This is a genomic window from Pseudomonas sp. 14P_5.3_Bac1, from assembly GCF_025466135.1.
GTDB lineage: Bacteria > Pseudomonadota > Gammaproteobacteria > Pseudomonadales > Pseudomonadaceae > Aquipseudomonas.
The window spans coordinates 1-57671 of the sequence record NZ_JANLOF010000081.1; the positions used below are offsets into that span (position 1 = coordinate 1).

Sequence of the window (57671 nt, forward strand, 5' to 3'; positions counted from 1 at the left end):
CCAACCCCACCCCGCCCCAAGTTTTGTCAGCCCCCACCAAACCCCTCTTTACCCAAGCTTTACCCACACCTGACCGCCGCTGACCTTGATCTGAGTAACCTACTCACATCCGGACTCACCGGAATAGAGACAGGAGAATCACCATGCGCAAGACCCTTATCGCTTTGATGTTCGCCGCTGCCCTGCCAACCGTTGCCATGGCCGCCGCGCCAGAAGGCCCAGGCCCGATGGGCGGCCCTGAAGGCCACATGATGGGTGGCCCGGGCCCCGGTGGTGAACACGGTCCGCGTGGCAAAGGCGGCCCGTTCAGCCAACTCGACCTGAGCCGCGAACAGCGCGAGCAAATCGGCAAGCTGATGGGCGAACAATGGCACGGCCGCAAAGAGATCGTGCGCAAGTACCTGGACAAACTGCCAGCCGCTGACCAGCAAGCCATGAAAAACGAAATGGCGGCCGCCAAGCAGAAAACCCAGGCCGACATCCGCGCCGTGCTCAAGCCCGATCAACAGAAGAAATTCGACGAGATCGTCAAGAAACAAGCCGAGCGCCGCGCCGAGTGGAAGGAATTCCAGGCCTGGAAAGCCCAGCAGCCGAAAAAAGCGCAATAATGCTCTAGCTTTACCACCCCAGCCCAGTGGCTCGCGCCGCTGGGCTTTTCCTGCTTGAGGGTTTCCTGTGCGTTCATTGTTCTGGCGCATCCTGGCCAGTTTCTGGCTGGCCATCGCCTTGGTTGCCGGGCTGTCGATCCTGCTTGGGCACATGCTCAACCAGGACGCCTGGATTCTCAGCCGCCACCCCGGCCTCAACAACCTGCCGCAGGAGTGGACGCAGCTCTACGAAGCCCAGGGCGAGGACGCCGCTCAGGATTTGCTGCAACAACGCAAACGCCAGTACCACATCGACGTGCAAGTGCTCAATGAGAGCGGCGAGCCGGTGGTGCGCGGTACGTTCCCCCGGCGCGCCGCCGCCTTCGAGGCCCGGCAAAATGACAACCAGGACGGCCACCTGCCGTGGCGCCGCCTGACCGCCGAGTACACCAGTGAAAAAACCGGCGACACCTACCTGCTGATCTACCGCATCCCGCACCCGGAACTGGACGAATGGCACCGAAACAGCCTGACGTGGCCGTTGAGCGCGCTGGCGATTGCGCTGGTGGTGCTGACCCTGTTCAGCCTGCTGGTGACGCTGTCCATCACCCGCCCGCTCAGCCGCCTGCGCGGCGCGGTGCATGACCTCGGCCAGGCCACCTATCAGCAAAACAGCCTGGCGAAATTGGCCAACCGCCGCGATGAGTTCGGCGTGCTGGCCACTGATTTCAACCGCATGGGCGCACGTTTGCAAAGCTTGATCGGCAGCCAGCGCCAGTTACTGCGCGACGTGTCCCACGAGTTGCGCTCGCCGCTCGCCCGGCTGCGCATTGCCTTGGCCTTGGCCGAACGCGCCAGCCCCGAAGAACGCGAACGACTCTGGCCACGCCTGACCCGCGAGTGTGATCGCCTGGAAGCCCTGATCAGCGAAATCCTGGTCTTGGCCCGCGTCGATGCCGACAACGCGAGCGCCGAAGAGGTCGACCTCAACCCGCTGCTCAAGAGCCTGCAAAAGGACGCCCAGCTCGGTGCTCCGGACCAGGTGGTGCAACTGAACGCCGAGCCCGATCTGACGCTCAAGGGCTGGCCGACCATGATCGAGCGCGCCGTGGATAACCTGCTGCGCAACGCCCAGCGCTTCAACCCACAGGGACAACCGATCGAGTTGCACGCCCGGCGCCACGGCGAGCGCATTCTGATCAGCGTGCGCGACCACGGCCCCGGCGTCGAAGCCGAACACCTCAGCCAATTAGGCGAACCGTTTTACCGCGCGCCCGGCCAGGCTGCCCAAGGCCACGGCCTGGGTCTGGCGATTGCCCGGCGCGCAGCGGAACGCCATGGCGGCAGCCTGATCCTGGCCAATCACCCCGACGGAGGTTTCATCGCCAGCATCGACCTGCCGCTGGAACCGGGAGTTGTCACACCGGTGTGAGGATCTTCTATAGTGGCCCTTCTCTAATGGAGGGCCTTTGATGACTGACCTGCTGACTCCCATCCAAGCCGCACTCGATCTGCCGCAAACCCCGCTGACCTTCACGGAGGCTGGCGCCCTGCCCTCGACCTTCGCCGTCACCGAACTGGCCAGCGCCAGCCTTGGCGCAGCCGGCCAGGCCGTGGCTCACCTTATCCACCAACAGACCGGGCGTTTGCCCAGTGTCAGTGTGGACCGTCGCCTCGCCTCCTTCTGGTTTTCGTCCTCGATTCGCCCCGTGGGCTGGGAAACGCCGCCGCTGTGGGACCCGGTCGCCGGCGACTATGCGTGCGCCGATGGCTGGATTCGCCTGCACACCAACGCCCCGCATCATCGCGCCGCCGCCGAGCAGGTCTTGGGCACGGTCAATGACCGCGCCGAAATGGCCGCAAAAGTTGCAACGTGGAACGCTGCCGAGCTGGAACAGGCGATCGTCGATGTCGGCGGCTGTGCAGCGCAGATGCGTTCGTGGCAGGCCTGGCAAACCCATCCCCAAGGGTTGGCGGTGAATGCCGAGAAGTTGGCGCAGCGCCAGACCTTCGACACCCCCACCGACAAACCCTGGCTCGGCTCGGTGGCGCGCCCACTGGCGGGCATCAAGGTACTGGACCTGACACGCGTATTGGCCGGCCCCGTGGCCAGTCGCTTCCTCGCCGGGCTCGGCGCCGACGTGCTGCGCATCGACTCGCCGGGCTGGAACGAGCCCGGCGTGGTGCCGGAAATGACCCTGGGTAAACGCTGCGCACGCCTCGACTTGAAGAGCCCCGAAGGCCGACAGGTGTTTGAAGACCTGCTCAAGGACGCCGACATTCTGTTTCACGGTTACCGCGCCGATGCCCTTGAACAACTGGGTTACACCGCCGCAGAACTGCAGACCCTTGCCCCCGGCCTGATCGACGTGAGCCTCAATGCCTACGGCTGGAGCGGCCCGTGGCGCAATCGCCGCGGCTTCGACAGCCTGGTGCAGATGAGCAGCGGGATTGCCGACGCGGGCATGGCCTGGAAGCAGTCGGATAAACCGGTGCCACTGCCATTGCAGGCGCTGGATCACGCCACCGGGTATTTGATGGCAGCCAGCGCGATCCAGGCGCTAAGCGAACGCTTGAAATCCGGGCGTGGCGGCTCGGCGCGGTTGTCATTGGCGCGCACCGCGAAGTTGCTGGTGGAAGCCGGACAGGTGCCGGAGCAACCGGCGTTAAGGGCTGAAGAGCCGAGTGACCAGGGGTTGGTGGTGGAACAGACGGCGTGGGGTTCGGCCCATCGGTTGCTGGCACCGGTCACCCTCAGCGGCACGCCGTTGCAGTGGGATTTGCCGGCGGGGGAATTGGGCTCGCACCGGGCTCAGTGGTGACCTGAAGACCGCCTTCGCGGGCAAGCCCGCTCCCACATTTGAAATGCATTCCCCATGTGGGAGCGGGCTTGCCCGCGAAGAGGCCCTGACAGACGCCATCAATCCGCCCGGTGCAGCGACACCCACAAATGCTGCGCCGCATACGCCCTCCACGGCCGCCACGCCTCAGCCCGCACCCACAACTGGCGCGCCGAAACCGGCCCGCCTTCCAACGCCGCCAACGCGTTGATCAACCCAATATCCCCCGACGCAAACGCATCCGGCTCACGCAACTGACGCATGGCGATGTACTGCGCGGTCCAGTCACCAATCCCCGACAAGGCCACCAGCCGGGCCACGCCGTCGTTGAGACTGGCTTTGGGCTCAAACAACTGCGGGTCATCCAGCAACGCCTGAGCCACACCGGACAACGTGCGGCCCCGCGCCTTGGGCATGCCCAACGTCGCCAGATCCGCCTGCGCCAACACCTCCGGCGTCGGGAACAGGTGGGTGATACCCGCGTGTGGGGTTGCCAGTGGCTGGCCATACTGCGCCACCAGTTTGCCCGCCAGGCGAATGGCTGCCACCACTGTGATCTGCTGGCCCAATACCGCGCGAATCGCCAGTTCCAGACCGTCCCACGCGCCCGGCACGCGAAGGCCCGGACGCGCCGCCACCAGTTGCGCCATCAATGGGTCGGCGGCCAATTGCGCATTGATCAACCCGGGCTGGGCGTCCAGGTCGAACATGGCTCTCAAGCGCCGCGCGATCTCAGCAAGCACCGCCGCGTCAGAAACCTCCACGCCAACGTCCAACCAATCGCCTGCGCCCGGCGCAACGCTGATCCAGCCGTGGCAACCGTTAACACTGATGCTGCGCCGATACACACCCGCCTCGACACTTTCCAGCCCAGTGATCGCACGCAGGGACAAAAAGCCCAGCATCGCCGCCCAGTCATAGGGCGGCTGATACGCCAGCCTCACAACGACAATCCCCCGCCATACAAGCCATATGCAGCCAACCCTGCGCCGGCGACAACGCAGCTGAAAATGCCTTTTTCCACAGAGGTGAACAACGGCTGGCCCTGCTCGCGCTTGGCCAGGGCGAACAGAATCACACCGGGCGCATACAGCAGCGCCGACAACAGCAGGTATTTCAAGCCGCCGGCATAAAGCAGCCACACGGCATACGCCAGGGCAATCAGGCCCACCAGCAAATCTTTCATGCGCTGGCGGCGGGCGCCTTCGTAGGTTTCGCCACGTGCACTCAACAGCACCGCATACGCCGCCGACCACAGGTACGGCACCAGAATCATCGACGAGGCCAGGTAGATCAGTGTGGTGTAGGTGCTGTGGGAAAACAGCGTGATCACCAGAAAGATCTGGATCATCACATTGGTCAGCCACAGTGCGTTAACCGGCACCTGGTTGGCGTTTTCCTTTTTCAGGAAGGCCGGCATGGTCTTGTCATGGGCAGTGGCATAAAGAATTTCCGCGCACAGCAACGCCCAGGACAGCAAGGCGCCAAGCAAGGACACGGCCAGCCCAATGCTGATCGCCATCGCGCCCCAAGGGCCGACGATATGTTCCAGCACGCCCGCCAGGGACGGGTTTTGCAACTGCGCCAATTCCGGCTGGCTCATGATTCCCAAGGACAACACATTCACCAGCACCAGCAGTGCCAAGACCCCAAGAAAGCCGATCACCGTGGCCCGGCCGACGTCCGAGCGTTTCTCGGCCCGCGCCGAATACACGCTGGCGCCTTCGATGCCGATGAACACGAACACGGTGACCAGCATCATGTTGCGCACCTGGTCAACCACGCTGCCGACTTGCGGGTTGCCCAGGCCCCAGATGTCACGGGTGAAGATATCCGCCTTGAACGCCACACCGGCGATCACGATAAACATCAGCAGCGGAACGATCTTCGCCACGGTGGTGATCTGGTTGATGAACGCCGCTTCCTTGATCCCGCGCATCACCAGAACATGCACGGCCCACAACAACAGCGAGGCGCAGGCGATGGCGACCGGCGTATTGCCCTGGCCGAACACCGGGAAAAAGTAGCCGAGGGTGCTGAACAGCAACACGAAGTAACCGACATTGCCCATCCACGCGCTGATCCAGTAACCCCAGGCCGACGAGAACCCCATGTAGTCGCCAAAACCGGCCTTGGCGTAGGCATACACCCCGGAATCCAGTTCGGGCTTGCGGTTGGCCAGGGTCTGGAACACGAAGGCCAACGTCAGCATGCCCACGGCGGTGATCGCCCAGCCAATCAATATGGCGCCCACTTCAGCGCGCGCCGCCATGTTCTGCGGCAAGGAGAAAATCCCCCCGCCAATCATTGAGCCCACCACCAGCGCGATCAGCGCACTGAGTTTGAGTTTTTGGGCCGGTTGCGACATGAACACTCCTGAATAACTAACAATTGAGCTGACGACCGTGCACTCAACTAATTAATTCAGCGAGTGTAGCGTTTATTAAAGACAGCGATAAAACCGTCAAGCTCATAACGTAATGGCATGACAGTTTATATAGTTTAGGTTTATTTAGAATTTTAATAGGCAGGCACTTTGCCAGCCCTCGGTTATTTGGCAGCCCGTCCCGAAAAAGTTTGCACATTCAGCAAAAGGGGCTAGCTTCAAAAGTCCGCCTGAACGCACTAAATAATTAATCACAACGCAGAGCCGCTCTGGGACGCGACTTTGCGAGGAACACTATCGCCCGGGAATCTTAACCCTAAGTCATTAATTCACAATGGAATGTGCCAATGAAGTGATCTGAGTCAGCTGTTTGATTAGCGCACGGAATTATTCTGTGGTCTCTCTTCTCCTGCATTGGAGTCATGCAATGTCTGAATCTCCCGGAAAACTTCGACTAGGCGCGCTGGTTGCACTGGTCGTGGGCTCAATGATTGGCGGCGGGATCTTCTCACTGCCGCAAAACATGGCTGCCAGCGCCGATGTAGGTGCGGTGTTGATTGGTTGGGTAATTACCGCCATCGGCATGCTGACCCTCGCCTTCGTGTTCCAGACCCTGGCCAACCGCAAGCCCGACCTCGACGGCGGCGTATATGCCTACGCCAAGGCCGGTTTCGGCGATTACATGGGTTTCTCGTCGGCCTGGGGTTACTGGATCAGCGCGTGGCTGGGCAACGTCGGTTACTTCGTGTTGCTGTTCAGCACCCTCGGGTACTTCTTTCCGATCTTTGGCGAAGGCAACACCCCGGCCGCGGTGATTGGCGCGTCGGTGTTGCTGTGGGCCGTGCACTTTCTGGTGCTGCGCGGGATCAAGGAAGCGGCGTTTATCAACCTGGTGACCACCGTCGCCAAGGTCGTGCCGCTGGTGCTGTTTGTGTTGATCGCACTGTTCGCGTTCAAGCTGGACATTTTCACCGCTGACATCTGGGGCGTGAAAAACCCGGACCTGGGCAGTGTGATGAATCAGGTGCGCAACATGATGCTGGTCACCGTCTGGGTGTTCATCGGCATTGAGGGCGCGAGCATCTTCTCGTCGCGGGCGGAAAAACGCTCCGACGTCGGCAAGGCCACGGTGATTGGCTTTATCACCGTGCTGCTGTTCCTGATGCTGGTGAACGTACTGTCTTTGGGGATCATGACTCAGCCGGAACTGGCCAAGCTGCAGAACCCGTCGATGGCCGCCGTGCTTGAGCATGTGGTCGGTCACTGGGGCGCGGTGCTGATCAGTGTCGGCTTGATCATTTCGCTGCTGGGCGCCCTGCTGTCGTGGGTGCTGCTGTGTGCGGAGATCATGTTCGCCGCCGCCAAAGACCACACCATGCCGGCGTTTCTGCGCAAGGAAAACGCCAACCACGTGCCGGCCAACGCCCTGTGGCTGACCAATGCCATGGTGCAGATCTTCCTGGTGATCACGCTGTTCTCGGCCAGCACTTACCTCTCGCTGATCTACCTCGCCACCTCGATGATCCTGGTGCCTTACCTGTGGTCAGCGGCCTACGCGCTGCTGCTGGCGGTGCGCGGCGAGACCTACGAAAACGCCCTGCGCGAGCGCAAGAAAGACCTGTTCATCGGCGCCATCGCGCTGATCTACGCGGTCTGGCTGCTCTACGCCGGCGGCGTCAAATACCTGCTGCTGTCCGCCCTGCTCTATGCCCCTGGCGTGATTCTGTTCGCCAAGGCCAAGCATGAACTGGGCAAACCGATTTTCACCAACGTCGAGAAGCTGATTTTCGCCGCAGTCGTCGTGGGCGCCCTGGTGGCTGCCTACGGCCTCTACGACGGCTTCCTGACTCTGTAAGTGTTTTCTACTGGAGGATCTGTAATGACCACGGAAAAAGTGAAGTACGGCGTACATTCCGAAGCCGGCAAACTGCGTAAAGTCATGGTGTGCTCCCCAGGTTTGGCCCACCAGCGGCTGACCCCCAATAACTGCGATGAACTGCTGTTCGATGACGTGCTGTGGGTGGCCCAGGCCAAGCGCGACCACTTCGACTTCGTCACCAAGATGCGCGAGCGGGATATCGATGTGCTGGAAATGCACAACCTGCTGACCGACATCGTTGCCATCCCCGAAGCGCTGGACTGGATTCTGGAACGCAAGATCACCCCAAACACAGTGGGCCTGGGCCTGGTCGATGAAGTCAGTTCCTGGCTGCGCAGCCTTGAGCCGCGCAAAATCAGCGAGTACCTGATTGGTGGCGTGTCGGCCGATGACCTGCCGAGCAGCTTCGGTGGCAAGACCATCGAGATGTTCCGCGACTTCCTCGGCCACGCAAGCTTCATTCTGCCGCCGCTGCCCAACACCCAGTTCACCCGCGACACCACCTGCTGGATCTACGGCGGCGTGACGCTGAACCCGATGTACTGGCCAGCGCGACGCCAGGAAACCCTGCTGACCTCGGCCATCTACAAATTCCATCCCGAGTTCACCAACGCCGACTTTCAGATCTGGTACGGCGACCCCGACCAGGAGCATGGAGCCGCCACGCTGGAAGGTGGCGACGTCATGCCGATTGGCAATGGCGTGGTGTTGATCGGCATGGGTGAACGCTCGTCCCACCAGGCCATCGGCCAACTGGCGCGCAACCTGTTCAAAAACAAAGCCGTGGAACGCGTGATCGTTGCCGGCCTGCCCAAATCCCGAGCGGCGATGCACCTGGACACGGTGTTCAGCTTCTGCGACCGCGACCTGGTCACCGTCTTCCCGGAAGTGGTCAACCAGATCATCCCTTTCACCCTGCGCCCGGATGAAAGCAAGCCACACGGCATCGATATCCAGCGGGAGAAAACCAACTTCCTCGAAACCGTCGCCGCAGCCCTCAACCTCAAGGCGCTGCGTGTGGTCGAGACCGGCGGCAACAGCTTCGCCGCCGAGCGCGAGCAGTGGGACGACGGCAACAACGTGGTGGCCGTGGAGCCCGGCGTGGTGATCGGCTACGACCGCAACACCTACACCAACACCCTGCTGCGCAAGGCCGGTGTTGAGGTCATCACCATCAGCGCCGGTGAACTCGGTCGCGGCCGTGGCGGCGGCCACTGCATGACCTGCCCGATCATCCGCGACCCAATCGACTACTAACTTTCAAACCTTGGCCGCCGCTCATGAGGCGCCGGCCAAGGGGATAACCTAAACAGAAGGAGATCCACCATGGCTTTTAATATGCGCAATCGCAGCCTGCTCTCGCTGATGCACCACACCACCCGCGAGCTGCACTACCTGCTGGACCTGTCCCGCGACCTCAAGCGCGCCAAATACACCGGCACCGAGCGCCCACACCTGCAGGGCAAAAATATCGCGCTGATCTTCGAAAAAACCTCGACCCGCACCCGTTGCGCGTTCGAAGTGGCGGCTCACGACCAAGGCGCCCACGTCACCTACATCGACCCGGTGTCGTCGCAGATCGGCCACAAAGAAAGCATGAAAGACACCGCCCGCGTCCTGGGCCGCATGTTCGACGCCATCGAGTACCGTGGCTTTGAACAGGAAATCGTCGAAGAGCTGGCCAAGTTCGCCGGTGTGCCGGTGTTCAACGGCCTGACCGCCGAATTCCACCCGACCCAAATGATCGCCGACACCCTGACCATGCGCGAACACAGCGACAAGCCGCTGCATGACATCAGCTACGCCTACTTGGGGGATGCGCGTTACAACATGGGCAATTCGTTGCTGATGATCGGCGCCAAGCTGGGCATGGACGTGCGCATCGGCGCGCCGAAAGCCCTGTGGCCACACGAGGATTTCATCAAGCAGTGCCAGGCGTTTGCCGAAGAAAGCGGCGCGCGTATCACCATCACCGAAGACCCGAAAGAGGCGGTCAAAGGCGTGGACTTCATCCACACCGATATCTGGGTGTCGATGGGCGAGCCGGTGGAAGCGTGGGACGAGCGTATCGAGCAACTGCTGCCGTACCAGGTCAACGCCAAAATGATGAAGGCCTCGGGCAACCCGCGCGTGAAGTTCATGCACTGTCTGCCGGCGTTTCATAACAGCGAAACCAAGGTGGGCAAGGACATTGCCGCGCGCTACCCGAACCTGGCCAATGGCGTGGAAGTGACCGAAGAGGTGTTCGAGTCGCCGGCCAACATCGCCTTTGAGCAAGCGGAAAACCGCATGCACACCATCAAGGCGATTCTGGTGTCGGCGTTGGCGGATATCTAAATCTTGAGTGGGAACTCGATCAATGTGGGAGCTGGCTTGCCTGCGATGCGGACACCTCGGTTTCTCAGGAACATCAGGGTGATGCCATCGCGGGCAAGCCCGGCTCCCACATGAATTGCGCTTCGCTCAAAGACCCTGCTGAATTCTAGAAGGACATTCTTTATGCGCATCGTCGTAGCCCTGGGCGGCAACGCCCTGCTCCGCCGTGGTGAACCCATGACCGCGGACAACCAACGCGCCAACATCCGAATCGCCACCGAACAGATCGCCAAGATCCACCCTGGCAACGAGTTGGTGATCGCGCACGGCAATGGCCCGCAAGTCGGCCTGCTGTCGTTGCAGGCGGCGGCCTACACCAGCGTGTCGCCCTACCCACTGGACGTGCTGGGCGCCGAAACCGAAGGCATGATCGGCTACATCATCGAACAGGAATTGGGCAACCTGCTGGACTTCGAAGTGCCGTTCGCCACCTTGCTGACCCAGGTGGAAGTGGACGTCAACGACCCGGCCTTCAAAAACCCGACCAAACCCATCGGCCCGGTGTACGCCAAAGCCGAAGCCGAGAAACTCGCCGCCGAAAAAGGCTGGGCCATCGCCCCGGACGGCGATAAGTATCGTCGTGTGGTCGCCAGCCCGCGCCCCAAACGCATCTTTGAAATCCGCCCGATCAAGTGGCTGCTGGAAAAAAGCGCCATCGTGATCTGCGCCGGTGGCGGCGGCATCCCGACGATGTATGGCGAGGACGGCAAGCTGCGCGGCATTGAGGCGGTGATCGACAAAGACCTGTGTTCATCCCTGCTGGCCGCGCAACTGGACGCCGATTTGCTGGTGATCGCCACCGACGTCAACGCCGCCTTTATCGACTTCGGTAAGCCGACCCAGAAAGCCATCGGCCAAGCCCACCCCGACGACATGGAAAAACTCGGTTTCGCCGCCGGCTCCATGGGCCCCAAGGTACAAGCCGCCTGCGAGTTCGCCCGCCAGACTGGAAAAACCGCCGTCATCGGTTCACTCTCGGACATCGAAGCCATCGTCCAGGGCAGTGCCGGTACGCGCATCAGCACGGCAAAACCTGGCATCACCTATCTGTGAAGTAAAGGAGATACGCCTATGGCCACCTTTGAACCCGGTCACTTGCACGTCGAACGTCACGCGCTCAACAAGGATGACTACAGCTACAACCTGTGCATCGACTACGAGGTCAGCCAGGACCCAAAGGAAGGCAAAGGAATGCTCTTCAAGCTGCACGGTTCGGTGCAGGGCAAGGACCTCAAGGAGGAATTCTTTTTGCCCAAGGACCAGGCCTTTGATTTCGCCCGGCATGCGATGAACATCGCGCAGAAATATGGCATGCCGAAGATTGCGACGCTTAACGGCCAAATGCACAAGCAGTACGACTTGATGTTTGAGGATGTGCGGCATCAGTTGGATGTGAAGGCGGGCGATCCGATCAAGCCCGAGCACCTGGAATAACAAGTTTGCACTGACACAACACCATCAGTGTGGGAGCGGGCTTGCTCGCGAATGCGGTCTTTCAGTCAATAAATCAAGAGACTGACACACCGCATTCGCGAGCAAGCCCGCTCCCACATTTTGATCTCCATCCGCTCCAAGGCATACTTGCCGCCTCACGCTCCCCAGAATCGTTAACCGCCCCATGCGTATCCACGTCAGCTTCATCGACCGCGTCGGCATTACCCAGGAAGTCCTGGCCCTGCTCGGTGGGCGCAATCTCAACCTGGATGCGGTGGAGATGGTGCCGCCCAACGTCTACATCGACGCGCCGACGTTGAGCGCCGAGGTGCTCGAAGAACTGCGCGACGCGCTGTTCAGCGTGCACGGCGTACAGGCGGTCACGGTGGTGGACATCCTCCCCGGCCAACGCCGCCACCTGCAACTCGACGCCCTGCTGGCCGCCATGACCGACCCGGTGCTGGCGCTGGACAGTGCCGGCAAGATCCTGCTGGCCAACCCGGCGCTGATCGCCCTGTACGGCCGCGAGCCGGCGGGGGAAAGCATCAGCGAGCTGTTCAACGATGCGGCGCTGCTGGAGACCTTGCTGGAACACGGCTTTCGCCTGCCGCTGCGCGAAATCAGCGTCAACGGCCAGACCTTTTTGCTGGACGCCACGCCGATCACCGACGCCGGCGCCCTGCTGACGCTGTACCAGCCCAACCGCATCGGCGAACAACTGTCGGCGCTGCACCATGACCATGCCGAAGGTTTTGATGCGTTGTTGGGCGAATCACCGGTGATCCGCACCCTCAAGGCGCGTGCGCAGCGCGTCGCCGCACTCGATGCGCCGCTGTTGATCCAAGGCGAAACCGGCACCGGCAAAGAGCTGGTCGCGCGGGCCTGCCACGCCATCAGCGCGCGTCACAGTGCGCCGTTTTTGGCCTTGAACTGCGCGGCGCTGCCGGAAAACCTCGCCGAGAGTGAACTGTTCGGCTACGCCCCCGGCGCCTTTACCGGCGCGCAGCGCGGCGGTAAGCCGGGGCTGATGGAACTGGCCAACCAAGGCACGGTTTTTCTGGATGAAATCGGCGAGATGTCACCGTATTTGCAGGCCAAGCTGCTGCGTTTTCTCAACGACGGCAGCTTCCGGCGCGTTGGCGGCGACCGCGAAGTAAAGGTCAATGTGCGCATCCTCAGCGCTACCCACCGCGACTTGGAAAAGATGGTCAGCGAAGGCACCTTTCGTGAAGACCTGTTCTACCGCCTCAATGTGCTCAACGTCGAAGTGCCGCCGTTGCGCGAGCGCGGCCAGGACATCTTGCTGCTCGCCCGCTACTTCATGCAGCAGGCCTGCGCGCAGATCCAGCGCCCGGTGTGCCGCCTGGCGCCAGGCACCTATCCGGCGCTGTTGGGCAACCGCTGGCCGGGCAACGTGCGGCAGCTGCAAAACGTGATCTTCCGCGCCGCCGCGATTTGCGAAAGCAGTTTGGTGGACATCGGCGACCTGGACATCGCCGGCACCTCGGTGGCGCGCCAGAGCGACGGTGAAGTCGACAGCCTGGAACAGGCAGTGGAAGACTTTGAGCGCAGCCTGCTGGAAAAGCTCTACGCCAGTTACCCCTCGACCCGCCAACTGGCGAGCCGCCTGCAGACTTCGCACACGGCGATTGCCCATCGCCTGCGCAAGTACGGCATCCCAAACAAACCCTGACTGAATAAACGCGGTTCAAAGGTGGGAGCTGGCTTGCCTGCGACAGCGGTGGGTCAGCCAACGCGTTAGTGACTGATAGACCGCTATCGCAGGCAAGCCAGCTCCCACAGGGATTGCATGACTCGCCAAATCGGGTCTGAGAACGACATCCACTGTACTGAAAGCGCTACAGCGTAACGATATCGCTACAACCCTGTTTTTTGCGCGCCATGCAAGGCTTTGATCCACATAGGCTTTTTTTCACCGGCCCAGCTGTAGCGAAATCGCTACAGGCAAATCTTTCCACTTCCACGCTGATTTTATTAACCCGTTGATTTCTAACGAATTAATAACATTGGCCGCGATATTGCTAAGTAACTCCTCATTATTCCAATCCCGTCCACCAGACGAATCTGGCCCTGAGGAGTTTCCATGAGCGAGTTGCGTTTCACTGAAGATCACGAATGGCTGCGCGCCGAAGCCGATGGCAGCGTCACCGTGGGCATCACCGCTTTCGCGCAGAACGCGCTGGGTGATGTGGTTTTCGTGCAACTGCCGGAGTTGCAGGCCTACGCCAAGGGCGCAGAAGCCTCCACCGTTGAGTCGGTCAAGGCAGCGAGCGGCGTGTACATGCCGCTGGACGGCGAAGTCCTCGACGTAAACGACAAACTCAGCGACAGCCCGGAACTGGTCAACGAAGACCCGATGGGCGAAGGCTGGTTCTTCCGCTTCAAACCCGCCGATGCCGATGCAGTGGCTAAGCTGTTGGATCAGGATGCGTACGACCGCCTGATCAAAGCCAACGCCCAAGCCTGAGGAGCGCGCCATGACGATCAATCTCAGCACCGCCAACGAATTCATCGCCCGTCATATCGGCCCACGCCAGGAAGACGAGCAGCAAATGCTCGCAAAGCTGGGCTTTGACTCGCTCGAAGCCCTGAGCGCCAGCGTGATCCCGGAAAGCATCAAGGGCACCAGCGTGCTCGGCCTGGAAGACGGCTTGAGCGAAGCCCAGGCCCTGGCCAAGATCAAGGCCATCGCCAGCCAGAACCAACTGTTCAAGACCTACATCGGCCAGGGCTACTACAACTGCCACACGCCGTCGCCGATCCTGCGCAACTTGCTGGAAAACCCGGCCTGGTACACCGCCTACACGCCGTATCAGCCCGAGATTTCCCAAGGCCGTCTCGAAGCGCTGCTGAACTTCCAGACCCTGATCAGCGACCTCACCGGCCTGCCGATCGCCAACGCGTCCTTGCTCGACGAAGCCACCGCCGCCGCCGAAGCCATGACCTTCTGCAAGCGCCTGAGCAAGAACAAAAGCAGCAACGCCTTCTTCGCCTCGATCCACAGCCACCCGCAAACCCTCGACGTGCTGCGCACCCGTGCCGAGCCGCTGGGCATCGACGTGGTGGTGGGCGACGAGCGTGAACTGACCGACGTCAGCGCATTCTTCGGCGCCCTGCTGCAATACCCGGCCAGCAACGGTGACGTGTTTGATTACCGCGAACTGACCGAGCGTTTCCACGCCGCCAATGCGTTGGTCGCGGTCGCCGCCGACCTGCTGGCCCTGACCTTGCTGACGCCTCCGGGCGAGTTCGGCGCCGACGTGGCCATCGGCAGCGCACAACGCTTCGGCGTGCCGCTGGGCTTTGGTGGCCCGCACGCGGCGTATTTCTCCACCAAGGACGCGTTCAAGCGCGACATGCCGGGCCGTCTGGTCGGTGTGTCCGTCGACCGTTTCGGCAAGCCGGCCCTGCGCCTGGCTATGCAGACCCGCGAGCAACATATCCGCCGCGAGAAGGCCACCAGCAACATCTGTACCGCCCAAGTGCTGCTGGCCAACATCGCCAGCATGTACGCCGTGTACCACGGCCCCAAAGGACTGACCCAGATCGCCAACCGCATTCATCACCTGACCGCGATCCTGGCCAAAGGCCTGAGCGCGCTGGGCCTGAAGGTTGAGCAAACACACTTCTTCGACACCCTGACCCTCAACACCGGCGCCAACACCGCGGCCCTGCACGACAAGGCGCGCGCCCAGCGCATCAACCTGCGTGTGGTGGATGCTGAGCGTCTGGGCCTGTCGGTCGACGAAACCACCACCCAGGCGGATATCGAAGCCTTGTGGTCGATCTTCGCCGACAGCAAAGCCCTGCCGGAATTCGACGCCAACGTCCAAGGCACCCTGCCGGCCGCGCTGCTGCGCCAATCGCCGATCCTCAGCCACCCGGTGTTCAACCGCTACCACTCCGAAACCGAGCTGATGCGCTACCTGCGCAAGCTGGCCGACAAGGACCTGGCGCTGGACCGCACCATGATCCCGCTGGGCTCGTGCACCATGAAGCTCAACGCCGCCAGCGAAATGATCCCGGTGACCTGGGCCGAGTTCGGTGCCCTGCACCCATTCGCCCCGGCCGAGCAAAGCGCTGGCTACCTGCAGCTGACGTCCGAGCTGGAAGCCATGCTCTGCGCGGCCACCGGTTACGATGCCATCTCGCTGCAGCCGAACGCCGGTTCCCAAGGTGAATACGCTGGCCTCTTGGCCATTCGTGCCTATCACCAGAGCCGTGGCGAAGAGCGCCGCGACATCTGCCTGATCCCTTCGTCGGCCCACGGCACCAACCCCGCGACCGCCAACATGGCCGGTATGCGCGTGGTCGTGACCGCCTGCGATGCACGCGGCAACGTCGACATCGAAGACCTGCGCGCCAAGGCCATCGAGCACCGCGAGCACCTCGCGGCGCTGATGATCACCTACCCGTCCACCCACGGCGTGTTCGAAGAAGGCATCCGCGAAATCTGCGGCATCATTCACGACAACGGCGGCCAAGTGTACATCGACGGCGCCAACATGAACGCGATGGTGGGCCTGTGCGCACCGGGCAAGTTCGGTGGCGACGTGTCTCACCTGAACCTGCACAAAACCTTCTGCATCCCGCACGGCGGTGGCGGCCCGGGCGTTGGCCCGATTGGCGTCAAATCGCACCTCACGCCATTCCTGCCTGGCCACGCGGCCATGGAACGCAAGGAAGGCGCGGTGTGCGCGGCGCCGTTCGGCAGCGCGAGCATCCTGCCGATCACCTGGATGTACATCAGCATGATGGGCGGCGCGGGCCTCAAGCGTGCGTCCCAGCTGGCGATCCTGAATGCCAACTACATTTCCCGTCGCCTCGAAGAGCACTACCCGGTGCTCTACACCGGCAGCAATGGCCTGGTGGCACACGAGTGCATCCTGGACCTGCGCCCATTGAAAGACAGCAGCGGCATCAGCGTGGACGACGTGGCCAAGCGCCTGATCGATTTTGGTTTCCATGCGCCGACCATGTCGTTCCCGGTGGCCGGCACCTTGATGATCGAGCCGACCGAAAGTGAATCCAAGGAAGAACTGGACCGCTTCTGTGACGCGATGATTGCCATCCGCGAAGAAATCCGCGCGGTGGAAAACGGCACGCTGGACAAGGACGACAACCCGTTGAAAAACGCGCCGCACACGGCCGCTGAAATCGTCGGCGAATGGACCCACCCGTACAGCCGTGAACAGGCGGTGTACCCGGTTGCGTCGTTGATTGAAGGCAAGTACTGGCCGCCGGTTGGCCGGGTCGACAACGTGTTTGGCGACCGCAATCTGGTGTGTGCGTGCCCGTCGATTGAGAGCTACGCGTAACCCTGACTGACGGAACAGGGTCAAGTGTGGGAGCTGGCTTGCCTGCGATGGCATCACCTGGGTCTACCTGATAGACCCAGGTGTCTGCATCGCAGGCAAGCCAGCTCCCACATGGATCTCTTCCACAGTCAGGCCGAGTACACCCAGAAAATAATAAGAAACCGGAGAACAACCATGTCCCTTAGCGTGTTCGACCTGTTCAAGATTGGCATCGGCCCCTCCAGTTCCCACACCGTTGGCCCGATGCGCGCCGCCGCCCGCTTTGTCGAAGGCCTCAAGCGCGACAACCTGTTGAGCGCCACCACCGGCATCAAGGTGGAACTCTATGGCTCCCTCGGCGCCACCGGCAAAGGCCATGGCAGCGACAAGGCCGTGTTGCTGGGCCTGGAAGGCGAACACCCGGACACCGTGAACACTGAAACCGTGGCTGCACGCCTGGCGCAGATGCGCAGCGACGGCCGCTTGAACCTGCTCGGCGAACACAGCATTGCGTTCAGCGAGAAAGAACACCTGGCAATGATTCGCAAACCGCTGGCCTACCATCCCAACGGCATGATTTTCCGGGCCTTCGACGCCGCCGGCATCCAGATCCGCAGCCGCGAGTATTACTCGGTCGGTGGCGGGTTTGTGGTGGACGAAGACGCGGCCGGCGCCGACCGGATTGTCGAAGACACCACGCCGCTGACCTTCCCTTTCAAGCATGCCAAGGACTTGCTTGGGCATTGCGCCACCTATGGGCTGTCGATCAGCCAGGTGATGTTGACCAATGAAAGTGCCTGGCGCCCGGAAGCGGAAACCCGCGCCGGCTTGCTGAACATCTGGCAGGTCATGCAGGACTGTGTGGATGCCGGTTGTCGCAATGAAGGCATCTTGCCCGGCGGCTTGAAGGTCAAGCGCCGCGCGGCCGCGTTGCATCGCCAGCTGTGCAAGAACCCCGAGTCGGCGCTGCGCGACCCGTTGTCGGTGCTCGACTGGGTCAACCTGTACGCGCTGGCGGTCAACGAAGAAAACGCCAACGGCGGCCGCGTGGTCACGGCGCCCACCAACGGCGCGGCCGGGATTGTGCCGGCGGTTTTGCATTACTACATGCGCTTTATCCCCGGCGCCAATGAAGACGGCGTGGTGCGCTTTTTGCTCACCGCCGCCGCCATCGGGATTTTGTACAAGGAAAACGCCTCGATCTCGGGCGCCGAAGTCGGCTGCCAGGGCGAGGTCGGCGTGGCCTGTTCGATGGCAGCCGGCGCACTGTGTGAAGTGCTGGGCGGCAGCGTGTCCCAAGTGGAGAACGCCGCCGAGATCGGCATGGAACACAACCTCGGCCTGACTTGCGACCCGATTGGCGGGTTGGTGCAGGTGCCGTGCATCGAGCGCAATGCGATGGGCTCGGTCAAGGCGATCAATGCGGTGCGCATGGCCTTGCGCGGTGACGGGCAGCATTTCGTCTCGCTGGATAAAGTCATCCGCACCATGCGCCAGACCGGCGCCGACATGAAAAGCAAATACAAGGAAACCGCCCGTGGCGGTTTGGCGGTCAACATTATCGAGTGCTGACGCCTAACAGCGCGTCCGCACGTTTTTCAGGAGCTGAATATGTCCACCGAAACCCTGTTGAAAACTCCACTGCATGCGCTGCACCTTGAGCTGGGCGCGCGCATGGTGCCCTTCGCCGGCTATGACATGCCGGTGCAATACCCGCTGGGCGTGATGAAGGAACACCTGCACACCCGTGAACAGGCCGGGTTGTTTGACGTGTCGCACATGGGCCAGATCCGCCTGACCGGTGCGAATGCCGCCAAGGCCCTGGAAACCCTGGTACCGGTCGACATCATCGACCTGCCGGTGGGCATGCAGCGCTACGCGATGTTCACCAACGATCAAGGCGGCATTCTCGACGACCTGATGGTGGCCAACCTGGGTAACGACGAACTGTTCCTGGTGGTCAACGCCGCCTGCAAGGACCAGGACCTGGCGCACCTGCGCCAACACATCGGCGAGCAGTGCACGATCGAGCCGCTGTTTGAAGAACGCGCTCTGCTGGCCCTGCAAGGCCCGGCGGCGGTGAAGGTACTGGCGCGCCTGGCGCCGGAAGTGACCAAGATGACGTTCATGCAGTTCGCCACCCTGCGCCTGCTGGGCGTGGACTGCTATGTCAGCCGCTCCGGCTACACCGGCGAAGACGGGTTTGAAATCTCCGTGCCCGCCGCCAACGCCGAGAGCCTGGCGCGCAGCCTGCTGGCCGAGGCCGAAGTGCAGGCCATCGGCCTGGGCGCCCGTGACTCGCTGCGCCTGGAAGCCGGCCTGTGCCTCTACGGCCACGACATGAACACCGACACCACGCCGATTGAGGCCAGCCTGTTGTGGGCCATCTCCAAGGCTCGCCGTGCCGATGGCGCGCGTGCCGGTGGCTTCCCTGGCGCCGACCGGATTTTCACCCAGCAACAAGCCGGTGTGAGCCGCAAGCGTGTCGGCCTGCTGCCACAGGAACGTACCCCGGTGCGTGAAGGTGCAGAGATCGTCGATGCGCAGGGCACCGTGATCGGCAGCGTGTGCAGCGGCGGCTTTGGCCCGACGTTGGGCGGCCCGCTTGCCATGGGTTACCTGGACAGCGCATTCATCGCTCTGGACACCGAAGTGTCTGCGTTGGTACGTGGGAAAAAGGTGCCATTACGTGTAAGTAAAATGCCATTTGTGCCACAACGTTACTTCCGTGGCTGATTGACTGTTCCTATAAGTAACGCGGTTGCGTTAACGTGCACTAAACTGTAACGCAACCGCCATAAAACAGTGCACTGACGATAGTCAATGTAATAGCCAACAACCTATAACAAGTGATCAACTCTATCGAATAAGTGGGATCCACATTAATCATCAAACAGTCATGAAGCCGAGCAAACGCTGGGCTTTTGGCGGGGCTTGTTTTTTCTCTATTAGTTGGCGTAGAGTTTGCCCACTGTGTTTGCATGGGTCGCTTTGAACCTGGACCTGGGCAGTAGCCAAAGTTTGCTACAACCCGTTCGACGTCTCTTACTTTCCTGCAACTCAGCCCAGTACTCTTTCATGTGAAAGGGGCTGTCATTAATTTTTTGCGTCAAGGAAATAAGAAAATGGCTGATCGTCAGAGCGGTACCGTCAAGTGGTTTAACGACGAGAAAGGGTTTGGTTTTATCACTCCAGAAAGCGGTCCGGATCTGTTCGTGCACTTCCGCGCTATTCAGGGCAACGGCTTCAAGAGCCTCAAAGAAGGCCAGAAAGTGACGTTCATCGCCGTGCAAGGCCAGAAAGGCATGCAGGCTGACGAAGTACAAGCAGAAGGCTGATCCTTGCTGCGACAAAAAGCCCCTGATGGTGACATCAGGGGCTTTTTTATGTGCGTTTGCTCGTAAAATGGCTTTTTTCTCTAGAGAGACTGCCATGTCCAAACCCCTGCTGAGCCCCCAGGGCGAGTTTCCCGCCGTTGGCCTGGGCCGTCGCCTGGCAGCGATGTTTTATGACTTTCTCCTGTGCACTGCCTTGCTGATCGTCACGGCGTTCATCTACAAGCTGGTGTGGATGGCCTTCATCGGCGAGGCGAAGATGCGCGCGCTCACCGAGTCCGGCGCACTGGACGGTGACCCGTTGCTGTCGACGATTCTGTTCTTTGTGTTATTTGGTTTTTTCGCCAAGTTCTGGACCTATTCCGGCCAGACCCTGGGCATGCAGGTGTGGGGCGTGCGCGTGCAGAACGCCGACGGCTCGCGGATCAGCCTTTGGCAGGCGCTGTTGCGGTTTGTGGTGTCGATTGCGTCGTGGTTGTGCGTAGGGCTGGGGTTTATCTGGTCGCTGTTTGATAAGCAAAAACGCAGCTGGCATGACATCTATTCGGATACGCAGCTGGTGCGCGTCCCGAAGCAGAAGAAATAATTCCAAACGACACAAAACAACTGTGGGAGCTGGCTTGCCTGCGATGCAGGCACCTCGGTCTATCAGGCAGACCAGGGTGATGCTATCGCAGGCAAGCCAGCTCCCACATTTTTAACCGTGTTTACAATTAAATTAAGCGTTGCCGGCAAGCTTGAGGCGCGCCGCCTGGGTGAAGTCGAGCATGCGCTTGAGCGGCCTTACCGCGTGCGGAATCACCGACGGCTCGACGAAGATCTCGTTGCTGCCCTCACGCAGGCACTGCAGCGTGCGCTCCAGTGTATTCATCGCCATCCACGGGCAATGCGCGCAACTGCGGCAGGCCGCGCCGTTGCCGGCAGTCGGTGCCTCGATGAAGACCTTGTCCGGGCACAGCTGCTGCATCTTGTAGAAAATGCCGCGGTCGGTGGCGACGATAAACGTCTTGTTCGGCAGGCGCTGGGCCGCTGCGATCAATTGGCTGGTGGAACCCACGGCGTCCGCCAGTTCGATCACCGACGTCGGCGACTCCGGATGCACCAGAATCGCAGCATCCGGGTACAGCGCCTTCATGTCCTCGAGCTGCTTGGACTTGAACTCTTCGTGGACGATGCACGCGCCATCCCACAGCAACATGTCGGCGCCGGTCTGGCGCTGAATGTAGGTGCCCAGGTGCTTGTCCGGCCCCCAGATAATCGTCTCGCCGTTGTCCATCAGGCTTTCGACGATTTCCAGTGCGCAGCTTGAGGTAACGACCCAATCGGCCCGCGCCTTGACCGCCGCCGACGTGTTGGCATACACCACCACCGTGCGCTCGGGATGCTGATCGCAGAACGCCGAAAATTCCTCCACCGGGCAGCCAAGGTCCAGGGAGCAGGTGGCTTCCAGGGTGGGCATGAGGATGCGTTTTTCGGGTGTAAGGATTTTGGCGGTCTCGCCCATGAAACGCACACCGGCGACCAGTACGGTCTTGGCCGGGTGGGCTGCGCCGAAGCGGGCCATTTCCAGGGAGTCGGAGACACAGCCGCCGGTTTCTTCGGCCAGGGCCTGAATCACCGGGTCGCAGTAGAAGTGGGCGACCAGCACCGCGTCCTGAGCCTTGAGCTCGGCGGCGATGGCGGCACGCAGGCTTGCCTCTTCTTCGGCGCTGAGCGCCTTGGGCTGCTTGGCGTCGAGGTGAGCTTGAACCAGTAGGCGTTCGGAAATTTGCGTCATGTTCGCAAGACCTGCAGGCGCAGTTGCGCGAAAGTCGAGTGTACCACCGGCTCTGGAGCCTTTCGGGCGCCGCCGGACGAAGTGATTGTGTTCATCAAGCACGGGTGAAGCTGCGCAAGGCTACAGAATATCGAATCGATTCAAAAGCCTAATCTGGCCTGCACAGGCACGCTCATCGGGCAAAAAAACGGGAAGGCGCATCACTGGGCCTTCCCGCTTTGATCACGCCGAACGTCAGCGCATCAGTACATCCGGATCGTTCTGCAACAGGATCGAGTCATGCATGTTGGCCAAGGCATCCTTCAAGGTTGACTGCTCCAGGGCATCCTTGGACTTTTTGCTCTGCTGGGCGGCGTGCTCAAGCAGCGCTAGGTAGTCGCGCTTGGTTGAGGCTTCCTTCGGCACCACGCTGTCTTGCACCCGGTTGCCCATCACGTACTTCTGCGTGTGGGTGTTCTGGGAAGCCGATTGGGTAACGGACGCATTCGTCAGTCGGCCGTCTTTATAGGCGAAGGTTGCGGTGCTGCTGGCCTTGTCCTGCACTTGCACATACAGGTAATTCTGCGATTCGCGAGAGCCGTCAAAAACCGGCGGTTTGCCACCGTCGAGGCCTTTATGGAAGCTGGCCGACAGCAGCGATTGCTGGTTCTGGGTGACGCTGCGGTCGCCCGTGCTGCGGCCATTGACCTGGGTCTTCTGCGACACGCTGTAGGAAAAGCCCTCAACTTCCGACCGACGCATCGAATTGGGCGCGCCCACCGCCTGTTTGATCGAGGCCTTGAAGTCAGCCAGGCCCGTCAGCAAGCCTTTGTCGGTCGGGTTATGAGTCAGCGGGTTCGCAGCGCCAGCCCCGGGCGGATAGTTGCTGTTCATGGCGCTGAACGCGTCCTTGAACATGGCCATCAGGTCCGCGTTGGCACTGCCGCGCCGCTCGACGCGGTCGAACTGCGCTAGGTAGGTTTGCAGCGCCTTGGCCTGCTGCTTGGCATTGCCTAGGATCGCCGCGTTTCTCAGGTCCACCGTGAGGTCAATCTGACCCGCCGGGCCACTCATGCGCGTGGTACGGCTCTCGCTGTCGGCATGAAAGGCCAGAGTAATGTCCTCACCGTTCGAGTCCTTCACCTTGGCATTGAGGTCCACCGACGACAGCAGCTTGGCGTCGAACTGAGTCAGCCTGCTCAAGTCGAGTTTCGGCGGCACGGCGGTCAGCCCGTCGACCGAGGCCTGGAATGCGCTGCCCAACTGGCCGACGGCCTTGAGTTCATCGGCGGTCAACTCCCCGCCTTCTACGGTGGCCTGCACGCCCAGACCATCTTTCTGGTTGGACAGGCTGAACGTGACGGTCTTGCCGCTGGCAGTCTTGATGCTGAGGCTGACCTGGTTGTCGGCCTTGCTGTGCAGCAGCGTCTGGTCCGCCTTGATTGCATCGGTGTCGCCAGCGCGGTCAGCTGTGGTGTTGAGCAGCGACTGGGAAATAGCGGCACCGCCACCTTTGGTGAATTGGTCCACTAACGCAGCGCCCAGGCCACTGTAGCGGCTGGCCGTAGTGACCGAGTGGAAGTTGGCGTTGATGACCCAGGTGATCGAATCATCGCTGTTGTTTTCCCAGGTCCGCACGCTTTCCTGGCCGGGCAACAAACCGTTTCGAGAGTAAGTATCGACGACATCGGCTGCCGGATTGCCAAGGCTGACCACTGAAGAAGGCCGCGTCGGTGAGACATCGAGGGTGTTCGCCGAGGTGGCCGGCGGCGTGCTGGTCGCAGCCCGAACAATGAGGGGATTGGTCGCTATAACAGGCGTTAGCGTGGTCATGACAGTCCGTGTCTTAAAAGCTGAGTAGCGTTCAATCTAACCAAGACGCGCCGGGATTAATAGCACTGAGACCTAAATGGAAGGCAAAGAGCCATGCCAAAAAACTGGCTCTTTGCGGTATGGCGCACGTCAGAAGCGGTAAGTCACCGAGCCCCCGAAACCATTGGCGCTGTTTTCATATTTGGCGTCGTAGGTCAGCGCCAACTGAGGGTTGTTGTCGCGAATCTTGATCGGCTCTTCCTTCAGGTAGGAATAGGCCACGTCAAACGTCAGGTTATCCACCGGCGTCCAGCCGGCACCCAGGCTGAACACGGTACGGTCGCCCGTAGGAATCCGTACGGAACGGTCGGTGTTGTTGGTCGGCGTCTGGTCCACCGAGAAGCCGGTGCGCAGCACCAGTTGTTTGTTGAGCTGATACGACAGGCCGATCGCATGGGACCACGTGTCGTGCCAGTGCTCCTGCTCGGTGATGGAACCCAGGCCTGCCAGCTCAGCCGTCAGTTCGGACACGCCGGAATTGTTCACCGTGATCTTCTTCAACTGGCTCCAGCGGGTGTAGGTGCTGCCCACGTAAAGGGTCAAGGCATCGGTCAGCTGGTGAGTAACGGAAAGGTCCACGGAAGACGGCGTGGTGACATTCAGCTTGGCGTCGTACTTCTGTGCCCCGCCGTCCAACAGGTCGGAGAGCACGCCCGAGGCGTCGGTATGACCACTCAAGTGATACACCACTTGCGAATGGTAGGTGAGGCCGACGCGGGTACTGTCCAGCGCCTGCACCAGGATACCGGCGTTAAAGCCCATCGCGGTGTCGTCGCCCTTGATCTTGGCCGTTTCCGTACCCAGCCCGAACGCCGGCACCTTGGAGTCAAGCTCGCCGCTGATTTTGTTGAAGGTCGGGCCGAAACCTACCGACACCTTGTCGTTGAACGCGTAGCTGACGGTCGGCTGCACGGTGAGGACTTCAATCTTGCTCTTATTCCCAAAGCCATTGCCCTGGAAGCTATGCTCATAGTCGGTCACCAGGCCAAACGGTGCGTAGATGCCCAGGCCAAACGCCCAGTGTTCATCGATCGGCGTAACCAGGTAACCCATCGGCACGGCAATGCCGGGGACCATGTCGCCCTTGTTGGTGCCAGGGTTATCGACGCCGCCCTGGCTGGAGCTGGCGTCCTTGATATTGGTTTTGGCATCCAGGTAGGTCGCCCCGATGCTGACTTCATTGTGCTTGAGGCGCGACATGCCGGCCGGGTTGCCGAACACCGTGCTGGCGTCGTCGGCCGAGGAAGAACGCCCGGCGTAGCCTGTGCCCATTGAACTGATGCTTTGTTCATTGAGGGCGAAGCCACCGGCGAGCAGCTGTGTAGAGGCAAGCGAAACGCAAAGCGCCAAAGCGCTTTTAAGAGTTTTGTTATTCATTATTAGGACTCGAATTATTGGTCAGCGCCGGGAAAACTACCAACGTTCGAGCCGAGGGTTTATGAAGAGTTTTTCATGCGCACGATTGTCGGACAATTCTAGAGTTTTCAAAGACTTTGCCCGTTTTTCGGCGTCTTTTTATGACCTTTTAACCTGATCATGACCGCCTGGTTTTACCTGCCCGTAACGCCAGGGCAGCCCGCCCTCGTAAGCTCAACCCAATCCAACGTGCGCGCTGGTTGCCTGCGATTGCATCGAGTGTGTCTGGCCAACGTGTCGCGAGTATCCACCGCCTAAACGTCAACACCAATGCTTTGCCAGCGCAAAGTCAGCACCGTACGGGAGGAAGTCGCTGGTGAGATAGGTATCGTAATGACATGATACGGCCCATTTACTCCCACTCGGCCAAACTCAAATGAATACCACTGTCGGGATCGGCTCAGAGCCAAGCGAGCTGGCCGCCACCGGCTTGGGCAGAAGCGAAGCGTTCACCGAGCGCGTTCTGGCCAGCATCAACGATTGCATCAAGGTTCTGGACCTCGACGCCCGCCTCACCTTCATGAGCGAAGGCGGCATGAAAATCATGGAAGTCAGTGACTTCAACGCGATTCGCGGCTGCCCCTGGCCCGACTTCTGGCAGGACAAGGGAAACGCGGATGCCAAGGCTGCCGTACAGGCCGCCAAAAACGGTGAAAGCGCAAGTTTCATCGGCCCCGCCGAGACGCTGGCCGGCAACCTGAAATGGTGGCATGTGCAGGTCAGCCCGATCCTCGACCGTGACGGCCGGCCGGAACAAATCCTCTGTGTCTCGCGTGATATCACTGCCCTGCGTGAAGCCGAAGAGTCCCTGCGCACACTCAACGAATCCCTTGAGCAAAGGGTGATGGAGCGCACCCGCGATCGCGATCGTATCTGGCGCCTGTCGCCGGACCTGATGCTGGTCGCCCAGCTCGACGGCGTCATCTCCGCGGTGAATCCGGCCTGGACACGCATGCTCGGCCACACCGAACACGACTTGGTGGGCAGCCAGCTGCTGGACTTGGTGCACCCGGAAGACCTCGCGGTCTCCTCCTCGGCGGTCAGCCGCCTGGGGGACGGCAAGAATTTTCCCAATTTCAAGAACCGCTACCGCCACCAGGACGGCAGCTACCGCATGATCGCCTGGACCGCCGTACCCGACAGCGACTACATCCACGCGGTGGGCCGGGATATCCAGGCCGAAGAAGAAGCCAAGGAAGCCCTGCGTCTGTCGGAAGACGCCCTGCGTCAGTCGCAGAAGCTTGAAGCAATCGGCCAACTCACCGGTGGCGTCGCACACGATTTCAATAACCTGCTGACGGTGATCAAGTCTTGCGCTGACTTGCTCAAGACGCCTTCTTTGAGCGAAGTGCGGCGCATCAAGTACGTGGAAGCCATCGCCAGCACCGTGGACCGCGCCGCGCGCCTGACCGCCCAACTGCTGACCTTCGCGCGCCGTCAGGCGCTGCGTCCGGAGGTTTTCAACGTCGGCGACAGCGTATTGCGTGTGGGCGAAATGATGGACAGCCTGACCGGCTCACGCGTCAAGGTCACCATCGAGGTGCCGCAGGAACCCTGCTTTATCAACGCCGATGAAAGCCAATTCGACACCGCCCTGGTGAATATGGTGGTCAATGCCCGGGATGCCATGGCCGGCAACGGCCAATTGGCGATCAGGGTGGCAACCGCTACGTGGCTGCCTTCAGTGCGTGCCCACCCGGTGCGAGTCGCCGAGTACGTGACCATTGAGTTGAGCGACACCGGATCGGGCATTGCTCCGGAGAAGCTCGACGCGATCTTCGAACCCTTCTACACCACCAAGGCCATTGGCCAGGGCACCGGGCTGGGCTTGTCGCAGGTGTATGGCTTTGCCAAGCAGTCGGGCGGTGAAATCCTGGTGCGAAGCGAGTGCGGCAAAGGCAGCCAGTTTATGTTGTACCTGCCCAAGGTCGAAGCCGGTTTGATGCCCGTCATCCAGGACAGTCACGACGTACCCATCGCCTCTGACCTGTGCGTGCTGATGGTTGAGGACAATCCCGACGTCGGCCTCTACACCTCGCAGACCCTGGAACAGATGGGTTTCAAAGTGCTTTGGGTCGCGGACGCCAACAGTGCGCTCGAGGCCCTTGCGCCGAACCCGGAAAGCTTCCAGGTGGTGTTCTCCGACATTTCCATGCCGGGCATGAGCGGACTGGAATTGCTCGATGCGCTCGAAGCCCTCTACCCGTGGCTGCCGGTGGTGCTCACCACGGGTTACAACGACGAATTCGCACGTATCGCCAAGGAAGAGGCCCAGCGTTTTGTGCTGTTGCAAAAGCCTTACTCCACCGAAGCATTGGCCGTGCTCCTGCAAAAAGTCGTCAAGAGTCGCCTGAACCTCACCGCACAAAGCTAAGCCTGAGACGGGGCCGCATCGGCCCCGTCTCTAAACACTTCGATTAAGCAGTTCCTCTGCAACAATCAAAAACCATCCCGCACCCCGGCACTGCAACCAAAACCCGCAAAACCAACCCTTAACCCGTGCCGACACCGCGACATTGAAGCTGGACGAGGGCAAGTCCGCGTTCACCGACGCAAACATTTCTAAATGTTTCTTCATAAAGCCAAACCGTCATTAAACAGACATATCTCAGGAATTAAATCGTCACGTCTTAGACAGGTGGACCTATCCCACTTAACCCTTCCCTTGAGGTGTTGTCGTGATGTTGCCGACTAAAAAAAGTCTGTCTGTTCTGTTCGCCGCCCTGTGCCTGAGCGGCGTGGCCCACGCCACTGACGTTACCGGTGCCGGTTCCAGCTTCGTCTACCCGGTGCTGTCGAAGTGGTCGCAGGACTACAGCAAGAACTCCAGCAACCGCATCAACTACCAGTCGATCGGCTCCGGCGGCGGTATTGCCCAAATCAAGGCCGCCACCGTGGACTTCGGCGCCTCCGACGCCCCGCTGTCCGCCGATGAACTCAAGGCCGGCGGCCTGGGCCAGTTCCCCAGCGTGATCGGCGGCATCGTGCCGGTGATGAACGTGGAAGGTATTGCGCCGGGCCAGTTGAAGCTCGACGGCGACGTGCTCGCGAAAATCTTTCTCGGTGACATCAAGGCCTGGAACGATCCGGCCATCGCCGCGCTCAACCCGGGCTTGAACCTGCCGGTGGCAAACATCACCGTGGTGCACCGCTCCGACGGCTCGGGCACCTCGTACAACTTCACCAACTACCTGGCCAAAGTCAGTGACAGCTGGAAAACCAAGATCGGTTTCGGCACCACTGTGCCGTGGCCGGTCGGTGTGGGCGGCAAAGGCAACGAAGGCGTTTCGGCCTACGTGAAGCAGATCAAGAACTCTATTGGCTTTGTGGAATACGCCTACGCCCTGCAGAACAAGATGACCTACACCCAGTTGAAGAATGCGTCGGGCAAATTCGTCAAACCTGACGCCAAAGCGTTCCAGGCAGCCGCGGACACCGCCGACTGGGCCAACGCCAAGGACTTCAACCTGATCATGACCAACGCCCCAGGCGAAGGCGCGTGGCCGATCACGGCGACCACCTGGATCATCATGTACAAGCAGCCCAAGAATGCCGAGCAAAGCCAGGCGGCGTTCAGCTTCTTCAAATGGTCGCTGGAAAAAGGCCAGCAACAGGCAGCAGCGCTGGACTATGTAGCCCTGCCGGACTCCCTGGTGTCGCGCATCGAAGGTTACTGGAAGTCTGACTTCGCCAACTGATTCGCCCTACAACCGCCTTGCTCATTGATTGAGGGAGGCGGTGAGCACATCTGATATGAACGACACCGTCCACCCGCTGGTTATGAGTACTCACGCAGGCGACACCGCGGGCGACCGTCGTGCCACCCGCGATCAACGCCACGATTTGTGGTTCAAACGCTCGATGTTCGGCGCAGCCATGCTGGTGTTGGTGCTGCTGGGTGCCATTGCCGCCTCGACCCTGTGGGGCGGCGGCCTGGCGTTCAAGACCTTCGGGTGGAGCTTTATCACCAGCACCGAATGGGATGCGGTGAACAACCACTTTGGGGCTGTGGTGCCGATTTACGGCACCTTGGTCACCTCGTTTCTGGCCTTGCTGATTGCGGTGCCGGTGAGCTTTGGCATTGCGATTTTTCTTACCGAAGTCGCACCGCCGTGGCTGAAGATGCCGGTCGCGTCGGCCATTGAACTGCTCGCCGGTATCCCCTCGATCATCTATGGCATGTGGGGCCTGTTCGTGTTCGGGCCGTTCATGGCCGAACACCTCTCGCCCTTGATCAATGACTACCTGGGCGCCCTGCCCTTCGTTGGCTCGCTGTTCCAGGGCCCGCCGTTGGGAATTGGCATGCTCACTGCCGGCATCGTGCTGGCGGTGATGATCATGCCGTTTATCACCTCGGTGATGCATGAGGTGTTTCGCAGTGTGCCCACGCCGCTGAAAGAATCGGCCTACGCGCTTGGCAGCACTACCTGGGAAGTGGTGTGGGACATCGTCTTGCCCTACACCCGCTCGGCCGTCGTAGGCGGGATCTTTCTCGGCTTGGGCCGCGCCCTTGGCGAGACCATGGCCGTGACCTTTGTATTGGGTAACGCGCAACAGTTTTCCGCGTCCCTGCTGATGCCCAGCAGCTCGATCGCTTCCGTCATCGCCAACGAATTCAGCGAGGCCTACACCGACCTGCATCGCTCCGCGCTGATCGCCTTGGGCTTCTTGCTGTTTATCGTGACATTCGTGGTGCTGGCACTGGCACGCCTGATGCTGATGCGCTTGTCGCGTAAGGAAGGGTTATGAACACTCACGAACGCCTGTATCGCCAGCGCGCGCTTAAAAACGCCGTGGCCATGTTCCTCAGTTGCGGCGCCACCGCCTTTGGCTTGCTGTGGCTGGCGTGGATTCTGCTGACCACCCTGATCAATGGGTTCCAGGCTCTGAACCTGCGCCTGTTTACCCAGATGACCCCGCCACCCGGCACCGAAGGCGGGCTGGCCAATGCGTTTTACGGCAGCGCGCTGATGTCCGGCATCGCGCTGTTGATTGGCACGCCCATCGGGCTGATGGCGGGAATCTGGTTGGCGGAGTTCGCCCGCCACTCGCGCCTGGGCACCACGGTGCGGTTTATCAACGACATCCTGCTGTCGGCGCCATCGATTGTGCTGGGCCTGTTTATCTACACCGGCGTCATCCTGCCGCTGAACCTGCTGACTAACCATCAGGTCGGGTTTTCCGCCATCGCCGGTGCCCTGGCCCTGGCTCTGCTGGTGATCCCGGTAGTGGTGCGCACCACCGATGAAATGCTCCAGTTGCAACCTTCGACCATGCGCGAGGCAGCCCTGGCATTGGGTGTACCGCAATGGAAGTTGACGCTGCAGATTGTGTTGAGAGCGGCCAAGGCCGGCGTCGTCACCGGCATCCTGCTCGCTCTGGCACGGATCACCGGGGAAACCGCGCCCTTGCTGTTCACCGCCTTCGGCAATCAGTTCTGGAGCAGCAACCTGCTCAAGCCGATTGCCAGCGTACCCGTGGTTATTTTCCAGTACGCCATGAGCCCGTTCGATGACTGGCACGCGCTCGCCTGGGCGGGTGCACTGGTGCTGACGCTGTTCGTGCTGGTGCTGAGCCTCACATCCCGCCTGATTCTTTTACGCAATAGGTCTCACTGATGGACGCTACCGGCATTGCTCACGAAAAAACCAAAATCCAGGTGCGCGGGTTGGAGTTTTTCTACAACAACCAGCGCTCGCTGAACGCCATCGACATTGATATCCCGGAAAAACGCATCACCGCCATCATCGGCCCCTCGGGCTGCGGCAAATCCACCCTGCTGCGCGTGTTCAACCGCATCTACTCGATGTACCCCAAGCAGGAAGCCCGTGGCGAAGTGCTGCTCAACGGCGAAAACATCCTCGCTCCCGGCTACTCGATGAACCGCCTGCGCAGCCACGTGGGCATGGTGTTCCAAAAGCCGGTGCCGTTTCCGATGTCGATCTACGACAACATCGCCTATGCCGTGCGCCACCACGAAAAACTTTCCCGCCGCGAAATGAACGATCGCGTCGAACAAGCCCTGCGCGGCGGCGCCCTGTGGGATGAGGTCAAAGACAAACTCAACCAGAGCGCACAGAGCCTCTCCGGTGGTCAGCAACAGCGACTGTGTATCGCACGCACCATCGCGCTGCGCCCGCAAGTGTTGCTGCTGGACGAGCCGACCTCAGCGCTCGACCCCATTTCCACCGGGCGCATCGAGCAATTGATTACGGAGTTGAAGACGCAGTACACGGTGATCATCGTGACCCACAACATGCAGCAGGCCGCTCGGGTGTCGGACAACACCGCGTTCATGTTCATGGGGGAATTGATTGAGTACGGCAAGACCGACCAGATCTTTACCACGCCGAAGATGAAGCAGACTGAGGACTACATTACCGGGCGGTTTGGGTAACCGCTCGGCGTGGCAAAGCATTGGGGCTTGGTGGCGGGCTCAGTCCGAGCGGGCTGAGCTTATGTATTGATCGATGCACAGGTCGCGATAAGTCTGTACGCCAAGGACGCGCAGGAGCCTGGCGTCGCAAGGCCCAAATCACAGGCAAAAAAAAACCCGGAAATCCTCACTTGCGTGGGCCTTCCGGGTTTTCTAAACCGCCAAAAATGGTGGGTCGTGTGGGATTCGAACCTACGACCAATTGGTTAAAAGCCAACTGCTCTACCAACTGAGCTAACGACCCGCTGTGTGGTGGCGCGTATAATACTGATTTCTAAGGATTATTCAACACCTTATTTTAAATAAATCAGAAATAACGCGTGGGGTCAGTAATTCCGGCCGCTTGGAAGCCTTCTGCGCGCAGTCGGCAGGCGTCGCATTTCCCACATGCACGGCCGTCATCGTCTGCCTGATAGCAGGAAACAGTCAGCGTGTAATCGACGCCAAGTCCTACACCAGTCTTCACAATGTCCGCCTTGGTCATGTTCTGCAGCGGCGCCTGAATACGGAAGCCCTGCCCCTCTACGCCGGCCTTGGTGGCCAGGTTAGCCACGCGCTCGAACGACTCGACGTACGCTGGCCGGCAGTCCGGATAGCCGTTGTAGTCCAGCGCGTTGACGCCGATGAAGATGTCGCGAGCATTCAATACTTCAGCCCACCCAAGGGCCAGGGACAGAAATACGGTGTTGCGCGCTGGCACGTAGGTCAGCGGAATGCCTTCACTGGGCGCCTCGGGCACGTCAATGCTGCTGTCGGTGAGCGCGGACCCGCCGATGCCATTGAGGTTGAGGCCGATCACCTTGTGCTCAACCACGCCCATGTCACGGGCCACGCGCGCGGCGGCGTTCAGCTCGGCGCGGTGGCGCTGGCCGTAGTCGAAACTCAGGGTGTAGCAGTTGAAGCCTTGGGCGCGGACCATGGCCACCAGGGTGGCGGAGTCCAGACCGCCGGAAAGCAGGATGACTGCACGCTTTTGATCAGCCATATCAGCGCCCCGGCTCGTCATTCCACAGGTATTTGTGCAGCTGCAACTGCAGGCGCACCGGCAGGTTGTCCGCCACCACCCAGTCAGCCAGGTCGCGAGCGTTCAGGTCGTGATGACTTGGAGAGAACAGCACCTCGCCTGCACGACGGTCCAGGCCGTACTGGATCAGCTTGGAAGCCGCCCAGTCATAATCGTCGCGGGAACAGATCACGAACTTGACCTGATCGTTGGCGGTCAGCAGGTCCATGTTGGCGTACAGGTTGCGGTGCGCCTCTTTGGAGCCAGGGGTCTTGAGGTCGACCACACGGCTGACGCGTGGATCCACGGCCGAGATGTCCAGGGCGCCGCTGGTTTCGAGTGAAACCTCGTAACCGGCGTCACACAGCCGCTTGAGCAGCGGGATGGCATTGGGCTGGGCCAGGGGTTCGCCGCCCGTCACACAGACGTAGCGCGGCTTGAAGCCGGCAACCTGTTCGATGATGTCGTCCAGGGTGCGCACGGTGCCGCCGCTGAAGGCGTAGGCGCTGTCACAGTATTGGCAACGCAAGGGGCAGCCGGTCAGCCGTACAAATACAGTAGGCAGGCCAGCAGTGCGCGTTTCACCCTGTAAGGAGTAAAAAACTTCGGTAATACGTAATGTGTCTTGCATAGTCGCCACGGGCGTAACAGCTAAACAGGCTGTCCGCCTCCGTCAGGCACTTCAAGGAATTGCGCAAACGCGTAAACCCCAGGAAGCGTGTTTCATAAAAGGGCGTGGATTCTAACGAAAAAACCCGCGCCAGGCGCGGGTTTCTTCTAAACGGGAAGCATCGCTTACAAACGCTGCAGGTCCCGCTGGGCCAACTGGGCAGCGGAGGTACCCGGATACTGGGCAACCACCTGCTGCAGAATGCCTTTTACCTTGTCGGTGTGACCCAGGCGGCGTTCTACGTCAGCGAGTTTGTACAGCGAATCAGGCACCTTGGCGTGCTTTGGGTAAAGCTGGCTGACCTTGGCAAAAGCCTGGCCTGCACCTTGCAAATCACCCTTGGCCAAGTTGACCTCGCCCAACCAGTACTGGGCATTGCCCGCGTATTGGCTGTTCGGGTATTTGCGCAGGAATGCGGTAAAGGCCTGGCTGGCCTTATCGAAATCCTTGGCTTTGATCAAGTCGAAGGCTGCATCGTAATACAGCTTTTCCTTCGCCGGATCACCCGGTTCGCTGCTGGCGGCAGGGGCTTGGCTTGCCGCCGCGGCCCCTGCTGCTGCACCACCGGCGGCGCTTGGTGCGCCACCGGCAGAAGAATTATCAGGAGTGGCGGCAGGTGTAACGCCGGCTCCAATGCGTCGGTCAAGATCCTGGTAACGCTCCAGGCCTTCTTGCTTAAGCTGGTTCACTTGATTCTGCAGAACCTCAATCGTGCCTTGTTGCTGCGACAATTGATCCTGCATGCGTTGCAGCTGGTTGAACAGCTCGCCCTGTGCCGAGGGAGCGGACGTAGCCGCTCCCCCAGCATAGGCGCCGTTCGTGCCATAACCCGCTGGCGGATAACTGCTCCCGCTATTGTTATAGCCAGAGTTGCTATCTTCCACAGGAACCGCAGCCCACACCGCAAGCGGTGCGAGGCTGAGAGCCAATACAGTTAGAGCACGACGGCACGTTCGCATGACGAATTACTTACGCAGTTCGACGCGACGGTTTTGAGCCCAGGACTGCTCGTCGTGGCCAGTAGCAACTGGACGCTCTTTACCGTAGGAAACCAGTTCCAGTTGGCCTGGAGCAACACCTTGCAGTACCAGGTAGCGCTGAACGGCTTTCGCACGACGCTCGCCCAGTGCCATGTTGTACTCACGAGTACCACGTTCGTCAGTGTTACCTTCCAGAACAACGCGAGCGCCGTTAGCTTTCAGGTCCTTCGCGTGAACGTCCAGAGCGCGCATGGCTTCTGGCTTCAGGTCCGAACTGTCGTATTCGAAGTAGAAAGTGGTGATAGCGCGCAGAGCAGCTTCTTCGCTCAGGGAGCCGTCAACTGCACCAGTGTTAGCGCCGTAACCAGCGTTTGGATCAACAGCTGCGCCTTCACCGGCATTGTCGCCGCCTTTAGACGAGCAACCAACGGCTACGGACAGAGCCAGAGCCAGAGCAGCAAACTTACCAAACTTCAGCATTTCCATCGTGAAACTCCTAATGAACCCCAGTGTGTTAAGTACTTCTTTTTGTAGCGCCGCGTCAGTTCAGGTAAGGGGACCAGGACGGTTCTCTGACTTCGCCTTGAGCGGTAGGAAGCGGGAGCCTTACGCGTCCATTAATGGACACGAGCATCAAGACTCCCCGGCCCTGCTGGCGGGTGGCGTAGATTACCATGGTGCCGTTGGGCGCAACAGTAGCTGACTCATCAAGGTTGGTATCTGTGAGGATTTTTACGGTTCCGCGCTGCAAATCCTGGGCCGCAACCCGGAAATTAGTGAAACCATCCTGACGGTGAATCATCACCAACGTCTTTTCATCAGCCGAAAGCTTAGGGTTGGCATTGTAGTTACCAATAAAGGTCACGCGTTCTGCGCCACCGCCACCTACGCTTGTTTTGTAGATTTGAGGCTTGCCGCCACGGTCGGAGGTGAAGTAGATGGTCGAACCATCCTTACCCCAGAACGGTTCGGTGTTGATGCCCGGGCCGCTGGTAACACGGCTGATCTGGCGCGAAGCCATGTTCATCACGTAGATATCAGGGTTCCCGTCTTTGGACAGTACGAACGCCAGGCGCGAACCATCCGGCGACCAGGCTGGCGCACCGTTGAGGCCTTCGAAGTTGGTGATCTGCTCGCGACGACCGGTATCGATGTGCTGAACGAAGATGCGTGGACGACGCTGCTCGAACGATACGTAGGCAATACGCTTGCCGTCCGGCGCAAAGCGCGGCGACAGGATTGGCTCACGCGATTGCAGCAAGGTCACAGCGCGTGCACCGTCGTAGTCCGAACGCTGCAAGGTGTAACGAGTGTTGTCTACAGAGAAACGCTCAGCCGTTACATACAGCAGACGCGTCGAGAAAGCACCTTTGATACCGGTGAGCTTTTCAAACGACTGGTCGGAGATGTAGTGCGCCATGTCCCGCAGTTGTTCGGCGGTGCCCGAAACGCTGCCGGTCAAGACCTGCTGCTCGGTGGCCACGTTGAACAACGTGTACTGGATCTGCAGGCGACCGCCGGCCGGCGTGATGTTGCCGACCATCAGGTACTGGGCGCCCACTGCCTTCCAGTCACGGAACACAACTTCGCTGGCCTGGTTAGGCTGGCTGATCATGTTGCCTTTCGGAATCGGCGCGTAGTAACCGGAGTTGCGCAGGTCGTCACTGACGATCTGGGCCATGTCGTCCGGCAGCACGCTGCCGCCCTGCCAGCCGAACGGTACTACGGCAATCGGGGTGGCCCGATCGCTACCGCTGGTAACCAGAATGTTCTTTTCATCCGCCGCCGCTATCCCTGCCATACAGCAAATAACGACAAGCATTCCTCGAAGAAGGTTTCTCACAAGGCTAGATCCTCAGGTGTGAATGTCATCTTGAATGAACGATAGGGAGCGAAGTCGCTTGGTTTCATTCCCTGCATCTCGGTCAACCGGCCAATGTTCTTGACCGCGGCAACCGCCGAACTGTCGAACGAACCGTCACCACTGGACTTGGCCACGCTGACCGAAGTCACCGTACCGTCCGGCAACATGCCGATCTGCAGCACTACTGTCATGCCTTTGCGTGCCGAAGGTGGACGTGTCCAGCCTTCCGCTGCTCGTGCCCGAATCAGGTCGTCGAAACTGCCCGCGACTTCATCACCACGTTCATCGGCCAAGGCTTGCTGACGCTGCGGCGTGTCGGAAAGCAAATCTGCCAAGGCCTGGGCCTTTTTCTCTTCGGCGGATTTACGTGCTGCTTCCTGGGCCTTTTTCTTGCTGGCGTCGGCGGCAGCTTTCTTCTTCGCGTCGTCGGCGACTTTCTTCTTCGCCTCGTCTGCTTCAGCTTTTTTCTTGGCGTCTTCGGCGGCTTTCTTCTTCGCGTCTTCGACTATCTTTTTCTTGGCTTCTTCAGCGGCCTTTTTCTTGGCCTCTTCTTCAGCAGCTTTTTTGGCTTCTTCTTCAGACTTCTTCTTAGCTATATCAGCCAATTGTTTCTCTTCGGCTTTTTTAGCTTCGGCAGCTTTGTCGGCTTTCTTGGCTTCATCAGCCTTTTTCGCCTCGTCAGCTTTCTTGGCTTCGTCAGCCTTTTTCGATTCCTCGGCCTTTTGAGCCGCCTCTTCTTTCTTTTGTTCCGCAGCAGCCTTCACCGCTTCCTGCTCGACCTTCTTCTGTTCCATCTGTTCGACTTCAGTCTGGCGCGCAGCCGACTTCTGGGCCTCACCCGCAATCTTCTGATTGGTCTGGGTGGTGGCCTGACTTTTCGATTTCAGCTGATACAGGGTCGCCTGCACGATCGGCTTGGCTGGCGGCAGGTCCGGGGTCATGGCAAAGCTGACGAACAGCATGCCAAACACCAGGACGTGCAGGGCAATTGCCCAGACGCTAGGCCAGAAGTAGCTTTCCGAGGCGGACGGCTCTCGCTGTTGCTGCATCAGGGCGCCTCGGTAATCAAGCCAACGTTACCCACGCCGGCCTTCTGCAGCCCACCCATGGCGCCCATGACGGAACCATAGTCGACCACTTTATCGCCGCGAATGAACACCTGGGTGTGCTTGCCGCCTTCGTTGCCGGCCCGGATGATCTTGGTCACGGCATCGGTCATCTGCGGCAAGGTCATGGCCTTGTCCTGCTGTTTCTGGGTATCGACTTCGCTGCCAAGGTTCCAGTAATAGGTCTTGTCAGCCTTGATCGAAATGGTCAGGACCTGAGTGTTGTTGTCTTGCGGCAAGGCTTCGCTGGAAACCTTGGGCAGATCAACCTTCACGCCCTGATTGAGCATCGGCGCGGTCACCATGAAGATGACCAGCAGCACCAACATCACGTCGATGTAAGGCACTACGTTCATCTCGGCGACCGGCTTGCGCTTTTTGCGAGCTCGAGCGATTAAAGCCATTGGGAATTACCTGCTTATTCTTCGCTGGTGTGCACTTTACGGTGCAGGATCGCCTGGAATTCATCGGCGAAGGTGTAGTAACGGCTGATCAAGGTCTCGCCGCGCGCGGCAAAACGGTTGTAGGCAATTACTGCGGGGATAGCAGCGAACAAGCCAATCGCGGTGGCGATCAGGGCTTCGGCGATACCCGGGGCCACGGTGGCCAGGGTCGCTTGCTGGGCCTGAGCCAGGCCACGGAAGGAGTTCATGATGCCCCACACCGTACCGAACAGGCCGATATACGGGCTCACGGAACCGACGGTGGCGAGAAACGGCAAACTTTGCTCAAGCTTCTCTTCTTCGCGGGAAATCGCGACGCGCATGGCACGGGCCACGCCTTCCATGACCGCTTCCGGGTCAACGCCCGGTTGCTGGCGCAGGCGGGAGAATTCCTTGAAGCCGGCGCGGAAGATCTGCTCGACGCCCGAATCCGGGTCCGGGTTGCTGCCGGCCTGACGGTACAGCTTGGACAAGTCGATACCCGACCAGAAGCGCTCTTCGAAGCTCTCCAGGGCACGTCGACCGGCACGCAGCAAATTGCTGCGCTGAAAAATCATGACCCAAGAGGTAACCGATGCGGCTACCAGGACCAGCATCACCAGTTGAACCACGACACTGGCATTGCTGACCAGGCTCCACATGGAGGAATGGTCGACGACGGTAGGTTCCACGCTAAATCTCCTGCTTTGATTGTTTACCCGCGCCGCTTACGCCGGCAAAGGCCGCACGTAGAGCTTCGGGAATGGCCCGGGGTTTCAAACTATTGGTGCGCACACAGGCCACCAGGAACTGCCCCTCGCAGAGCAGCGTTGCATCCGTTGCCCGCCTGACCTGCTGTTTAAAGCGCAGGCTGACACGGTTCAATTCGATTACTTCAGCGCTGACCAGCAACTCGTCGTCCAATCGCGCCGGTGCGTGGTAACGCGCCTCGCTGGAATGCACGACGAATAACAGGTCCTCCCCTGCCAGCTGGGATTGGGCAAAGCCCAGCTCCCGTAGCCGCTCGGTTCGAGCCCGCTCCATGAACTTGAGGTAGTTGACGTAATAAACGATGCCGCCGGCATCGGTGTCCTCGTAATAAACGCGACAGCGATGTGCGAACGACTGATCCCCGTTTTGCGCGCGCATACTCTAGTGCTTACTCCTCAGGTTGCCAATCCGGCTGGGCAACTGTTTTTTCATTCTCTGAAACATTTGCAGCAACTGAATGACGCTACCAGCCACTAGGACAGCACAAACCTCAGATAAATCGACTGACGTGAGCTTTTTAATCGTCCACTGCATCCAGGAATTCGTCTACTACAGGCATCTCGCCCAATCGTGACGGAATGTTTAACCCGAAGTGCAGATAAGCATGACGCGTCACCACCCGCCCCCTTGGCGTGCGCATGATGTAACCCTGCTGGATCAGGTACGGTTCCAGCACATCCTCAATGGTATGACGCTCCTCGCTGATCGCCGCCGCCAGGCTGTCCACACCCACCGGGCCGCCGTCGAACTTCTCGATCATGGTCAAGAGTAGACGTCGATCCTGGTGATCGAAGCCATGTTCGTCCACATCCAGCAGGTTCAACGCCAAATCGGCCACGGCCTTGGTGATGTGCCCCTTGGCGCGCACTTCAGCAAAATCGCGCACACGTCGCAGCAAACGGTTGGCGATCCGCGGCGTGCCTCGCGCTCGACGGGCGATTTCAAACGCGCCTTCCGGGTCGAGCGGCAACCCCAGGATGCTCGCCGAACGACTGACAATCGTCGCCAGGTCTGCGGTGCTATAGAACTCTAGACGTTGAACAATGCCGAAACGGTCTCGCAGCGGGTTGGTCAGCATGCCCGCGCGGGTGGTCGCGCCCACCAGGGTGAACGGCGGCAGGTCGAGTTTGATCGAGCGGGCCGCCGGGCCCTCGCCGATCATGATGTCGAGCTGAAAATCTTCCATGGCCGGGTACAGCACTTCTTCGACGATGGGCGACAACCGGTGAATCTCGTCGATAAACAGCACATCGTGCGGCTCAAGGTTGGTCAGCAAAGCCGCCAGATCACCCGGACGCTCCAGCACCGGGCCGGAGGTGGACTTGATCGACACGCCCATTTCCTGGGCGATGATGTTCGCCAGCGTGGTTTTACCCAGCCCCGGCGGGCCGAAGATCAAGGTGTGGTCCAGGGACTCGCTGCGCCCGCGCGCGGCCTGGATAAACAACTCCATCTGCTCGCGCACGGTGGGCTGGCCGATGTATTCGGCCAGGCTCAGCGGGCGGATGGCCCGATCCTGGACTTCTTCACGGTCGCGCGGGCCAGTGGCCGCGATCAGACGATCAGCTTCAATCACTTAAATCATTCCCTTCAGGGCTCGGCGGATCATGTCTTCGCTGCTCAGGTTCTTGTCCTTGATGGCCGATACGGCTTTGCTCGCTTCCTGCGGCTTGTAGCCCAGGGAGATCAACGCGCTGACCGCGTCGCTCTCGGCGCTGGCGACCTGGCCTGCCGGCATGTCCGGCTGGTTCGGCACCAGGGCAAACATGCTCGGTACCACTTCCCAGGCCTTGAAGCGGTCCTTGAGTTCCACCAGCAGACGCTCAGCGGTTTTCTTGCCGACACCCGGCACCTTGGTCAACGCCGAGGTGTCCTGGGCCGACACCGCGCGCACCAGCTCATCAACTTCCAAGCTCGACATCAACGCCAGCGCAAGCTTTGGCCCCACGCCATTCAAGCGGATCAGCTCGCGGAAAAAGTCGCGGTCGCGCTTGCCAATGAAACCGTAGAGCAATTGCGCGTCTTCCCGTACCACCAAATGGGTGTGCAGGGTCAGCGGCTCGCCGACCGACGGTAGGCGATACAGGGTAGTCATGGGCACTTCCAGCTCATACCCCAACCCATTGACATCCAGAATCAGGTGCGGCGGCTGTTTCTCAGCCAGGGTGCCGCGCAAGCGTCCAATCACGGTTCAGATCCTTAAAGCTTGGGGTCAGATTGAGGCCTGACCGGAAATAACGATTGCGCTGATGCTATCAGAGACGCAGCCGGCCGCCACGACTGCGTGCCGTGCCCAGGCCGTGCGGCAGCAAGCTTGAGCGCGTGTGCGCATGGCAAATGGCAATGGCCAGGGCGTCGGAGGCGTCGATTTGTGGCTTTGAGGTGAGCTTGAGCATGTGCATGACCATCATCTGCACCTGTTCCTTATTCGCCGCACCAGTGCCGACCACGGCCTGTTTGACCTGGGTGGCGGTGTACTCGGCGATTTCCATGCCCTCCTCCGCACCGGCGACAATCGCCGCGCCACGGGCCTGGCCAAGCTTGAGCGCGGAGTCGGCATTTTTGGCCATGAAGACTTTTTCGATGCCCATGGTCACCGGCCCGTAGGTCTGGATCACTTCACGCACGCCGCGATAGACAATCTGCAGGCGCTCGGCCAACTCGCCCGCACCGGTGCGAATGCAGCCCGAGGCGACGTAGACGCAGCCGCGCGGGGTCTGTTGCACCACGCCAAAACCGGTGATGCGCGAACCGGGGTCGATACCTAGGATTAAAGTCATAACGCCTGCGGGTTGGGTAAAACACAATATTTGCGGCCAACATCGATCAACTGTGGGAGCTGGCTTGCCTGCGATGCAAACACCTCGGTGCTTCTGCTAAACCGAGGTGACGCTGTCGCAGGCAAGCCAGCTCCCACAGTTTGATCTACATCATCCTTCAGACCAGCTGTGCAGCCACGTCTTCCGGGATGTCGGCGTTCGAGTACACGTTCTGCACGTCATCCAGGTCTTCCAGCATATCCAGCATCTTCAGCACCTTCTGCGCGCCGTCCAGGTCCAGTTCGGCGCTGGTGGTCGGCAGCATCACGATTTCCGCGTCGGTGCCTTTGAAACCTGCCGCTTCCAGGGCGTTGCGCACCGCATAGAAGCCGGCGAAGGAAGTGAACACGTCGATGGAGCCGTCTTCGTTGGTCACCACGTCGTCGGCGTCAGCCTCCATCGCAGCTTCCATCAGCGCGTCTTCATCCGTACCCGGCGCAAAGGTGATCTGCCCTTTGCGCTCGAACAGGTAGGCCACCGAACCGTCGGTGCCCAGGTTGCCGCCGCATTTGCTGAACGCATGGCGCACGGCTGCCGCAGTACGGTTGCGGTTGTCGGTCATGCACTCGACCATCACCGCCACGCCGCCCGGGCCGTAGCCTTCGTAGCTCAGCTCGACCATGTCGTCGGTGTCGGCGGCGCCGGCACCACGGGCCACGGCGCGGTCGATGATGTCGCGGCTCATGTTCGCGCCCAAAGCCTTGTCCAGCGCCAGGCGCAGACGCGGGTTGGAGCCCGGGTCACCACCGCCTTGGCGGGCAGCAACGGTCAGCTCGCGAATCCACTTGGTGAAAATCTTGCCTTTCTTGGCATCCTGACGCTCTTTGCGGTGCTTGATGTTCGCCCACTTGGAATGGCCAGCCATAACACAACTCCGAAATTCTCTAGAAACCTTATCAATCCCGCCCCAGGCAGGATTTTCCTCTTGAAAGCACAACCCTTGTAACGCAAAGGCGCATCCGAAGATGCGCCTTTTTAGACTGCGTAAACCTCAGTGCGCTTTCACGCAGCAGCCTTACTCAGCCTTTGGCGTCTCGCGCAGACGGATGTGCAACTCGCGCAGCGCCTTGGCATCCACCACGCCCGGAGCCTGGGTCATTACGTCCGCAGCACTCTGGGTTTTCGGGAAGGCGATCACTTCACGGATCGACTGGGCGCCGGTCATCAGCATTACCAGACGGTCCAGACCGAATGCCAGGCCGCCGTGCGGCGGAGCGCCGTACTTCAGGGCATCGAGCAGGAAGCCGAATTTCTCTTCCTGTTCCGCTTCGTTGATGCCCAACAGGCGGAACACCGCTTGCTGCATCTCTTTGCGGTGGATACGGATCGAACCGCCACCCAGTTCGGTGCCGTTCAAAACCATGTCGTAGGCACGCGACAACGCGCCTGCCGGGTTGGCTTCCAACTCTTCAGGCGAGCACTTCGGTGCAGTGAACGGGTGGTGCAAGGCGCTGAAACTGCCGTCGTCGTTCTCTTCGAACATCGGGAAGTCGACGACCCACATCGGTGCCCACTTGCAGGTCAGCAGGTCCAGGTCGTGGCCCAGCTTGATCCGCAGCGCGCCCAGGGCTTCGCTGACGATCTTGGCTTTGTCGGCGCCGAAGAACACGATGTCGCCGTCAACCGCACCGACGCGATCGAGGATCGCGTTCAGGTTGTCCAGCGGAATGTTCTTCACGATCGGCGATTGCAGGCCGTCAACGCCATTGGCGCGCTCGTTGACCTTGATGTACGCCAGGCCCTTGGCACCGTAGATGCCGACGAACTTGGTGTAGTCGTCGATCTGCTTGCGCGGCATGCTCGCGCCGCCAGGCACGCGCAGGGCGGCGATGCGGCATTTAGGGTCGTTGGCCGGGCCGCTGAACACCTTGAAGTCGACTTCCTTGAGCTGGTCGGCCACGTCCACCAGTTCCAGCGGGATACGCAGGTCTGGCTTGTCGGAACCGTAGCGGCGCATGGCTTCTTCGAAGGTCATGTGCGGGAACTCGCCGAATTCCAGGTCCAGCACTTCCTTGAACAGGTTGCGGATCATTTGTTCGGTCAGGCCCATGATCTCTTTTTCATCGAGGAAGCTGGTCTCGATGTCGATCTGGGTGAATTCCGGCTGGCGGTCGGCGCGCAGGTCTTCGTCGCGGAAGCACTTGGCGATCTGGTAGTAACGGTCGAACCCGGCCACCATCAGCAGTTGCTTGAACAGTTGCGGCGATTGCGGCAAGGCGAAGAAGGAACCGGCGTGGGTACGGCTCGGCACCAGGTAGTCACGCGCGCCTTCCGGGGTGGCCCGGGTGAGGATCGGCGTTTCGACGTCGAGGAAGCCGTTTTCGTCGAGGAAGCGGCGGATGCTGGTGGTCATGCGCGAACGCAGGCGCAGCTTCTCGGCCATTTCCGGACGACGCAGGTCCAGGAAGCGGTAGCGCAGGCGAGTTTCTTCGCCGACGTCGGAGTATTCGTTGAGCGGGAACGGCGGGGTTTCCGACTCGTTCAGCACTTCCAGCTCGTAACCCAGCACTTCAATCGCGCCGGACGCCATGTTCGCGTTCACGGCACCGGCCGGACGCAGGCGAACCTTGCCGGTGATTTTCACAACGTATTCGCTGCGCACACGGTCGGCGGCGGCGAAGCTTTCAGCGCGGTCCGGATCGAACACCACCTGGGCCAGACCATCACGATCACGGATATCGAGGAAGATCACCCCGCCGTGGTCACGGCGACGGTGAACCCATCCGCACAGGGTGATTTCCTGACCATCCAGGGTCTCGTTCAGTTGGCCGCAATAGTGGCTGCGCATCATGATAGTGGTTTCACTTCTCGTAATTCGAATTTCGGTGGAGGCTCGCCTCGTCACCGTACAGTTAAGCAGGGGACGGATAATGCAGGAGCCTGCGCGTAGAGTTCAACTCAGTCTGCTTTGTCGCCGCCCGCCAGATTCTTCTTGGCGCCGGTCTTGAAGTCGGTCTCGTACCAGCCACCGCCGCTCAGGCGAAAGCCCGGCATGGACAACATCTTCTTCAGCTCAGGTGCCTGGCAGGCAGGGCAATCGACCAGCGGCGCTGCGCTGATTTTCTGAATGGCTTCCAACTGATGACCACAGGAAGCACATTGATAATCGTACATGGGCATGGAGATGTCTCGGCGATCAGATCATTACTGCGCTGCACCCGCCCTGTGGGTAAAGACCCGGCACGCGCAGCAAAGCGCGGGATTATATCTGGTAAATCGAAGCAGCGCAGCCGGCTTTCTGCCCCAGGCCTTGCCCGCCCGGGCAGCGGGCCGGCCCGGTGCCGCCTGGCTAGTCAGGGTGGTGCGACGCCGTACTGCCTTTTAATACGTGAACCACGCACACCACCCTGACCAAGCCACTGAAGTTCTTCACTCCTCCGTAACGCAAATGCACTTCCCGATCGACATAAGACAGCAATGCGCTGACTGAGCAGGCATTGAGCCTGGCTATCTCCGTGAGGATATTCCAATAGATCTGCTCGAGCCGCAGGCACGTGGAAAACCCGTTGAGTCTGACCGACCGGGACAATGGCTTGGCCAGTCCCATATCGAACCCTTTAGCAAAAGGATCGACTTTTATCTTATGAAAACCACAGGTTTCCATCACTCCACTACCCACTCCGCGTGACATACACCTGACACTCCATTGCCAAACAGCAGCCCATGGGTTTCTCCCATCGGACAGTGGCCCTATAAAACAGCAGGACGTGCGAGGCAGCCAGAAGACGCGGAGTCGATAGTCGTAGGACAACGCCAGGAAGCGCAGAGAAACAAGCGAGCGGCGCCAGGACGGCACCACTCGGTTTGCTTTTGGGGCTGGAGCGTTACTGGTTTTCGAGCAGGGATCGCAGCATCCACGCCGTTTTTTCGTGGACTTGCATACGCTGGGTCAGCAGATCGGCGGTCGGCTCATCGCTGACCTTATCGAGCAACGGGAAGATACCGCGCGCGGTGCGGGTCACAGCTTCCTGGCCCGCCACCAATTGCTTGATCATCTCTTCTGCGCTGGGCACACCCTCTTCTTCCTTGATCGAAGACAGACGGGCGTAGATCGAATAGGCACCCGGCGCCGGAAAGCCCAGGGCACGGATACGCTCGGCAATGGAGTCCACCGCCAGCGCGAGTTCGTTGTACTGCTCTTCAAACATCAAGTGCAGCGTACGAAACATGGGGCCGGTGACGTTCCAATGGAAGTTGTGGGTCTTCAAATACAGTACATAGGTATCGGACAGCAGCCGTGAAAGCCCATCGACGATGGATTTACGATCTTCTTCACTGATACCAATATCGATTGCCATGTTTTTCCCCTTCAATTGACGAGCATTCATTGATCAGGTGCAGGACCACTCTAGCAAGAGTGCAGGCCGTGTGCAGCCCGACACACGCAACTGGCGTGCGGCAAATCGCCCCTCTGCATGACAGGCTTGCTCACCCAGCAGCCCCAGTTCAATCGGCGGCGCGCAGGCCTCAGCCTCAAGTAGGAAAACGCCCAAAATGCCGCCGAAAAAGTCCGCACCTGTCTAGGACAAGTGTTTGAAGCAGAAATGCCATCGCGCCTGCAACACCCCGAAATGCTTGATTTGAGTAGGCACAGCCTTTGCTGTTAAATAGACGGCGTGTGGTTGCCGTTAATTTGCGCGGCACACCACATAGGCTGATACCCGTGCACGTGCCCAACGCCTCCCATTGTTCAGAAGCGAACCGTGCCCGTCAGCTCTTCCTTGTGATCCTTCTTAACGTGAGTTAATCAAAATGTTGAAAATCGTCCACCTGCTAACGGGCGTTGCAGCGTTGCTGCTGTCCTTTATACCGAGCTTGCAACAGGGAAGCCCTCCCTACCTGGAACAACACGACGCTCTGTACCTGGCCTTGTTCGGCCTTCTTAACCTGACGCTGGCACCGGTGATCCCGTACTGGAACAAAGGCACACGTCATCAACTGCAAAACCTGGTCAGCGCGCTGCTGGTACTGACCGTTGTCGTTCAAACCCTCACCCTCCTGGCACCTATGCCTGAAGTCGGCGGCCACCCGGCTATCCTGCTCAGCCTGGTGATTGCTGTGGTCGCTATCGTTCTTCACCTGGCCATCAGCTTCTACCGTTCGTCCCCAGCGGCCGCGACGCAAAACTACGACATGACCAACCGGGATACCGGTACCGTGAAGTGGTTCAACACCTCCAAAGGCTTCGGCTTTATTTCCCGCGATTCGGGCGACGATATCTTCGTCCACTTCCGGGCCATCCGTGGCGAAGGCCACCGCGTTCTGGTCGAAGGCCAGCGCGTGGAGTTCTCCGTCATGAACCGTGACAAAGGCCTGCAAGCCGAAGACGTGATCGCGGCATTGCCGCGTCGCTGATACTTTTCTCGGCGTAAAAAAACCGCGATCCAGCCCTGCTGGGTCGCGGTTTTTTTATGCGCGCCTTAATAATGTGGCGGCGGCGCTTCTTCTTCGGATGACTCGAACTGGCCACCCATTTCTTCCTGACGCTTGAGCAGCGCCGTCATCTGCAACTGCAGGCGCTCTACCGCCCGCTGCTGGGTGACCAGAATGTCATTGAGGGTCTCGATGGTGTCGTCCTGAAAGGCCAGGCGGCTTTCCAGGTCGGTGACGCGTTCTTGCAGATCCATAATTCAGTCCTGGCTAAAGATGAAGCCGGCAGGCAATAAAGCGCGCAGGCGGGCGCGTATCGCCGTTACTTGCTCTTCGGTGTACGGCCGGGCCGGATGCTTGCCCCAGACCGGTGCAGGCCAGGCGGCATCATCACGCTTGCGCACGATCACGTGCACGTGCAACTGGCTGACCACATTACCCAGCGCACCAATGTTCATCTTGTCGGCTGCCCACCCTTCGTTCAACAACGCCGCCAGGGCGGTTGTTTCCTGCCACAAGGTTTGCTGATCGGCGACATCCAGCTGAAACACTTCACTGATACCGTCAATGCGCGGCACCAGGATGAACCACGGGTAATTCGAGTCATTGGACAGCAGCAGGCGGCAGAGCGGGAAGTCCCCAATAGCCAGTGTGTCTTGTTGCAGGCGTTGGTCTAAGGCGAACACGCGGGCACTCCGTTTGGCAGGTCAATTTCAGGTGCCCAGCATACCTTTGAATGCGCAACGCTTCACGGCGAATGCGCAAAGCCTCGATGCATGCGGATAAAAAACGTGCCCCCTTTAGAGGCAAGCGAATATTTGAGCTACGCTGAATCGGGCCTCGACGGAATGCACCAAAATGACCCACCCGTGCCTCAAAGGGATCCGCCGATTACCCACTCATGAGGGTCAACCGGTAACGTTTTTACCTGGTACAGGATTTATGCAGCCCTTCAGAGGTGTAACGCCTGGGCGTCAAGCCCAAACCAAACGGCGTAAAAAGCCCGTGCTTATGCGGTTTTTACACTCCCGTAACGTTTTTCACGAAAAAATGACATTTGGTTACCGCTTTGTGCACGCTTGTTGCATTCACCCCACTATCGTCGGCAACGGCACCCGTTTGGAAGCAGGTGTTTCGCGATCAAAACACAAGCGATTGAGTGCGTATCACGGAAGATTTCAAACTTCGAAAGCGGTCTGAAAACAGCACTTAAGTTGTCAGCCTGGTTACAGTCGGGCTGTGAATTTGCGACATGGAAATAGCAATTTACGACAGCCTCGTAAAGAAGCTGAAAGGATAGATGGGTAAGTATCGTCAATAGGGTCCGCGTGATATAACTTTGCGCCGACACAAAAAAGAAAGAGCCGCCCAGATAAAAATACAGGTGGGACGGCAGTACTCTTCCTAAAACCAAAGGAGCAAATCACGATGCGCGTGATGAAGTGGAGCATGATCGCCCTGGCTGTTTCAGCAGGCACCTCGCAGTTCGCAATGGCGTCCGCCCAGGACGATTCCAAGGGCTTTGTTGAAGACAGTACTTTCAGCATCAACACTCGTTTGCTGAACTTCAGCCGCGACTTCCGTAACAACGACACCGGCAAAAGCCGTGTAGACGAAACCGGCCTGGGCTTCAACGGCCTGTTCCAGTCGGGCTACACCCAAGGCACCATCGGCGTCGGTGTTGATGTGATCGGCCTGCTGGGCGTGAAACTCGACAGCGGCAAGGGTCGTTCGGGCACTGGCCTGTTCCCTACCGGTGCAGACGGTCGTTCGCAAGACGACTACTCCAAAGGCGGCGGCGCTGTTAAGTTCCGCATCTCCGACACCGTGCTCAAAGTCGGCGACCAGTACACCACCGCGCCGGTCTTCGCCTCCGATGACAGCCGCTTGCTGCCAGAGCTGCCGCAAGGTATCTCGATCACCAGCAACGAGATCAAGGGCCTGAAACTCGAAGGTGGTCACTTCACCTCCAGCGTGGCACAAGCACAGACTTACCGTGACAGCCTGGGCCTGACCAAAACCGACTTCATCGGTGGTGTGTACGCCCTGACTCCAGAAGTCAGCGCCAGCCTTTACTACGCGAAGACTGAAGACTACTGGAAGAAAACCTACGCCAACCTGAACTGGACTCACGCGCTGAGCAACGAACAGTCCCTAGCCGTTGACTTCAACATCTACAGCACCAAGAGCGACGGCGCCGGCCTGCAACGCGCAGAAAAAGACGGCACCACCAAACTGGACAACCGTGCCTACAGCTTGCAAGGCGCGTACACCATCCAGGCTCACACGTTCACCCTGGCCTACCAAAAAGTCAGCGGTGACGGTGACTACGGCTACGGCGTAGACGGCGGCGGCACGATTTTCCTGGCCAACTCCATCGCCCGTTCCGACTTCAACGCAGAAGACGAGAAATCGTTCCAGGCTCGTTATGACCTGAACATGGCCACCTTCGGCGTGCCAGGCCTGAGCTTCATGACTCGCTACGTTAAAGGTACCGGCGCTAACACCGCAGAGACCTCCAACGGCAAAGAGTGGGAACGTGACATCGAAGCCAAGTACGTGATTCAGAGCGGTCCAGCAAAAGACCTGAGCCTGCGCGTGCGTCAAGCGACCTATCGTTCGTCTGATGGCGTGTACTACGGTTCGGCGTCTATCGACGAACTGCGTCTGATCGCGCAATACCCGTTGAACATCTTGTAATTGCCAGTTTGATTACAACGATGGCTTAAGGCCTCGGCCTTAAATAAAAAGCCGCTCCCCTGTTTGCAAGGGAGCGGCTTTTTTATTGCAGTTTTATTTCTCTGAAAAATAACTAGCAAGCTAACTAACGAGATTAACTGCGCGCATCGAACCTGACCATTCGGCCAAGTTCGATACGTTGCGCTTAGTTATTTCGCAGCCGGTTCCTGCATTACTCGAATAACGCGCTGTGGAAACGGAATATCAATGCCCGCGCCTTTCAAACGATCACGCGCCAGTTCATTAAGCATGAACACCACGTCCCAGTAATCTGACGTCTTGGTCCAGCAGCGCAAAGACACGGTGATCGAACTGTCACCCAAGGTCGACACCACAGCAACTGCCGCAGGATCTGCCAATACACGCGGGTCTTTTGCCAGCTCCAACAGCACTTCGCGAGCCTTCTGCAGGTCGGCTTCATAGTCGACACCCACGTCAAACACCACCTTGCGGGTCGGCTGACGGTTGGTGTTGGTGATGATGCCGTTGGACAGGATGCCGTTAGGCACAATCACGGTTTTGTTGTCGCCGGTACGCAGCACGGTGTGGAAGATCTGAATACTGTCGACGGTCCCGGATGTGCCCTGGGCCTCGATCCAGTCACCGATGCGGAATGGGCGGAACAGCAGAATCAGCACGCCGCCGGCGAAGTTGGCCAGGCTGCCTTGCAACGCCAGGCCGATGGCCAGGGTAGCCGCACCGATGGCGGCGACGAACGAGGTGGTTGCCACGCCGATCATCGAGGCCACGCTGACAATCAGCATGACTTTCAATGCGATGTTGGCAAGGCTGGTGATGAAGTGCTGCAGCGCCAGGTCCGCATTGCGGATGGCCAGCAAGCGCCCCACGCGGTGGGTAAATACGTTAATCAGCCACCAGCCAATGGCCAGGGTTATCACTGCCAGCAACACCCGGCTGCCGTATTCCATAATCATCGGGATCCAGGACTGCGAGGTCTTGATCAGGTGATCCATTTCAGCGTTCAAATCCATCTATCTTCTCCTGTTGCGCGGATGTGCGGCTTGATTGACTGCCATAAAACGCAAATGAGCCCCGTGGGGCTCAAGTGTAGGCACAGAGTCTGGGGCGTGGGACGTCAAAAACACCCACAGGTTCCGCGAAGTGCCATCAGTCGCGGAAGTTATTGAACTGCAGTGGCATGTCGAAGGTCTTGGCGCGCAGGGCAGCGATTGCCTCTTGCAGATCGTCACGCTTCTTGCCGGTCACGCGAACCTGTTCACCCTGGATGGCGGCCTGGACTTTCAGCTTGGCATCCTTGATGTGGGCGACGATCTTCTTTGCCAGCTCTTTGTCGATGCCTTCCTTGAGCACGGCTTCCTGCTTCATCAGCTTGCCGGAGGCGTAGGCGTCCTTGACTTCAAGGCACTGCACGTCGATCTTGCGCTTGACCAGGGCCAGCTTGAGAATCTCGATCATCGCTTCCAGCTGGAAATCGGCTTCAGCGGTCAGGTTGACGGTCAGTTCCTTTTCCTTGAACTCGAAGCTGCCCTTGCCTTTCAAGTCATAGCGACGGTCCAGTTCCTTGACGGCGTTCTCGACGGCGTTGGTGACTTCGTGTTTGTCCAGTTCGGATACCACGTCGAACGAAGGCATGTCATTTCTCCAATATAAGGGGCGGGCTCAGTAGAGATGGAGCGCGCCCAAGCTAAAATGCCGAGGCATTATAGCGGTTCTTTCGCCCTGTTCACTGTGAGCGACCCTACGGAGCACAAACTCATGTCGACTACCTGGCACATTCTCGGCGCCGGCAGCCTGGGCACACTGTGGGCCACACGCCTGTCGCGCGCGGGCGTGCCCGTGCGGCTGATCCTGCGGGATGAGGCGCGCCTTTCCAGCTACCGGCAGGCAAAAGGCCTGACGCTGGTAGAGCATGGCGTAGCACACACCTACCCAGTGATCGGCGAAACGCCCCACAGCCAAGAACCCATTCATCGTCTACTGGTGGCGTGCAAAGCCTACGACGCCGAAACCGCCATCGCACAGCTGCAACACCGGCTGGTACCGGACGCCGAACTGATCCTGTTGCAAAACGGCCTGGGCAGCCAGGACGCCGTGGCCGCGCAGCTGCCGCAAGCCCGTTGCATCTTTGCCTCCAGCACCGAAGGCGCGTTCCGCGACGGCGATTGGCGCGTGGTCTTCGCCGGTCATGGCTACACCTGGCTGGGGGACGCGGGCCACCCGACGCCACCGCTGTGGCTGGACGACCTGCACGCCGCCGGCATTCCCCACGAATGGAGCACCGATATTCTCACCCGCCTGTGGCGCAAGCTGGCCCTCAATTGCGCCATCAACCCACTGACCGTGCTGTACCAATGCCGCAACGGCGACCTGCAAGCGCATCAATGTGAAGTCGCGACCTTGTGCGCCGAATTGACCGAGTTGCTCGAGTGCTGCGGTCAACCGGCCGCCGCCGAGGCGCTGCACAGCGAAGTAGAACGCGTCATCCACGCGACGGCGGCAAACTACTCCTCCATGTATCAGGACGTGGCCAACGCCCGGCGCACCGAAATCAGCTACCTGCTGGGCTACGCTTGCCTGGCGGCGGCCCGCCATCAGTTGGTGCTGCCGCATCTGCAACAGCTGCAAGCGCGGCTGATCGACCACTTACGCGCACGCGGATTGGCCACCGACTGAGGCACGCGCTACCCTGCCTACCTGTCTATCACCTGGGAAAACCCTGATGCCACTGCGCCAGCGTCTTGAAAATCTACCGGTAGGGCAGAAACTGCTGGCCGCCCTGCTGGTGTTGTTGACCACCGTGTTGTTGGTGGCCAATCTGACGTTTATCAGCGCCGCTTACTGGATCTCCCAGGAAAGCATGGCCCCGCAGGCGTTGCAGGCCATCGGTCGCCTGGTGTCCAATCCCGCCCTCGCCGCCGAAGCCCTCGAATCCCCGGCCAAGGCCGACGCCCTGCTCAGCGAGTTGACCAGTTACTCGCCATTACGCGCCGCCGCGTTATATGACGGCGAAGGCACCCGCCTGGCCCAAATGCAACATGGCAACCGCCTGCACCTGCCGGACAACTACCGGCATATCGAGGCCTGGCGCGTCACCGAATTTCGCAGCAACCAGGTCATCACCCTGCCCCGCGCCGGCCAGCCTCCGGGGCATTTACTGTTGGTGGCCAGCAGCGAGCTACCCGTGGCGTTCTATACCGGCACGCTGACAGCCAGCCTGGGCATCCTGATTTTCAGCGTGTTGCTCTGGCTGGTCATCGCCCGGCAGATCAAACGCTTGATCACCCGCCCGATTCACGAACTCGAAGAACTCTCGCGCCAGGTGACCCGCGAAGAAAACTACGCCCTGCGTGCCGGGCGCGGCAACCATGATGAAATCGGCAGCCTGGCCGAAGCGTTCAACACCATGCTGTCGCGCATCGAAGCCCGCGAGCATCAGCTCAAGCGAGCGCGGGACGACTCCCAGGCCGCCTACGCCCAAGCCCAGGGCCTGGCCGAAGAGACGCGCCACACCAACCGCAAGCTGGAACTCGAAGTGCAGGTTCGCAGCAAGATCGAGAAAAAACTCACGGGCTTCCAGAATTACCTGAACAGCATAATCGACTCGATGCCTTCTGCGCTGATCGCTCTGGACGAACAACTCTACGTCACCCAGTGGAATCAGGAAGCCACTGCGCTTTCCGGCACGCGCCTGGACGAAGCGCTGAACCAGCCGATCTTCCTCGCGTTCCAGCCGCTCAAGCCCTACCTGCCGCAAATCAAGGCCACGGTTGAGCAACACACCGTTGAACGCATTGAGCGCGTCACCTGGATAAAGGATGACGAGGCCAAGCATTACGCCCTGACCTTTTACCCCTTGATGGGCGGCGCCGGGCGCGGCGTGGTGATCCGTATCGACGACATCACCCAGCGCTTGTCCCTGGAAGAAATGATGGTGCAGTCGGAGAAAATGCTCTCCGTCGGCGGCCTGGCCGCGGGCATGGCCCACGAAATCAACAACCCGCTCGGGGCGATCCTGCACAACGTGCAGAACATCCGCCGCCGCCTGTCCCCCGACCTTCCGAAGAACCTGGAACACGCGGAACAGGCGGGCATCGAACTGGAGGTGGTCAACCGCTACCTGCAGGGCCGCGAAGTCCCGCAATTGCTCGATGGCATCCAGCAAGCCGGCGCACGCGCGGCGAAGATCGTCACGCATATGCTCAGTTTCAGCCGCCGCAGCAATCGCCAAATGGCGCCTTGCGATTTGCCAGCACTGATCGACCAGGCGGTGGAAATTGCCGGCAATGACTTCGACCTGACGATCGGCTTCGACTTCAAGGGCCAGGCAATCATTCGCCAGTTCGACCCGCAGCTCGGCCCGGTGCCCGGCACCGCCAACGAACTGGAACAGGTACTGCTCAACCTGTTGAAAAACGCCGCCCAGGCCATTCACCTGCGTGAAGACGACCGCGAGCCCGGGCGCATTATTTTACGTACCCGCCTCAACCCGCCCTGGGCGGAGATCCAGGTGGAAGACAATGGCATCGGCATGAGCGAAAACGTGCGCAAACGCACGTTCGAGCCGTTCTTCACCACCAAGGAAATCGGCCAAGGCACCGGGCTGGGGCTGTCGGTGTCGTATTTCATCGTCACCAATAACCACAAAGGCCAGATGGAAGTGCACTCCACCCTCGGCCAAGGCACCTGCTTCACCCTGCGCCTGCCGCTGGCCGGCAGCCAAATGCCACCCTTTGACCTGACTCAACTGGAGCAATAACCATGGGCTTTCGCCTGTCGAAGATCTACACCCGTACCGGCGACACAGGCGAGACCGGCCTGGGCGACGGCCGTCGCGTGCCCAAGGACCACCCGCGCGTGGAAGCCATCGGCGAGGTGGACACGCTCAACAGCCAGTTGGGTTTACTGCTGGCCAGCCTTGAAGAGCAGAGCGGCAAGCATCCGCAACTGAACGACGTGATTGAGGTGCTTACCCCTTGCCAGCATCGGTTGTTCGACTTGGGTGGTGAGCTGGCGATGCCGGTGTACAAGGCATTGAATGCGGCCGAAGTTGATCGGCTGGAAGCGGCGATTGATCGCTGGAATGAGGAAGTCGGGCCGCTGGAAAACTTCATCTTGCCCGGTGGTTCCGCGCTGATCGCCCAAGCCCACGTGTGCCGCAGCCTGGCGCGCAGTGCGGAGCGGCGGTGTCAGCAGTTGAATGCGATTGAACCGTTGGAAGGCGTGGGGTTGGCGTACATCAATCGGTTGTCGGACTTGTTGTTTGTGGCGGCACGGGTGATTGCCAAGCGCCAGGGTGTGGCTGAGGTGTTGTGGCAGGCGGCGGCTAAGCCACACTGAGGTTTTGGGGTGACTGATCTGGCCCTTCGCGAGCAAGCCCGCTCCCACAGTTGACTGCATTCCAACATTGGAACCCGGTCGACTGTGGGAGCGGGCTTGCTCGCGAAGAGGCCCGTCAGAACAACATTAAACCTGCGGCCAAAACGCCCGAATCCCGGCAACACCCTGAGCCCCAGCGGCCCACGCCTGCTCCCGCCCAGCCGGCCCTACGCCGCCGAGCAAAAACACGGGTTTGCTGAACCCACGGATCAACTCGGCCGCCTGCTCCCACCCCAATGGCTGAGCATCCGGGTGCGTTTGGGTCGGCTGCACCGGTGACAGCGTGACAAAATCCACGTCCATCATTTCCGCCAGCGCCAGTTCTTCAGCGTTGTGGCAGGAGGCCGCCAACCAGCGATCCTTGGGCAGTGGGCGTCCCTTGCTCGCGTATTTACGCAACTGCGCCGACGTCATGTGCCAGCCGGCCGCCGGGAAATCCCCCAGCCACTCAAACGGGCCCTTGAGCATCAATTGCGCCTTGCCGGCACACAGGCCAACGGCGTCCACCGCCAGGTCACGGTATTTAGGGTCGTAACCATTGGGCGCACGCAGCTGAACCAGCTTGATGCCCCCGGCAATCGCCTTCTGAATACCACGCAGCAAGGTCGGGGTTTCCAGCTCGCCCGGGGTAATCAGGTACTCAGCCGGCAGCCGCGCCGCCGCCACGATCGGGGCATTCGCCGCCGGGAACGCATAGTTGATCAAGTCTCGCGGAGCCACCCATTCCAACGGCTGCCCTTCGGCACCGTGAGGCTCGCCGGTAAAGGCCGAGACTTCCCAGACATCCAGCAACACCTGCTTGTCCGGGTAGTCATGCTGCACCTTGATCAGCGGGCGTGCCGTGGTGACCTGGATGCCCAGTTCTTCCTGCAATTCGCGGGACAAGGCGGCAGCAACCGATTCATCGGCCTCCACCTTGCCACCGGGAAATTCCCAGAGGCCGCCTTGATGCTGGGTATCGGCGCGGCGCGCCAGCAGGATCCTGCCATCGACACCGCGGATCACCGCTGCTGCTACATGCACTCGTTTCACCGCGCTTATCCTCTTGGCTGTCAGGTGCGGTATTCCGCATTGATCTTCACGTACTCGTGGGACAGGTCAGTGGTCCAGATCGTTTCGCTGCACTCACCGCGACCCAGTTCGATGCGGATGGTGATTTCTTCCTGCTGCATCACTGCCGAGCCCTGGGCTTCGGTATAGGTTTCGGCGCGGGCGCCACGGCTGGCAATGCACACCTCGCCAAGGAACACGTCGATCTTGCTCACGTCCAGGTCAGGCACGCCGGCACGGCCAACGGCGGCGAGGATGCGGCCCCAGTTCGGGTCAGAGGCAAACAAGGCAGTCTTGATCAGCGGCGAGTGGGCCACGGTGTAGCCAACGTCCAGGCATTCCTGGTGGTTGGCGCCGCCGTTGACTTCCACGGTCACAAACTTGGTCGCGCCTTCGCCGTCACGCACGATGGCCTGGGCCACGTCCATGCACACCTCGAACACCGCCTGCTTCAACGCGGCGAACAGCGGGCCTTCGGTAGAGGTGATTTCCGGCAGGTTGGCCTGGCCGGTCGCAATCAACATGCAGCAGTCGTTGGTCGAGGTATCGCCATCGATGGTGATGCGGTTGAACGATTTGTTGGCGCCGTCCAGCATCAAGCGTTGCAGCACGTCGCGGGAGACTTTGGCGTCGGTGGCGATGTAGCCGAGCATGGTGGCCATGTTCGGGCGGATCATGCCCGCGCCTTTGCTGATGCCGGTCACGGTGATGGTCACGCCGTCGTGCACGAACTGACGGCTCGCGCCTTTTGGCAGTGTGTCGGTGGTCATGATGCCCGTGGCAGCGGCAGCCCAGTTATCCACAGACAAGTCATCCAGCGCGGCTTGCAGGGCGCCTTCGATTTTTTCCACCGGCAGTGGCTCACCGATTACACCGGTGGAGTAAGGCAGCACTTGGCTGGCGTCCACGCCAGTCAACTGGGCCAGCTTTGCGCAAGTGCGGGCAGCGGCCACCAGGCCAGGCTCGCCGGTGCCGGCGTTGGCGTTACCGGTGTTGGTCAGCAGGTAGCGAATCGAACCGGCCACGCGTTGTTTGGCCAGGATTACCGGCGCGGCGCAGAACGCATTGAGGGTGAATACACCGGCGACAGTCGAACCTTCGGCACAGCGCATCACCACCACATCCTTGCGCCCGGGGCGCTTGATGCCGGCCGAAGCGATACCGAGTTCAAAACCGGCAACCGGGTGCAATGTGGGCAAAGGACCAAGACCAACAGCCATGAATGCGCTCCTTAAAAATAGATGATGTCTGTGCCGTCGCTATCGACGGTGGGAATTAATGGCAAAACGCCGCGACGGCTGATGCCGGTCGCGGCGCGGGGTGTTGCAGCGTCAGGCAAAAATCTTAGTTGATTTCGCCGTGGCAGTGTTTGAACTTCTTGCCCGAACCACACCAGCACAGTTCGTTGCGGCCCAGCTTCTGATCATTGCGAACCGGAGTTTGCGCCAAGGCCACATCGACCTCTTCGCCCAACACCTCAGGCGCTTCCAGGCCCGGTGCTTCGTCGTGCTGGAACTGCATGCGCGCAGCCAATGCTTCGGCTTCCTGGCGCAGGCGAGCTTCTTCCTCGATCGGGTCTTCGCGACGCACCTGAACGTGGGACAGCACGCGAATCGAATCGCGCTTGATCGAATCCAGCAGCTCGGAGAACAGCGTGAACGACTCGCGCTTGTACTCTTGCTTCGGGTTCTTCTGGGCGTAACCACGCAAGTGGATACCGTGACGCAAGTGGTCCATGGTCGACAGGTGGTCTTTCCACAGGTCGTCCAGCACACGCAGTACGATTTGTTTCTCGAAGGTGCGCAGCGCTTCGGCACTCGCCTGCTCTTCTTTCTCGTTGTACGCGGCCAGCAGCTCGGTCATCAGCTTCTCGCGCAGGGTTTC

The 57671-nt window shown here is 60.1% G+C and carries 54 protein-coding genes and 1 tRNA gene (1 of these 55 running past the window's edge); 25 read left to right on the top strand and 30 right to left on the bottom strand.

Translation table 11 applies throughout. The features are described 5' to 3' along the window. The first annotated feature begins 143 nt into the window (after window positions 1–143). From NTD89_RS22220 to NTD89_RS22230, 3 genes are all read left to right on the top strand, one after another. Window positions 144–608: an LTXXQ domain protein gene (locus tag NTD89_RS22220; protein WP_145165314.1), complete on the top strand. Its 465-nt coding sequence runs from the start codon at window positions 144–146 to the stop codon at window positions 606–608. 67 nt (window positions 609–675) lie between these two features. After that, window positions 676–2019 carry a sensor histidine kinase gene (locus NTD89_RS22225; RefSeq protein WP_145165316.1) on the top strand — a complete coding sequence of 448 codons (1344 nt, stop codon included), beginning with the start codon at window positions 676–678 and terminating at the stop codon, window positions 2017–2019. 40 nt (window positions 2020–2059) lie between these two features. After that, window positions 2060–3409: a CoA transferase gene (locus NTD89_RS22230; RefSeq protein WP_262209745.1), complete on the top strand. Its 1350-nt coding sequence runs from the start codon at window positions 2060–2062 to the stop codon at window positions 3407–3409. 98 nt (window positions 3410–3507) lie between these two features. Here NTD89_RS22230 and NTD89_RS22235 read toward each other — a convergent pair whose 3' ends face one another. Continuing rightward, on the bottom strand, window positions 3508–4371 hold the full coding sequence (locus NTD89_RS22235) for a DNA-3-methyladenine glycosylase family protein (RefSeq protein WP_262209747.1): 864 nt from the start codon (window positions 4369–4371) through the stop codon (window positions 3508–3510). Continuing rightward, window positions 4368–5795 carry an arginine-ornithine antiporter gene (gene arcD, locus NTD89_RS22240; protein ID WP_145165322.1) on the bottom strand — a complete coding sequence of 476 codons (1428 nt, stop codon included), beginning with the start codon at window positions 5793–5795 and terminating at the stop codon, window positions 4368–4370. Before arcD (NTD89_RS22240) ends, NTD89_RS22235 begins: the two co-directional genes overlap by 4 nt. A 445-nt stretch (window positions 5796–6240) precedes the next feature. On the opposite strand from arcD (NTD89_RS22240), the gene arcD (NTD89_RS22245) reads away from it, so the two are divergent. The 12 genes from arcD (NTD89_RS22245) to NTD89_RS22300 all read left to right on the top strand — a co-directional run bounded on the left by arcD (NTD89_RS22245) (window position 6241) and on the right by NTD89_RS22300 (window position 20741). Continuing rightward, entirely contained in the window at window positions 6241–7668 is a 1428-nt protein-coding gene (gene arcD, locus NTD89_RS22245) for an arginine-ornithine antiporter (protein ID WP_262209749.1), read from the top strand. 24 nt (window positions 7669–7692) lie between these two features. Then, the gene (gene arcA / locus NTD89_RS22250) at window positions 7693–8949 is read left to right on the top strand and encodes an arginine deiminase (protein ID WP_145165326.1); all 1257 of its coding nucleotides are present in this window, start codon (window positions 7693–7695) and stop codon (window positions 8947–8949) included. 69 nt (window positions 8950–9018) lie between these two features. After that, window positions 9019–10029, top strand: coding sequence for an ornithine carbamoyltransferase (locus tag NTD89_RS22255; protein ID WP_027605559.1), 1011 nt, complete (start codon window positions 9019–9021; stop codon window positions 10027–10029). 162 nt (window positions 10030–10191) lie between these two features. Beyond that, a complete protein-coding gene (arcC, locus tag NTD89_RS22260) occupies window positions 10192–11121 on the top strand; it encodes a carbamate kinase (protein WP_262209751.1) in 930 nt (309 codons plus the stop codon). Between the two features lie 18 nt (window positions 11122–11139). Continuing rightward, a complete protein-coding gene (locus NTD89_RS22265; RefSeq protein ID WP_145165330.1) occupies window positions 11140–11502 on the top strand; it encodes a DUF5064 family protein in 363 nt (120 codons plus the stop codon). Window positions 11503–11686: 184 nt separating this feature from the next. After that, window positions 11687–13195, top strand: coding sequence for a sigma-54-dependent transcriptional regulator (locus NTD89_RS22270; protein ID WP_106578402.1), 1509 nt, complete (start codon window positions 11687–11689; stop codon window positions 13193–13195). A gap of 411 nt (window positions 13196–13606) precedes the next feature. Further along, a complete protein-coding gene (gene gcvH, locus NTD89_RS22275) occupies window positions 13607–13990 on the top strand; it encodes a glycine cleavage system protein GcvH (protein WP_145165334.1) in 384 nt (127 codons plus the stop codon). A gap of 10 nt (window positions 13991–14000) precedes the next feature. Further along, a complete protein-coding gene (gcvP, locus tag NTD89_RS22280; protein ID WP_262209752.1) occupies window positions 14001–16841 on the top strand; it encodes an aminomethyl-transferring glycine dehydrogenase in 2841 nt (946 codons plus the stop codon). A gap of 174 nt (window positions 16842–17015) precedes the next feature. Next, on the top strand, window positions 17016–18392 hold the full coding sequence (locus NTD89_RS22285) for an L-serine ammonia-lyase (RefSeq protein ID WP_262209753.1): 1377 nt from the start codon (window positions 17016–17018) through the stop codon (window positions 18390–18392). A gap of 39 nt (window positions 18393–18431) precedes the next feature. After that, entirely contained in the window at window positions 18432–19556 is a 1125-nt protein-coding gene (gene gcvT / locus NTD89_RS22290) for a glycine cleavage system aminomethyltransferase GcvT (RefSeq protein ID WP_262209754.1), read from the top strand. A gap of 389 nt (window positions 19557–19945) precedes the next feature. Beyond that, window positions 19946–20158, top strand: coding sequence for a cold-shock protein (locus tag NTD89_RS22295; protein ID WP_003220045.1), 213 nt, complete (start codon window positions 19946–19948; stop codon window positions 20156–20158). A gap of 94 nt (window positions 20159–20252) precedes the next feature. Next, window positions 20253–20741, top strand: a complete 489-nt coding sequence (locus NTD89_RS22300) for an RDD family protein (RefSeq protein ID WP_145165341.1) — start codon at window positions 20253–20255, stop codon at window positions 20739–20741. A gap of 132 nt (window positions 20742–20873) precedes the next feature. Here NTD89_RS22300 and nadA read toward each other — a convergent pair whose 3' ends face one another. The 3 genes from nadA to NTD89_RS22315 all read right to left on the bottom strand — a co-directional run bounded on the left by nadA (window position 20874) and on the right by NTD89_RS22315 (window position 25160). Next, window positions 20874–21932, bottom strand: a complete 1059-nt coding sequence (gene nadA, locus NTD89_RS22305) for a quinolinate synthase NadA (RefSeq protein ID WP_262209756.1) — start codon at window positions 21930–21932, stop codon at window positions 20874–20876. Between the two features lie 234 nt (window positions 21933–22166). After that, a complete protein-coding gene (locus NTD89_RS22310) occupies window positions 22167–23744 on the bottom strand; it encodes a lactate dehydrogenase (RefSeq protein ID WP_262209758.1) in 1578 nt (525 codons plus the stop codon). A gap of 129 nt (window positions 23745–23873) precedes the next feature. After that, window positions 23874–25160, bottom strand: coding sequence for an OmpP1/FadL family transporter (locus NTD89_RS22315; RefSeq protein ID WP_262209760.1), 1287 nt, complete (start codon window positions 25158–25160; stop codon window positions 23874–23876). A 415-nt stretch (window positions 25161–25575) separates the two neighbouring features. Between NTD89_RS22315 and NTD89_RS22320 the strand changes: the two genes are divergently transcribed. The 5 genes from NTD89_RS22320 (at window position 25576) to pstB (ending at window position 31596) form a co-directional block, all read left to right on the top strand. Continuing rightward, window positions 25576–27573: a PAS domain-containing protein gene (locus tag NTD89_RS22320; protein WP_262209762.1), complete on the top strand. Its 1998-nt coding sequence runs from the start codon at window positions 25576–25578 to the stop codon at window positions 27571–27573. Window positions 27574–27880: 307 nt separating this feature from the next. Continuing rightward, entirely contained in the window at window positions 27881–28897 is a 1017-nt protein-coding gene (gene pstS, locus NTD89_RS22325) for a phosphate ABC transporter substrate-binding protein PstS (protein WP_119737129.1), read from the top strand. A 55-nt stretch (window positions 28898–28952) separates the two neighbouring features. Beyond that, window positions 28953–29948 (top strand): phosphate ABC transporter permease subunit PstC, encoded by a 996-nt coding sequence (gene pstC, locus NTD89_RS22330; RefSeq protein WP_145165462.1) that lies wholly within the window; start codon window positions 28953–28955, stop codon window positions 29946–29948. Further along, window positions 29945–30817: a phosphate ABC transporter permease PstA gene (gene pstA / locus NTD89_RS22335; protein WP_145165349.1), complete on the top strand. Its 873-nt coding sequence runs from the start codon at window positions 29945–29947 to the stop codon at window positions 30815–30817. Before pstC ends, pstA begins: the two co-directional genes overlap by 4 nt. After that, window positions 30817–31596, top strand: a complete 780-nt coding sequence (gene pstB, locus NTD89_RS22340; protein ID WP_106578391.1) for a phosphate ABC transporter ATP-binding protein PstB — start codon at window positions 30817–30819, stop codon at window positions 31594–31596. The genes pstA and pstB overlap by 1 nt, the downstream gene beginning before the upstream one ends. Window positions 31597–31803: 207 nt before the next feature. Here pstB and NTD89_RS22345 read toward each other — a convergent pair. The 18 genes from NTD89_RS22345 to NTD89_RS22430 all read right to left on the bottom strand — a co-directional run bounded on the left by NTD89_RS22345 (window position 31804) and on the right by NTD89_RS22430 (window position 45568). Next, window positions 31804–31879: transfer RNA gene (locus NTD89_RS22345), tRNA-Lys, on the bottom strand. Between the two features lie 63 nt (window positions 31880–31942). Then, complete coding sequence (gene queC, locus NTD89_RS22350; protein WP_262209765.1) at window positions 31943–32620, bottom strand: 7-cyano-7-deazaguanine synthase QueC; 678 nt, start codon at window positions 32618–32620, stop codon at window positions 31943–31945. 1 nt (window position 32621) lies between these two features. Next, the gene (gene queE / locus NTD89_RS22355; RefSeq protein WP_145165353.1) at window positions 32622–33269 is read right to left on the bottom strand and encodes a 7-carboxy-7-deazaguanine synthase QueE; all 648 of its coding nucleotides are present in this window, start codon (window positions 33267–33269) and stop codon (window positions 32622–32624) included. A gap of 164 nt (window positions 33270–33433) precedes the next feature. Further along, window positions 33434–34267, bottom strand: coding sequence for a tol-pal system protein YbgF (gene ybgF / locus NTD89_RS22360; RefSeq protein WP_119736970.1), 834 nt, complete (start codon window positions 34265–34267; stop codon window positions 33434–33436). A 6-nt stretch (window positions 34268–34273) separates the two neighbouring features. Next, a complete protein-coding gene (pal, locus tag NTD89_RS22365; protein ID WP_003209827.1) occupies window positions 34274–34774 on the bottom strand; it encodes a peptidoglycan-associated lipoprotein Pal in 501 nt (166 codons plus the stop codon). 55 nt (window positions 34775–34829) lie between these two features. Beyond that, window positions 34830–36110 carry a Tol-Pal system beta propeller repeat protein TolB gene (gene tolB, locus NTD89_RS22370; RefSeq protein ID WP_152745290.1) on the bottom strand — a complete coding sequence of 427 codons (1281 nt, stop codon included), beginning with the start codon at window positions 36108–36110 and terminating at the stop codon, window positions 34830–34832. Between the two features lie 17 nt (window positions 36111–36127). Further along, window positions 36128–37201: a cell envelope integrity protein TolA gene (gene tolA / locus NTD89_RS22375; RefSeq protein WP_056858573.1), complete on the bottom strand. Its 1074-nt coding sequence runs from the start codon at window positions 37199–37201 to the stop codon at window positions 36128–36130. Then, entirely contained in the window at window positions 37201–37653 is a 453-nt protein-coding gene (tolR, locus tag NTD89_RS22380; RefSeq protein ID WP_161635741.1) for a protein TolR, read from the bottom strand. Before tolR ends, tolA begins: the two co-directional genes overlap by 1 nt. 23 nt (window positions 37654–37676) lie before the next feature. Next, the gene (gene tolQ, locus NTD89_RS22385) at window positions 37677–38372 is read right to left on the bottom strand and encodes a protein TolQ (protein ID WP_003209819.1); all 696 of its coding nucleotides are present in this window, start codon (window positions 38370–38372) and stop codon (window positions 37677–37679) included. A 1-nt stretch (window position 38373) separates the two neighbouring features. Then, window positions 38374–38829, bottom strand: coding sequence for a tol-pal system-associated acyl-CoA thioesterase (ybgC, locus tag NTD89_RS22390; protein WP_071484353.1), 456 nt, complete (start codon window positions 38827–38829; stop codon window positions 38374–38376). Between the two features lie 139 nt (window positions 38830–38968). Further along, window positions 38969–40027, bottom strand: a complete 1059-nt coding sequence (gene ruvB / locus NTD89_RS22395) for a Holliday junction branch migration DNA helicase RuvB (protein WP_003193867.1) — start codon at window positions 40025–40027, stop codon at window positions 38969–38971. Then, complete coding sequence (gene ruvA / locus NTD89_RS22400; RefSeq protein ID WP_025854761.1) at window positions 40028–40639, bottom strand: Holliday junction branch migration protein RuvA; 612 nt, start codon at window positions 40637–40639, stop codon at window positions 40028–40030. 67 nt (window positions 40640–40706) lie between these two features. After that, a complete protein-coding gene (gene ruvC, locus NTD89_RS22405; protein WP_016975450.1) occupies window positions 40707–41231 on the bottom strand; it encodes a crossover junction endodeoxyribonuclease RuvC in 525 nt (174 codons plus the stop codon). Between the two features lie 157 nt (window positions 41232–41388). Beyond that, the gene (locus NTD89_RS22410; RefSeq protein WP_262209769.1) at window positions 41389–42135 is read right to left on the bottom strand and encodes a YebC/PmpR family DNA-binding transcriptional regulator; all 747 of its coding nucleotides are present in this window, start codon (window positions 42133–42135) and stop codon (window positions 41389–41391) included. Between the two features lie 150 nt (window positions 42136–42285). Continuing rightward, on the bottom strand, window positions 42286–44061 hold the full coding sequence (gene aspS / locus NTD89_RS22415; protein ID WP_056858570.1) for an aspartate--tRNA ligase: 1776 nt from the start codon (window positions 44059–44061) through the stop codon (window positions 42286–42288). A 107-nt stretch (window positions 44062–44168) separates the two neighbouring features. Next, window positions 44169–44390, bottom strand: coding sequence for an FmdB family zinc ribbon protein (locus tag NTD89_RS22420; RefSeq protein ID WP_017139808.1), 222 nt, complete (start codon window positions 44388–44390; stop codon window positions 44169–44171). Between the two features lie 169 nt (window positions 44391–44559). Continuing rightward, window positions 44560–44901 carry a ribbon-helix-helix domain-containing protein gene (locus tag NTD89_RS22425; RefSeq protein WP_145165355.1) on the bottom strand — a complete coding sequence of 114 codons (342 nt, stop codon included), beginning with the start codon at window positions 44899–44901 and terminating at the stop codon, window positions 44560–44562. A gap of 193 nt (window positions 44902–45094) precedes the next feature. Further along, complete coding sequence (locus NTD89_RS22430; protein ID WP_003193874.1) at window positions 45095–45568, bottom strand: Dps family protein; 474 nt, start codon at window positions 45566–45568, stop codon at window positions 45095–45097. Window positions 45569–46022: 454 nt separating this feature from the next. Here NTD89_RS22430 and NTD89_RS29410 point away from each other — a divergent pair, with 454 nt between their 5' ends. Beyond that, complete coding sequence (locus NTD89_RS29410) at window positions 46023–46625, top strand: cold-shock protein (protein WP_106578384.1); 603 nt, start codon at window positions 46023–46025, stop codon at window positions 46623–46625. A 65-nt stretch (window positions 46626–46690) separates the two neighbouring features. Here NTD89_RS29410 and NTD89_RS22440 read toward each other — a convergent pair whose 3' ends face one another. Both NTD89_RS22440 and NTD89_RS22445 read right to left on the bottom strand, forming a co-directional pair. After that, window positions 46691–46897 (bottom strand): SlyX family protein, encoded by a 207-nt coding sequence (locus tag NTD89_RS22440; RefSeq protein ID WP_005790924.1) that lies wholly within the window; start codon window positions 46895–46897, stop codon window positions 46691–46693. 3 nt (window positions 46898–46900) lie between these two features. Next, entirely contained in the window at window positions 46901–47326 is a 426-nt protein-coding gene (locus NTD89_RS22445; RefSeq protein WP_145165357.1) for an HIT domain-containing protein, read from the bottom strand. A gap of 742 nt (window positions 47327–48068) precedes the next feature. On the opposite strand from NTD89_RS22445, the gene NTD89_RS22450 reads away from it, so the two are divergent. After that, window positions 48069–49340 (top strand): OprD family porin, encoded by a 1272-nt coding sequence (locus NTD89_RS22450; RefSeq protein ID WP_145165359.1) that lies wholly within the window; start codon window positions 48069–48071, stop codon window positions 49338–49340. Window positions 49341–49528: 188 nt separating this feature from the next. Here NTD89_RS22450 and NTD89_RS22455 read toward each other — a convergent pair whose 3' ends face one another. Continuing rightward, window positions 49529–50371 carry a mechanosensitive ion channel family protein gene (locus NTD89_RS22455; protein WP_262209773.1) on the bottom strand — a complete coding sequence of 281 codons (843 nt, stop codon included), beginning with the start codon at window positions 50369–50371 and terminating at the stop codon, window positions 49529–49531. 136 nt (window positions 50372–50507) lie between these two features. Then, the gene (locus NTD89_RS22460) at window positions 50508–50993 is read right to left on the bottom strand and encodes a YajQ family cyclic di-GMP-binding protein (RefSeq protein WP_003193880.1); all 486 of its coding nucleotides are present in this window, start codon (window positions 50991–50993) and stop codon (window positions 50508–50510) included. A 123-nt stretch (window positions 50994–51116) separates the two neighbouring features. Between NTD89_RS22460 and NTD89_RS22465 the strand changes: the two genes are divergently transcribed. The 3 genes from NTD89_RS22465 to NTD89_RS22475 are packed head-to-tail and all read left to right on the top strand — an operon-like array spanning window position 51117 to window position 54698. After that, complete coding sequence (locus NTD89_RS22465) at window positions 51117–52034, top strand: putative 2-dehydropantoate 2-reductase (RefSeq protein WP_262209774.1); 918 nt, start codon at window positions 51117–51119, stop codon at window positions 52032–52034. A 46-nt stretch (window positions 52035–52080) separates the two neighbouring features. Next, entirely contained in the window at window positions 52081–54117 is a 2037-nt protein-coding gene (locus NTD89_RS22470) for a sensor histidine kinase (RefSeq protein WP_145165365.1), read from the top strand. Between the two features lie 2 nt (window positions 54118–54119). Beyond that, a complete protein-coding gene (locus tag NTD89_RS22475; protein WP_262209776.1) occupies window positions 54120–54698 on the top strand; it encodes a cob(I)yrinic acid a,c-diamide adenosyltransferase in 579 nt (192 codons plus the stop codon). 126 nt (window positions 54699–54824) lie between these two features. Here NTD89_RS22475 and NTD89_RS22480 read toward each other — a convergent pair whose 3' ends face one another. The 3 genes from NTD89_RS22480 to secA all read right to left on the bottom strand — a co-directional run. Continuing rightward, window positions 54825–55769, bottom strand: a complete 945-nt coding sequence (locus NTD89_RS22480; protein ID WP_262209778.1) for a Nudix family hydrolase — start codon at window positions 55767–55769, stop codon at window positions 54825–54827. Between the two features lie 20 nt (window positions 55770–55789). Then, window positions 55790–57007: a bifunctional glutamate N-acetyltransferase/amino-acid acetyltransferase ArgJ gene (argJ, locus tag NTD89_RS22485; protein WP_262209779.1), complete on the bottom strand. Its 1218-nt coding sequence runs from the start codon at window positions 57005–57007 to the stop codon at window positions 55790–55792. Between the two features lie 124 nt (window positions 57008–57131). Continuing rightward, window positions 57132–57671, bottom strand: partial view of a preprotein translocase subunit SecA gene (secA, locus tag NTD89_RS22490; RefSeq protein ID WP_262209781.1) — the 3' portion only. The gene runs 2196 nt beyond the window's last position; only the last 540 of its 2736 coding nucleotides appear in the window; its start codon lies beyond the right edge, outside the window; the stop codon is at window positions 57132–57134.

What these genes read in the sequence shown, in the direction of transcription:
- NTD89_RS22220 (WP_145165314.1), top strand. Translation starts at nt 144, where the DNA reads ATGCGCAAGACCCTTATCGCTTTGATGTTCGCCGCTGCCCTGCCAACC.
- NTD89_RS22230 (WP_262209745.1), top strand. Translation starts at nt 2,060, where the DNA reads ATGACTGACCTGCTGACTCCCATCCAAGCCGCACTCGATCTGCCGCAA.
- arcD (WP_145165322.1), bottom strand. Translation starts at nt 5,795, where the DNA reads ATGTCGCAACCGGCCCAAAAACTCAAACTCAGTGCGCTGATCGCGCTG.
- arcD (WP_262209749.1), top strand. Translation starts at nt 6,241, where the DNA reads ATGTCTGAATCTCCCGGAAAACTTCGACTAGGCGCGCTGGTTGCACTG.
- arcA (WP_145165326.1), top strand. Translation starts at nt 7,693, where the DNA reads ATGACCACGGAAAAAGTGAAGTACGGCGTACATTCCGAAGCCGGCAAA.
- NTD89_RS22255 (WP_027605559.1), top strand. Translation starts at nt 9,019, where the DNA reads ATGGCTTTTAATATGCGCAATCGCAGCCTGCTCTCGCTGATGCACCAC.
- arcC (WP_262209751.1), top strand. Translation starts at nt 10,192, where the DNA reads ATGCGCATCGTCGTAGCCCTGGGCGGCAACGCCCTGCTCCGCCGTGGT.
- NTD89_RS22265 (WP_145165330.1), top strand. Translation starts at nt 11,140, where the DNA reads ATGGCCACCTTTGAACCCGGTCACTTGCACGTCGAACGTCACGCGCTC.
- NTD89_RS22270 (WP_106578402.1), top strand. Translation starts at nt 11,687, where the DNA reads ATGCGTATCCACGTCAGCTTCATCGACCGCGTCGGCATTACCCAGGAA.
- gcvH (WP_145165334.1), top strand. Translation starts at nt 13,607, where the DNA reads ATGAGCGAGTTGCGTTTCACTGAAGATCACGAATGGCTGCGCGCCGAA.
- gcvP (WP_262209752.1), top strand. Translation starts at nt 14,001, where the DNA reads ATGACGATCAATCTCAGCACCGCCAACGAATTCATCGCCCGTCATATC.
- NTD89_RS22285 (WP_262209753.1), top strand. Translation starts at nt 17,016, where the DNA reads ATGTCCCTTAGCGTGTTCGACCTGTTCAAGATTGGCATCGGCCCCTCC.
- gcvT (WP_262209754.1), top strand. Translation starts at nt 18,432, where the DNA reads ATGTCCACCGAAACCCTGTTGAAAACTCCACTGCATGCGCTGCACCTT.
- NTD89_RS22295 (WP_003220045.1), top strand. Translation starts at nt 19,946, where the DNA reads ATGGCTGATCGTCAGAGCGGTACCGTCAAGTGGTTTAACGACGAGAAA.
- NTD89_RS22300 (WP_145165341.1), top strand. Translation starts at nt 20,253, where the DNA reads ATGTCCAAACCCCTGCTGAGCCCCCAGGGCGAGTTTCCCGCCGTTGGC.
- nadA (WP_262209756.1), bottom strand. Translation starts at nt 21,932, where the DNA reads ATGACGCAAATTTCCGAACGCCTACTGGTTCAAGCTCACCTCGACGCC.
- NTD89_RS22310 (WP_262209758.1), bottom strand. Translation starts at nt 23,744, where the DNA reads ATGACCACGCTAACGCCTGTTATAGCGACCAATCCCCTCATTGTTCGG.
- NTD89_RS22315 (WP_262209760.1), bottom strand. Translation starts at nt 25,160, where the DNA reads ATGAATAACAAAACTCTTAAAAGCGCTTTGGCGCTTTGCGTTTCGCTT.
- NTD89_RS22320 (WP_262209762.1), top strand. Translation starts at nt 25,576, where the DNA reads ATGAATACCACTGTCGGGATCGGCTCAGAGCCAAGCGAGCTGGCCGCC.
- pstS (WP_119737129.1), top strand. Translation starts at nt 27,881, where the DNA reads ATGTTGCCGACTAAAAAAAGTCTGTCTGTTCTGTTCGCCGCCCTGTGC.
- pstC (WP_145165462.1), top strand. Translation starts at nt 28,953, where the DNA reads ATGAACGACACCGTCCACCCGCTGGTTATGAGTACTCACGCAGGCGAC.
- pstA (WP_145165349.1), top strand. Translation starts at nt 29,945, where the DNA reads ATGAACACTCACGAACGCCTGTATCGCCAGCGCGCGCTTAAAAACGCC.
- pstB (WP_106578391.1), top strand. Translation starts at nt 30,817, where the DNA reads ATGGACGCTACCGGCATTGCTCACGAAAAAACCAAAATCCAGGTGCGC.
- queC (WP_262209765.1), bottom strand. Translation starts at nt 32,620, where the DNA reads ATGGCTGATCAAAAGCGTGCAGTCATCCTGCTTTCCGGCGGTCTGGAC.
- queE (WP_145165353.1), bottom strand. Translation starts at nt 33,269, where the DNA reads ATGCAAGACACATTACGTATTACCGAAGTTTTTTACTCCTTACAGGGT.
- ybgF (WP_119736970.1), bottom strand. Translation starts at nt 34,267, where the DNA reads ATGCGAACGTGCCGTCGTGCTCTAACTGTATTGGCTCTCAGCCTCGCA.
- pal (WP_003209827.1), bottom strand. Translation starts at nt 34,774, where the DNA reads ATGGAAATGCTGAAGTTTGGTAAGTTTGCTGCTCTGGCTCTGGCTCTG.
- tolB (WP_152745290.1), bottom strand. Translation starts at nt 36,110, where the DNA reads ATGCTTGTCGTTATTTGCTGTATGGCAGGGATAGCGGCGGCGGATGAA.
- tolA (WP_056858573.1), bottom strand. Translation starts at nt 37,201, where the DNA reads ATGCAGCAACAGCGAGAGCCGTCCGCCTCGGAAAGCTACTTCTGGCCT.
- ybgC (WP_071484353.1), bottom strand. Translation starts at nt 38,829, where the DNA reads ATGCGCGCGCAAAACGGGGATCAGTCGTTCGCACATCGCTGTCGCGTT.
- ruvC (WP_016975450.1), bottom strand. Translation starts at nt 41,231, where the DNA reads ATGACTTTAATCCTAGGTATCGACCCCGGTTCGCGCATCACCGGTTTT.
- NTD89_RS22410 (WP_262209769.1), bottom strand. Translation starts at nt 42,135, where the DNA reads ATGGCTGGCCATTCCAAGTGGGCGAACATCAAGCACCGCAAAGAGCGT.
- aspS (WP_056858570.1), bottom strand. Translation starts at nt 44,061, where the DNA reads ATGATGCGCAGCCACTATTGCGGCCAACTGAACGAGACCCTGGATGGT.
- NTD89_RS22420 (WP_017139808.1), bottom strand. Translation starts at nt 44,390, where the DNA reads ATGCCCATGTACGATTATCAATGTGCTTCCTGTGGTCATCAGTTGGAA.
- NTD89_RS22425 (WP_145165355.1), bottom strand. Translation starts at nt 44,901, where the DNA reads ATGTCACGCGGAGTGGGTAGTGGAGTGATGGAAACCTGTGGTTTTCAT.
- NTD89_RS22430 (WP_003193874.1), bottom strand. Translation starts at nt 45,568, where the DNA reads ATGGCAATCGATATTGGTATCAGTGAAGAAGATCGTAAATCCATCGTC.
- NTD89_RS29410 (WP_106578384.1), top strand. Translation starts at nt 46,023, where the DNA reads ATGTTGAAAATCGTCCACCTGCTAACGGGCGTTGCAGCGTTGCTGCTG.
- NTD89_RS22440 (WP_005790924.1), bottom strand. Translation starts at nt 46,897, where the DNA reads ATGGATCTGCAAGAACGCGTCACCGACCTGGAAAGCCGCCTGGCCTTT.
- NTD89_RS22450 (WP_145165359.1), top strand. Translation starts at nt 48,069, where the DNA reads ATGCGCGTGATGAAGTGGAGCATGATCGCCCTGGCTGTTTCAGCAGGC.
- NTD89_RS22455 (WP_262209773.1), bottom strand. Translation starts at nt 50,371, where the DNA reads ATGGATTTGAACGCTGAAATGGATCACCTGATCAAGACCTCGCAGTCC.
- NTD89_RS22460 (WP_003193880.1), bottom strand. Translation starts at nt 50,993, where the DNA reads ATGCCTTCGTTCGACGTGGTATCCGAACTGGACAAACACGAAGTCACC.
- NTD89_RS22465 (WP_262209774.1), top strand. Translation starts at nt 51,117, where the DNA reads ATGTCGACTACCTGGCACATTCTCGGCGCCGGCAGCCTGGGCACACTG.
- NTD89_RS22470 (WP_145165365.1), top strand. Translation starts at nt 52,081, where the DNA reads ATGCCACTGCGCCAGCGTCTTGAAAATCTACCGGTAGGGCAGAAACTG.
- NTD89_RS22475 (WP_262209776.1), top strand. Translation starts at nt 54,120, where the DNA reads ATGGGCTTTCGCCTGTCGAAGATCTACACCCGTACCGGCGACACAGGC.
- argJ (WP_262209779.1), bottom strand. Translation starts at nt 57,007, where the DNA reads ATGGCTGTTGGTCTTGGTCCTTTGCCCACATTGCACCCGGTTGCCGGT.